Here is a 56,314-nt window from a genome sequence, read left to right on the forward strand (position 1 = left end):
GTTCGGTGCAGACATCAACGAATCCCTGATCGTTGAGTTGTACTCGCGTTAAACCATAGCCTTAAGTTAGCCGAAATCGTCCCTGAACCGCGAGGCATCGCGGTTTAGGCGCTTCACCAGCCTTACCGGTGTAACGAGCTGGGGGTATTGAGAGGAAGTCTGCATGCAAACCAATTTGCTGAAACCCAAGGCAATCAATGTCGAGCAACTTGGCCCCAACCGTGCCAAGGTGGCGTTGGAGCCTTTTGAGCGCGGTTACGGGCACACGCTGGGCAATGCCATTCGCCGTGTACTGCTCTCTTCCATGGTGGGTTACGCAGCAACGGAGGTGACGATTGCCGGTGTCTTGCACGAATACTCGTCCATTGACGGCGTTCAGGAGGATGTGGTCAACATCCTGCTGAACCTCAAGGGGGTGGTGTTCAAGCTGCACAACCGTGACGAAGTCACGCTGAGCCTGCGCAAGGATGGCGAAGGCGTCGTCACGGCGCGCGACATCCAGACGCCGCACGACGTTGAAATCGTGAACCCCGAGCACGTCATTGCCACGCTGTCTGCGGGCGGCAAGCTGGACATGCAGATCAAGGTGGAGAAGGGCCGCGGCTACGTGCCCGGCAACCTGCGCCGCTACGCGGACGAGGCGACGAAGTCCATTGGCCGTATCGTGCTGGATGCTTCCTTCTCGCCGGTGAAACGCGTGAGCTATACCGTCGAGAGCGCGCGTGTGGAACAGCGCACGGACCTGGACAAGCTCGTCGTCGAGATCGAAACCAACGGCGCTATTACTGCCGAGGACGCGGTCCGCGCTTCCGCCAAGATTCTGGTGGAACAACTGGCAGTGTTCGCGCAGCTGGAAGGCGGTGAGTTGGCAGCTTTCGATGCGCCGGCAAGCTCTCGCGGCGCTGCGACCTTCGATCCGATCCTGCTGCGTCCTGTGGACGAACTGGAACTCACCGTCCGCTCCGCCAACTGCCTCAAGGCAGAGAACATCTATTACATCGGTGATCTGATTCAGCGAACCGAGAATGAACTGCTGAAGACGCCGAACCTGGGTCGCAAGTCGCTCAACGAGATCAAGGAAGTGCTCGCTTCGCGCGGCCTGACCCTCGGTATGAAGCTCGAGAACTGGCCTCCGGCAGGGCTCGACAAGCGTTAAGTTATAATTTTGGGCTCTTTGAAAAGAGCCAGTGCCTCGGGCAGTACCTGATACGGCTGCCCGATTTAATTACATCAAAGGAAAGCACCATGCGCCACGGACACGGCCTCCGTAAACTCAATCGCACCAGCTCGCACCGCCTCGCGATGCTGCAGAACATGATGAACTCGCTCATCGAGCACGAGGCCATCAAGACCACGTTGCCCAAGGCCAAGGAACTGCGCCGCGTGATCGAACCCATGATCACCCTGGCCAAGGAAGATTCCGTTGCGAATCGCCGCCTGGCTTTCAATCGCCTGCGTGATCGTGACAGCGTGACGAAGCTGTTCAACGACCTGGGTCCGCGTTTCAAGACGCGCCCCGGCGGCTACACCCGTATTTTGAAGATGGGTTTCCGGGTGGGCGACAACGCGCCTATGGCGTATGTCGAACTGGTGGATCGTGCTGAGATGCCTGAAGTTTCCTCCACGGAAGCTTAAATATAGGTTATAATTTCTGTCTACCGCGCGATGGAGCAGTCTGGTAGCTCGTTGGGCTCATAACCCAAAGGTCGGAGGTTCAAATCCTTCTCGCGCAACCAAATTCTGGCAGTCAAAAAAAAAGGCCCACTTCGGTGGGCCTTTTTGTTTTGGCGCTGTTCGCGTTACGTATTGATTTCGTCCATACTGTTGACCAGCAAGGGAGGCAGTGATGCGACTCGACCACTTCCAGCGCGTTCTAGGCAAGATAGGAAACATGACCCTTGACCAGCTCAAAGAGTTGGCTCAGGCCATTGAACAACGACAAGCGGCCCTGGAGTCCTTCCGTGCGCTGGACGAGGCTCGCGGCCTCGTATGCTGCCGCCACTGCGGCAGTCTCTCGGTCGTCAAAAACGGTCGAGCTCATGGGTTACAGCGGTATCTCTGCCGCGATTGCAACCGCACATCCGGCGTAACAACGAATACGCCCTTGGCTCGCCTGCGTCGCAAGGAACGGCTGGCCGCTAATGCCGCCTGCATGGCGTCTGGAATGACGGTTCGCGATACCGCTGCCGACACCGGTGTGGCGGTCTCCACCGCCTTCCGGTGGCGCCATCGCTTCCTTACTGCCGTCGTTCCGCAGCAGCCCAAGGCTCTGGAGGGCTTATTGGAGGTGGACGAGACCTACTTTTTGCACTCCCGCAAAGGCGAGCGGAATCTACCGCGCGAAGCCCGCAAGCGCGGGGGCAAAGCATCAAAGCGGGGACTCTCCAAGGAGCAGGTTCCCGTCCTCATAGCCCGGGCCCGTGGCCAGCAGCACACAGCTGACCGGGTTATGCCTGCCATGAACGGCAAAGAACTGGTGGCCACGCTCCGACCGCTGGTGCGTCCTGACACCGTAGTGTGTTCCGACGGTAACTCGGCCTATTACGCGCTGCCGCGCGAACTGGGCGTCACGCTGAAGATGTTCAGCGCGTCCAAGCATGGCTCACCACAGAACCCCTCATTCCACGTCCAGACTGTCAACGGCTATCACTCACGCCTCAAGGGCTGGCTGAATTGCGAGTTGCGTGGCGTCGCCACCAAGTACCTGCCCAACTATTTGGCCTGGCAGCGGCTCCTGACATGGTTCAAAGACGGGATTTTGCCTGCGCAGTTCATCGCATCGGCCCTTGGTCGACAGCTCATCAATACTTAACGCGAACAGCGCCTTTGTTTTTGTTCAGGCTGCTCCGCGTCTTGAATCTGCGGTGCGCGGGACCCGAGGGCGGACGGAAACGGCCCTCTGTTGTCTTAGGTCCCCAACGTGGTTGTGTTTCAGGACCTGCCGACGGCTGGCGCGCGTCCTATCGATACGTACCCGAGGCCGAAGCGCGTAATGGTCTCGGGGTCATAGAGGTTACGCCCGTCAAAGACCATACGGTCGTGGAGCGCATGGGCCATCTGCGCAAAGTCGGGCACGCGGAAGATTTTCCATTCCGTCACAATGGCCAACGCGTCCGCTCCTTCCAATGCCTCGGTGGGACTGCCGCACAGCACCAGGTCGTCACGCTCTCCAAAAATGCGCCGGGCCTCGTCCATGGCGGCAGGGTCGTGGGCGCGCACCTGGGCGCCTGCCGCCCAGAGGCTCTGCAGGAGGTAACGGCTGGGCGCTTCGCGCATGTCATCGGTTTCCGGCTTGAAGGCCAGCCCCCAGACCGCGATGGTCTTGCCGCGCAGGTTGCCGCCGTAGTGCGCAATGATGCGCCGCGCCAGCAACTGCCGCTGCGCGTCATTGCGGCTTTCGACCGCCAGCAGCAGATCGGGGGTGAAGCCAATGGACTGGGCCGTGTGGATGAGGGCCTTGACGTCCTTGGGAAAGCAGCTCCCGCCGTAACCCACGCCGGGATAGATGAAGTGGTAGCCAATGCGCGGGTCACTTCCGAGCCCGCGGCGCACGTCTTCGATGTCCGCACCCAGTTGCTCGGCCAGGTTGGCCATTTCATTGATGAAGCTGATCTTGGTGGCCAGCATGGCGTTGGCGGCGTACTTCGTCAGTTCGGCGCTGCGCACATCCATCATCACGATGCGGTCGTGGTTGCGATTGAAAGGCGCATACAGCTCGCGCAACTGGCGCTCGGCCTGGGGTGCGCGTGTACCGATGACGATGCGGTCGGGCCGCTTGCAATCGGCGACGGCAGCGCCTTCCTTGAGGAATTCGGGGTTGGACACCACCTCGAATGCCAAGGCCACGCCCCGCGTCTCCAGCACCTTGCGTACGGTATCGGCGACCTTGTCGGCCGTGCCTACGGGGACGGTGGATTTATTGACGATGGTCTTCGGCTCGGTCATGTGGGTCGCGATGGTGCGCGCGACGGCCAACACATGTTGCAGGTCGGCGCTGCCGTCCTCATCGGGCGGGGTGCCGACGGCGAGAAAGATCAGCTCCCCATGGGCCACGCCCTGAGCGGCGTCAGTAGTGAAGCGCAGGCGGCCTGCCGCCTGGTTGGCCTGCACCAGGGGCTCCAGCCCCGGCTCGTGGATGGGGATATGGCCTGCCTGCAGCGCGGCCACCTTGGCGGCATCGACGTCCACGCAGATCACATCGTGGCCGACGTCGGCCAGCACTGCACCCTGCACCAGGCCGACATAGCCGGTGCCAAAAACCGTAACTTTCATGATGGGTAGAAGTCCTTGTACCAGTGGACGAAGCGCGCCACGCCGTCCCGCACGGGCGTATGGGGGGCAAAGCCGACCCAGGAAGCCAGCGCCGACATGTCGGCCGCCGTGCTGTGCATGTCGCCGGGCTGTAGTGGAAGCATGCGCTTGAGGGCGACCATCCCCAGCGCCTCCTCCAGTGCATGGATGTAGTCCATGAGCAGCGTAGGAGCGCTGTTGCCGATATTGAAGATACGGTAGGGCGCGAGGCCCGTGCCGGGCGACGGCGACAGTGGATCGAATGCGGCGTCGGGTGTGGCGGGCTTGTCGAGTACGCGTAATACGCCCTCGACGATGTCGTCGATGTAGGTGAAGTCACGCACCAACTGACCTTCGCCGTAGACGTCGATCGTCTCGCCCGCAAGCATGGCACGGGTGAACTTGAAGAGCGCCATGTCGGGCCGCCCCCATGGCCCATACACCGTGAAAAACCGCAGGCCCGTGGTCGGAATGCCGTACAGGTGCGCGTAGGCATGCGCCATGACCTCATTGGCCTTCTTGGTCGCCGCGTAGTAGCTGACGGGATGGTCCACCGCGTCGCGCTCGGAGAACGGCAACTTCGCGTTGCCTCCGTACACGCTGGAGCTGCTGGCAAACACCAGGTGCTCCACCTGCTGTGCGCGGCAGCCCTGCAGGATGTTGCCGAAGCCCAGGAGATTGGAGTCGGTGTAATCGTCGGGTTGGTCGATGGAGTAGCGCACGCCGGCCTGTGCCGCCAGATGCAACACCCGATGGGGACGGACCCGCGCAAACAGCGCATGCATGGCGTCGCGGTCGGCGACATCGATCTGCTCGAAAGTGAAGTCGCTCTGACAGCGCAAGCGGTCCAGGCGCGCGTGCTTCAGGCCGACGTCATAGTAGGCATTGAGGTTATCGATGCCCACCACCCGTTCGCCGCGCTCCAGCAGCCGCTGCACGCAATGCATGCCGATGAAGCCGGCGCAGCCGGTGACCAGGGTGACGCTCATGGTTGTGTGCCGCGTGGGCTCCAGATGTATTCGTAATGGGCCAGGGGTGTGCCCGCGCGCACCATGTGGAAGGGCAGGTGGATGGACTGCAGCGCACGCGGTGCGATGCGGGCCTGGGCCTGATCCCACCAGCTCGACGGAACGTAGTCGGTGCGTGAAATCAAGAGCAGGCCTTGCCCCCGCTGCACGCTGCGGCGCAAATGGTCCGCGACGCAGGTCGGGATCTCGTCTTCGCCCGGCGCACAGGCGTCCACCAGTGCGTCGGGAAAGCGCACCCGCAGCATGCCGGCCAGCATATGGTCGGATGCGACGATGGGGCTGGTGCCGTCATAGCCCGCGGCGCGCAGGGCGTCCGCCAGTTCGATGGACGGGTGGTTCAGCTCATCCACCTCGCCGCGCAGCCCGCTGAACCAGGGGCGTATGCCGGCAGCGACCAGCAGGATGACGGCCATCGTGGCCACGGCGATCGTGTAGCGCCGTGCACGGGGATGGTGTTGCAATTCGGGCCGCGCAGAGAAGGCGGCCAGGGGTGCCATACACAGCAGTGGAAGTATCCAGCGGCCCTTGAAGTTGCTCACGCCTGCAAACACCACCATGCCGGCCAGCGCCAGCAACACCAGGCCCAGGTAGCGCACGAACACGCGGTGCATCGGCGGCGACACCGGCGCCAGCGGCCGCTGCCACCAGGCCGAACGGAAAGCCCACAACGCGAACAGCGCCCACAGCAGCAGCGTGCTGGGGACCACGCCCTCCAGCAGCCTCAGCAGGCCCTTGACCAGCCCGTTTTCAGGCTGGATGTTCATCTTGCTGATGGTGCCGGACGTCGCCTCGGTGAGGTGCGACAGCAGCCATGCCACATGCGGCAGCACGACCAGCAGGCCCACCAGGGGCGCCCACCACCAGCCGCGCGACAGCAGCGCGCGGCGCGCCTCGGGTACCGACAGTGCCGCCAGCAGCATGGCGCCCGCCACCAGCGCGAAGCTGTACTTGGCCAGCATGCCGAAGCCGCACACCAGCCCCAGCAAGGCAAAGTCCAGCGGCCGGGGGCGCCGCACGATGCGCAGCAGCAGCCACCACGCGCCACAGGCCATCGCCGTGACGAGGATGGTATGGGTCTGGTCGCGGACCGAATACCAGCCCAGCGCGGGCATCAGCACCATGCTCGCCGACGCCCAGAAGGCCCCCCGCTCGTCCAGCAGTTCCCGCCCGGCCAGGTACATGAGCGAATACGTCAGTGCCAGCAGCCCATGCTTGAGCAGCGACAGTGCCAGCACGCTCGGGCCGAACACCTGGTTCATCGCCCATTGCAGCCAGGTGTACAGCGGCGGCTGCGGGCCGTAGCCCAGTGCCAGCTCCTGGGTCCACAGAATCTGCTCGGCCTCATCCCACTTCAGCGCGGGCGAAGCGAGCAGGCGCATGGCCACGTGCGCCAGCGAGATGGCCGCGAACCAGAACAGCGGGTGGGTCCAGGGAAGGCGGGACGAAAGCGCGCGGGGCGCGGTGGAGGCGGTCATGGGGCAAGGGGAAAGTAGCGCACTGTGTGCGTCCGGCGGGCGCGAAGGCGCGGGGCGCGCGAGGCACAATCGCAGCCATTATCCCGCTACAACTGTTTCCTTGATGAACACCGCCCCTACTCCAGCGCCCGACGTCTCCATCGTGGTGCCGATCTACAACGAGGTCGAGAACCTGCCCGACCTCGTGGAGCGCATCGCGCAGGCGATGTCCGCGCAGCCGCTCAGCTTCGAACTGCTGGCGGTGGACGACGGCTCGCGCGACGGCAGCGCCGACACGCTGCGTGAACTGGCGGCCACGCGCCCCTGGTTGCGCCCGGTGTTCCTGGCACGCAACTACGGCCAGTCGAGCGCCCTGCAGGCGGGTTTCGATCGCGTGCGCGGCCGCTATGTGGTGACGCTGGATGCCGACCTGCAGAACGAACCCGGCGACATTCCGCTGCTGCTGGAGCGCCTGGAGACAGACTCCAGCGTGGACATGGTCAGCGGCTGGCGCAAGGACCGGCAGGATGCCGAGCTGTCGCGCAAGCTGCCCTCGCGCATCGCCAACCGGCTGATCTCCAGCGCCACGGGCGTGCACCTGCACGACTACGGCTGCGCGCTCAAGGCCTACCGCCGGCCCATCATCGACCGTATCCGCCTCTACGGCGAGCTGCACCGCTTCATCCCGTCGCTGGCCAAGGAGGCGGGCGCGCGCATCACGGAAGTGCCGGTGCGCCACCATGCGCGCACGCGCGGCGTGTCCAAGTACGGCATCGACCGCACCTTCCGCGTCATCCTGGACCTGATCCTCATCGTCTTCTTCATGCGCTACCGCCAGCGCCCGCTGCATGCCTTTGGCGGGCTGGGGCTGTGGCTGGCTGCGCCGGGCGTGCTGATCCTGGCCTGGCTGCTGCTGCAGAAAGTGCTGGGCGAGGACATCGGCGGCCGGCCGCTGCTGCTTGCCGGCGTCATGCTGGTGCTGATGGGCGTGCAGATGGTGGTGGCGGGCCTGATCGGCGAGCTGCTGATGCGCATCTACCACGAGGCCGGCGGGGCACCGCAGTTCCATGCGCAGGAATATGTGCCGGATTCAAGAGTAAATATGCCTGCGGCGCGCGACCAGCAAGCGCAAGCAGCTACTAATAAGATAGCGTGAAACGTCCGTTCAAGGCCCTGCTGCGCGGCCTGGTGGGCCTGGCCCTGCTGGGCGCGGTGGTGGCGCTGGCCGATCCGTCCCGCGTGTGGGGCCAACTGCGCCAGGCCCAGCCAGTGTGGCTGCTGGCGGGGCTGCTGGCGGGCATCGCTTCCAACCTCGTCTCGGCGCTGCGCTGGCGGGCATTGGCGCGGTGGCTGGGCGCCGACGCGAGCGCGCGCGATGCCTGCCGCTGGTACTTCCAGGCCATCGGCCTGAATGCGTTGCTGCCGGGGGCCGTGGTGGGGGGCGACGTGTACCGCGCCGTGGTACTGCGTGGTACCGGTCAGGACACGGCGGCCTCCAGTTGGTCGGTGGTGCTGGACCGGCTGAGTGGCCTGTGGATGCTGTGCGCCATCGGCGGCCTGGGCGCTGCCGCCTGTGCCGACGTGCTGGCGCCCTGGCTGCGGTTGCCAAGGGGACTTTTCATCGCGCTGATGCTTGTGGGCACGCTGCTGTGGCTGGCGCTGCCGTGGTGCCTGCCTGCGCTGCTGCGCAGCCGCCGGATTGCGGGCGGCTGGCTCGCGCCGCTGCGTGAAGCCGCAACGCGCCCCGACTTCCCGCGTCAACTGGTCTGGCAGGCCGGGGCATCGGCGGCGGTGCAGCTGCTGTCGGCCGCGGCGCTGGCGGGGGGCGGGCTGGCACTGGGCGTGGCGCTGCCGGCCAGCGTGTGGGCCTGGGCGATCGCGCCTGTGTTCCTGATGGCGGCGCTGCCGGTGAGCGTGGGCGGCTGGGGCACGCGCGAGGCGGCCGCCGTGGCCGCGCTGGCCCCCTTCGGCGTGGCCGCGTCCGCCGCCGTGGGCGTGGGCGTGGTCTATGGCGTCTACGGCCTGGCGCAGGGCGCGCTGGGGGCGCTGGCGTTCGGCCTGCCGCGCAGCGCGGGGCGGTAGGCCCGGGCGCTGGCCCGCGATGGCCTGGCCATCATTGGCGTACTTTTATCAAATTGATAGCACCTTGCGCTGGATGGATAAGCGCTGGAGGTCAATTGGGCTTGAAATGAAGGGCGTGCCCGCGCCGACCATGCAGCGGCGCCGTGCCCGTGCATGCCGGTCGGAAGGGGCACTGGCGCTGCCGGCGCCGGGGCGCCGGCGCGATTCAGCCGTGTTCGCCCGCGGCCTCTGCGTCCCGCTTGATCTGCAGCGCGCGCTCGTACAGCGTGTTGCGCGAGGCGTGCGCGATGTCGGCCGCCAGTTTCACCGCGGTCTTGGTCGGCAGCTCGTCCAGCAGCAGGCGCAGCACGCGCTCGGCCTCCGCGCCGTCGCCCTGCGTGGCCGCCAACGGGTGCAGTAGCACCACGAACTCGCCCTTGACCCGCTGGGGAGCACCCGCCAGCCAGGCGGCCAGCTCCCGCGCGGGATGCGTGGAGACTTCCTCGAACTGCTTGGTGAGTTCGCGTGCGAGCGTCACCGGCCGCTCGCCCAGGTCCGCCAGTGTGTCGGCCAGCGCAGCGATGCGGTGCGGCGCCTCCAGCAGTACCACGCAGCGCGGCTCGGCCGCCAGGCGCTGCACCGCGGCCGCGCGTTCGGCGCCCTTGGGCGGCAGAAAGCCCGCGAACAGGAAGCCGCCGCTGTCGGCGGTGGGGGCCACCGCGCCCGCGACGCTCAGCGCGCTCGTCACGCTGCTGGCCCCCGGCAAGGGAATGCAGCGCAGCCCCGCGGCCTGCACGGCCGCCACCAGGCGCGCGCCGGGATCGCTTACCCCGGGCGTGCCGGCGTCGCTCACGTATGCCACGCGCTGGCCGGCCTGCAGTTGCTGCACCACCATCTGCGCGGCCTGCGCCTCGTTGTGCTGGTGCAGCGCGAGCAGGCGGTCGGAGGGCTTGTCGATGCCGTAGGCGCGCAGCAGCGACTGGGTGTGGCGCGTGTCCTCGCACGCCAGCGTGTCGGCCAGTTGCAGCACGTGCAGCGCACGCAGTGTGATGTCGGCCAGGTTGCCGATGGGCGTGGCGACCACGTACAGGGCGCCCTGCGGATAATGCTGCGCGGCCGCCGCATCGCGCGCGGCGCTCAAGGCAGAGGCAAAAGAGGCGCTCAATGGGATTCCTCGGCAAGAAGGTGAATGGCAGTGCGCCCGCGCGCACCACGCGCGCCGCGGGACAGGCGGCGGAAGACCGCGCACTGGCCCATCTCACGGCGGCGGGCCTGGCGCTGGTGGAGCGCAATTATCGGACGCCGGGGCGCGGCGGCGGAGAGATCGACCTGATCCTGCGCGAGCGCGACGGCACGCTGGTGTTCGTGGAGGTGCGCAGCCGCGGCGCCAGCGCCTACGGCGGCGCGGGCGGCAGCATCGGCGTGGCCAAGCAGCGGCGCATCGTCTTTGCCGCGCAGCACTACCTGCTGCGCTGGCCCGCACCGCCGCCATGCCGCTTCGATGCGGTGCTCATCGAGGGCGACCGGCTGCAGTGGCTGCGCGGCGCATTCGACGCCGCGTAGCGCGCGGCCTACCGTTTGCTACAGGCGCCGCGATACCCGCAGGTATCATTCACGGCCCATGCTTGAGCAACGCATCCAACAGCATTTCATCGACAGCGCCGACCTGAAATACCAGTCGGCCCAGGCGCTCAGCCATCCCATCAGCGCAGCCGTGCAGGCCATCTGGGCTTGTGTGACCAACGGCGCCAAGGTGTTGGCCTGCGGTAGCGGCCCTTCGTCCGCGCAGGCCCTGCAGTTCGCGGCCTTTTGCGTGGCCGGTTTCGAGCGCGACCGGCCCGAACTGGCGGCGCTGGCCCTGCTGCCCGATGCCCTGGCCACCGGCACCAGCGCCGTAGCGGACAGCGCCGTGCTGGCGCGCCAGGTGCGTGCCCTGGGGCAGGCAGGAGATCTGCTGCTGGTCATCACCATCGGCGGCAACGAGCCAGCCCTGCTGCAGGCCGTGCAGGCCGCCCATGAGCGGGACATGACCGTGGTCGCCCTGTGTGGCCGCGACGGCGGGGCGTTGGGCGCGCTGCTGCACGAGACCGATGTCCAGATCTGCGTGCCGCACGACCGAGCCGCCCGTGTGCGCGAGGTGCATGCGCTGGTGCTGCACTGCCTGTGCGACGGCGTGGACGCCCAGTTACTTGGAGAACAGGAGATTCCTCTATGACATTTCCCCTGCTGCGAATTCCTAGCGCCGCGCTCGCGGCCGCGGCCCTGGCCGGCAGCCTCGCCGGCTGCGCGCCGCTGGTCATCGGCGGCGGTGCCGTGGTCGGCACCCTGATGGCGACCGACCGGCGCACCACCGGGACCCAGGTGGAGGACGAAGGCATCGAGATGCGCACCGCCAGCCGCATCCGTGAGACCCTGGGCGACCGCGTGCACGTGAACGTGACCAGCTACAACCGCCAGGTGCTGCTGACGGGCGAAGTGCCCACGGCCGCCGACGGCCAGAAGGTGGAGCAGATCGCGCAAGGCGTGGACAACGTGCGCTCGGTGGTCAACGACCTGGGCGTGATGCCCGCGTCCTCGCTGACGCAGCGCTCGCGCGACGCCTTCATCTCGACCAAGGTGCGCGCGAGCCTCGTGGACGCCAAGGACCTGTCTGCCAATGCGTTCAAGGTCGTCACCGAGCGCGACGTGGTGTACCTGATGGGCCGTGTCACGCAGCGCGAAGCCAAGCGCTCCGCGGAGATCGCGCGCGGCGTGGATGGCGTACGCAAGGTCGTGCGCGTGTTCGAGGTGATCTCCGAAGAGGAGCTGATCCGCGGTGGCGCGGCCCAGCAGCCCGCGCCCGTCTCGCAGGACCCCGCCGCGGCGGCGCAGCCAGTCAAGCCCTGAGCACGGGCTGTTCGCGCCGAACAAGTCGGCACCATCCGCGCCTTGTGACAGGCGATTGAACCACTGCCCGCCCTGCGCGGGCAGTGCGCCTGGGGCCTCAGTCTTTTTTGGGCGCCAGGCGGGTGATCAGGCTGGACGTGTCCCAGCGGTTGCCGCCGGCAAGCTGCACGTCGGCATAGAACTGGTCCACCAGCGCCGTGACCGGCAGGCGCGCACCGTTGCGCTTGGCTTCGTCGAGCACCAGCCCCAGGTCCTTGCGCATCCAGTCCACGGCAAAGCCGAAGTCAAAACGGCCCTCCACCATGGTCTTGCCGCGGTTGTCCATCTGCCAGCTCTGGGCAGCGCCCTTGCCGATCACGTCGAGCACCAGCGGCATGTCCAGGCCCGCGTGCTGGCCGAAGGCGATCGCCTCGGACAGACCCTGCACCAGGCCGGCAATGCAGATCTGGTTGACCATCTTGGCCAGTTGGCCGGCGCCGCTGTCGCCAATACGGGTGAACGCGCGCGAGAAGGCCATCGCCGTGGGGCGTACGGCATCGAAGGCTGCAGCGTCGCCGCCGCACATTACGGTCAGTTGCCCGTTTTGCGCGCCGGCCTGCCCGCCGGAGACCGGCGCGTCGATGAACTGCAGGCCCAGCGTGCGGGCGGCGCCATAGAGTTCGCGCGCCACCGCCGCGGATGCCGTGGTGTGGTCCACGAAGACCGCACCCTGCTGCATGCCGGCGAACGCGCCGTCGGCCCCGAGCACCACGGAGCGCAGGTCGTCGTCATTGCCCACGCAGCAAAACACGATGTCCGCGCCTTGTGCGGCCTCGCGCGGCGTCTTGGCATGTTTTACGGTTGCAACGCCCTTGAATTCAGCGCACCATGCTTCTGATTTCGTAGCGGTACGGTTGTACACCGTCACGGTATGGCCCGCCGATGCCAAGTGCCCCGCCATCGGGTAGCCCATGACGCCCAAGCCCAGGAAGGCCACGCGGCGTGCGGGGACCGGATCGTAGGTGCGGGGATTGATGCTGCTGCTCATGGGTTGGGCTCCGTCAAAAAGAGAGGCCCGCAGGGGCGGGCCGGGTGGGGCGAGTGTGTGGGTATCAGACGATGGCGAAATGCTCGGTGCCCGAGGCCAGGTCCGTCGTCTTGGCACGCTGGCTGCTGAGCTTGATCTGCAGGCGCAGGTCGTTCACCGAGTCGGCGTTGCGCAGGGCATCCTCATAGCTGATCACGTTGGCCTCGAACAGGTCGAACAGTGCCTGGTCGAAGGTCTGCATGCCCAGGTTGCGGCTCTTCTTCATGATTTCCTTGATCTCGGCCACCTCGCCCTTGAAGATGAGGTCGGCGATCAGCGGCGTGTTCAGCATCACCTCGACGGCAGCCGCGCGCCCCTTGCCGTCCTGCTTGGGAATCAGGCGCTGCGAGATCAGTGCCTTGAGGTTCAGCGACAGGTCCATCAGCAACTGGGCGCGCCGCTCCTCGGGGAAGAAGTTGATGATCCGGTCCAGTGCCTGGTTGGCGCTGTTGGCGTGCAGCGTGGCCAGGCACAGGTGGCCGGTTTCGGCAAACGCCACGGCGTGCTCCATGGTCTCGCGGTCGCGGATTTCGCCCATCAGGATCACGTCCGGCGCCTGACGCAGCGTGTTCTTGAGGGCCGCCTCCCAGCTGTCGGTGTCCAGGCCCACCTCGCGCTGCGTGATCACGCAGTTCTTGTGCGGATGCACGAATTCCACCGGGTCTTCCACCGTGATGATGTGGCCGAAGGAGTTCTCGTTGCGCCAGTCCAGCATGGCGGCCAGCGTGGTGGACTTGCCCGAGCCCGTCGCGCCGACCAAAATGCACAGTCCGCGCTTGGTCATGGTGACTTCCTTGAGCACCTGCGGAACGCCCAGGCCGTCGATGGTGGGCAGCGTGAGCGGAATCGTCCGCAGCACCATGCCCACGCGGCCTTGCTGCACGAAGGCGTTCACGCGGAACCGGCCCACGCCCGCGGGCGAGATGGCAAAGTTGCACTCCTTGGTGCGCTCGAAGTCGGCCACCTGCTTGTCGCTCATGATGGCGCGCGCCAGCGTGAGCGTGTGGTTGGGCGTCAGAGGCTGGGGAGAGACCTTGGTGACCTTGCCGTCGACCTTGATCGCCGGCGGAAACTCCGCCGTGATGAAAAGGTCGCTCCCCCCGCGGCTGACCATCAGCTTGAGCAGATCGTTGATGAATTTACTCGCCTGATCCCGTTCCATCCCATACCCCCTTGGTCGTCAGCCTTGTGTTGTTGTGCCGGGCTGTTCAGCGTTGATTTTCACTCAGACGCGCGCTCACCACGCGCAGGCGCTGCGACAGCTTGCGCGCCAGCAGGGCCACCAGGCTGGCGGCCAGTTGCGGGTCGTGGGCCATCATCTCATCCAGCGCCTCGGCGCTGAGCACCGCGATCTCGCATTCCGTGAGCGTGGTGCACGCCGAAAAACGGATGCCGCTGTCCAGCAGCGACATCTCGCCCAGGATATCGCCGGGCCGCGTCTCGGCCAGGCGCAGTTGCTCTCCCCAGGGCTGGACACGGTCCACGGCGATGGTGCCCGTGAGCAGCACGACCATGAAGTTGCCGTATTCGTCCTGGCGGATCAGGTCGCGGTTGGGCGCAACGGAGGCGAACTCGAAGAAGCGCTCCATGCGTTCCACGGCGTCGTGGTCCAGGTGCGCCATGTACTTGTCCTTGCTCCACAGCGATTGCAGCAGCCTGCCGCCACGGCTTTGGGGCAGGCGCTTGGCATCGACTTCGACGGCGCGCGCCTCCCAGGGGACCAGTTGTGATTGCTCCACGCCCTGGCCGGCAAATGCGGTGGTGAAGAACACCGAGTCGGTGCTCTCCTCGCCGGACTTGCGGTTTTTGGACTTGAGCAGGCCGAGAATGCCTTTCATGATGGGGCTCCGATGCGGGCTCTTGTACCAACGAGCCTGGTAGTGAAAAGTGTGCGGGCCCGCCTTGGAGGGGGGTCAGCCGGGGAAGTTCTCGGGAATCTTGGCCTTGCTGCGCGCCTCGGCCGGGCTGATGATGTTGCGGCGCACCAGGTCGGAGAGGTTCTGGTCCAGCGTCTGCATGCCCACGCTGTTGCTGGTCTGGATGGTGGAGTACATCTGCGCCACCTTGGCCTCGCGGATCAGATTGCGGATGGCGCTCGTGCCCAGCATGATCTCGTGCGCCGCCACGCGGCCAGAACCGTCCTTGGTCTTGCACAGCGTCTGCGAGATCACCGCCTGCAGCGACTCCGACAACATCGCGCGCACCATTTCCTTTTCCTCGGCGGGGAAGACGTCGATGATCCGGTCGATGGTCTTGGCGGCACTGGACGTGTGCAGCGTGCCGAACACCAAGTGGCCCGTTTCTGCGGCGGTCATGGCCAGGCGGATGGTTTCCAGGTCGCGCATTTCGCCCACCAGGATGGCGTCCGGGTCTTCGCGCAGGGCGGACTTCAGCGCGGCCGCGAACGACAGCGTCATCGGGCCGACTTCACGCTGGTTGATCAGGCACTTCTTGGACTCGTGCACGAACTCGATCGGGTCTTCCACCGTGAGGATGTGGCCGTACTCGCTTTCGTTGAGGTAGTTGACCATGGCCGCCAGGGTGGTGGACTTGCCCGAACCTGTGGGGCCCGTCACCAGCACCAGGCCGCGCGGCTTGAGCGCCAGGTCGGCAAAAATCTTGGGCGCGTTGAGCTGCTCCAGCGTCAGGATCTTGCTCGGAATGGTACGGAACACCGCGGCCGCGCCGCGGTTCTGGTTGAACGCGTTGACGCGAAAGCGCGCCAGGCCGTCGATCTCGAAGGAAAAGTCCACTTCCAGGAACTCTTCGTAGGTCTTGCGCTGGGCGTCGCTCATGATGTCGTACACCATGGCGTGGACGGTCTTGTGGTCCAGTGCATCGACGTTGATGCGGCGTACGTCCCCGTGGACCCGGATCATGGGCGGCAGGCCGGCGGAAAGGTGCAGGTCGGACGCCTTGTTCTTCACGCTGAAGGCGAGCAATTGGGTGATGTCCACGGATTCCCTCTTATCGTTTGATACGCTTGGGCGAACATTATGACGACGATTGCCAGCAACCTCCAGAATGTGCGGGAGCGCATCGCGCGCGCCTGCGCGGCGGCCGGCAGGCCACCCGATGCCGTGGCGCTGCTGGCGGTTTCCAAGACCTTCGGCCCCGAGGCCGTGCGTGACGCGGCGTTGGCGGGCCAGCGGCGGTTTGGCGAAAACTACATTCAGGAAGCCGTGGAAAAGATGGCTCTGGTGGCGGCGCTCGGGCTGCCGCAGCCGCTGGAGTGGCACTGCATCGGCCCGGTGCAGAGCAACAAGACCCGCCTGGTGGCCCAGCACTTCGACTGGGTGCACACGGTGGACCGCCCCAAGACGGCGCAGCGTCTGTCCGACCAACGTCCCGACAACCTGCCCGCGCTGCAGGTCTGTATCCAGGTGAACGTGGATGGTGGCGCCACCAAGGCCGGTGTGCCGGCCGAGGAGGCATTGGCGCTGGCCCAGGCGGTGGCAGCGCTGCCGCGGCTCACGCTGCGCGGCGTCATGAGCATCCCCGACCCGGCGCCCGACGAGGCTGCGCAACTGGCCGTGCTGCTGCGCGTGCGCCAGGTGTTCGACACCCTGCGCGCGCAGGGCGGCCCGGGGTTCGAGGCGGTCGATACCCTGTCGCTGGGCATGACCGGCGACCTGGAGGCCGCGGTGCGCGCCGGCAGCACCATGGTGCGCGTGGGCAGCGGCATCTTCGGTGCGCGCCACTACCCGGCCTGATAAGCTGGCCGTCATCTAGTTTTGACGGAGATTCCCTCATGCCCGGTTTGCTGCCCGATGTCGATCCCGATGGCCTGCTCGAATTCTCGGTGGTCTATACCGACCGTGCGCTCAACCACATGTCGCGCCGCTTCGTGGGCGTGATGCAGGACATCCTGTCGACGCTCAAGGAGGTCTACCGCGCGCACACGGCGGTGCTCGTGCCCGGCAGCGGCACCTTCGGCATGGAGGCCGTGGTACGCCAGTTCGCCAACCGTGAGAAGGTGCTCATCGTGCGCAACGGCTGGTTCAGCTACCGCTGGAGCCAGATCTTCGACGCCGGTGGGCTGGGCGATGGTGCCGTGGTCTGCCAGGCGCGCCGCCAGGGCGACGGTCCACAGGCGCCCTGGGTGCCCTGCCCGGCGAGTGAGGTGGCCGCCGCCATCCGCGCCGAGCGGCCGAAGGTGGTGTTCGCCCCGCATGTGGAGACGGCCAGTGGCATCCTGCTGCCCGACGATTACCTGCGCACCGTGAGCGACGCCGCGCACGAGGTGGGCGCGCTGTTCGTGCTGGACTGTGTGGCCTCCGGTGCCATGTGGGTGGACATGGAAAAGACCGGTGTGGACGTGCTGATCTCCGCGCCGCAAAAGGGCTGGAGCGGCTCGCCCTGCTGCGCCATGGTGATGCTGTCGGCCCGCGCGCGCGAGGCGATCGAGCAGACGCAGAGCTCCAGCTTCTCGTGCGACCTCAAGAAGTGGATGCAGATCGCCGAGGGCTACGAAAAGGGCCAGCACGCCTACCACACCACCATGCCCACCGATGCGCTGGTGCGCCTGCGCGACGTGATGCTGGAAACGCGCGACTACGGCTTTGCCAAGGTGCGCGACGAGCAGATCGCACTCGGCGCCAAGGTGCGCGCGCTGCTGCAGGCGCGGGGCTTTCCCAGCGTGGCGGCTGCGGGCTACGAGGCACCGGGCGTGGTGGTGAGCTACACCACCGACCCCGGCATCCAGAGCGGCAAGAAGTTCGCCGAGGCGGGGCTGCAGACCGCCTCGGGCGTGCCGCTGCAATGCGGCGAGGGTGCGGACTTCCAGACCTTCCGCCTGGGCCTGTTCGGCCTGGAGAAGTGGCACAACGTGGACCGCACGGTGGGCCACCTGGCCGCGGCGCTGGACCAGGTCGCGCCGGCGCGCTGACTGGCCGGCGGCGCAAAAGCGTCCATCTCCTACAACCGCGGGGTGGCGTGGGCCGCGGTGCGCGGCTATGCTTTCCCGCATGCATGCGTCCCCCCTGGAGCCTGGTGCGCAGGCCGCGGCTTCGGCCGAGCCGGCCGCGCTTGCGGGCCGCGCCTCCCAGCTGTCCCGGGCCAAGCGCCAGGCCACCGGCCTGCTGCTGGCAGTGGTCGTCGTCTTTGCGCTGACCTATTTCTTTCCACCCAGTCTGGGCGTGGCCTGCGTGCGCGCCGTGGCGGAGGCCGCCATGGTGGGCGCCCTGGCCGACTGGTTTGCGGTGTCGGCGCTGTTTCGGCGCATCCCGCTGCCGCTGGTGCAGCGCCACACCGACATCATTGCGCGCAACAAGGACCGCATCGGCGGCAACCTGGCGGTGTTCGTGCGCGACAAATTCCTGGACGCGCCTTCGCTCGTGACCATGATCCGCCGCCACGATCCGGCCAACATGCTGGCGCAGTGGCTCACGGCACCGGCCAACGCGCGCCTGCTGGGCAGGCAGGTGGCCAGGCTGGCGCTGACCGCGCTGGACACGGTGGAGGACGCGAAGATCCAGGCCTTCCTGAGCCAGGCCGCGCGCACGCTGGTGGGCAAGATCGACCTGTCGCGCTCCATGGCGTCGGCGCTGGGCGCGCTCACCTACCAGGGCCGGCACCAGGCGCTGCTGGACGACCTGCTGGAGCGCCTGGGCGGCATGGTGCGATCCGAGGACACGCGCGCCTTCGTGGCCGACACGCTGCTGCAGTGGATCAAGCGTGAGCATCCGCTCAAGCAGAAGGTGCTGCCCACCGACTGGCTCTCGGGCAAGGGCGCCTCGGCCATCACGCACGCCGTGGACACCCTGCTCAAGGCGGTGGCCGAGGACCCGCAGCACGAGCTGCGCGAGGCGTTGGACGGCGCCGTGCAGCGCCTCATCGCCCGCCTGCAGACCGACCCCGATTGGGCGCGCCGCGGCGACGAGGTGCGCGGCTACCTGCAGAACGACGAGGTGCTGGGCCGCTATGTGCGCGATCTGTGGAGCGACCTGCGCCAGAAGCTGCGCGACGATCTGATGAACGAAGACTCGGCATTGTCCGCGCGCGTGGCCGACATGGGGCAGTGGCTGGGGCTGTCGCTCGCGGGTGATGCGGCGCTGCGGGTGCGCCTGAACGTGCGCCTGGAACTGTGGGCCGCCACCTTTGCGCCCGATGTGGCGCAGTCGGTGGCCGAACACATCCGCGCCACGGTGCAGCGCTGGGACGCGCAGGAGATGGCGCGGCTGGTGGAACTGCACATCGGCAGCGACCTGCAGTACATCCGCATCAACGGCACCGTGGTGGGCGGCTGCATCGGGCTGCTGCTGTTCGCCGTCTCGCACGCGGGCGCTTTGTGGGCGGCGGTGGTCGGGTCCTGAGTGCTATCTAATTAGTAGCTGCTAGCGCTTACTGGATAAGCGCTAAGACCCGATTTTGCTTAGAACCGAAAATCCAGCGTTTGCGGCGCCCGGCCCACTTGCACGGTGCGGCTGTGGTTCTGGCCGGCGCCCTGTACCTCCACACGGTAGCTGCCCGCAGGCAGTTGCAGCAGGCACACGGGGCCGCCGGCGCGCAGTTGCATCGCGTCGCCCCCGCCTTGCGGGGTGATGCGCACGTCGACGTTGGCCTCGTAGGCGCCATCGGCACGCGCGAACAGCAGCGACAGGGGGTAGTCCTTCATGGCTGCGCGCATGGCGGTGGATTCGTCCGTGCCGATGCCGCCGCACTGGTAGTGCAGCGCGCCGGCCGTCTGCACGGGCGGCAGCACGGCCGGGCGGGGCGCGCTGTCGGCCTGCGCCTGCACGGCGCTGGCGCCGCTGGCCAGCAGGGCGCACAGACCCAGTGGCGCGAGACGGCGCGGAAGTCGAAACGGGAACGGGGACAACACGGGCATGGCGCACCTCCTTGTCAGGGGTAAAAGCGCCATGCTGGCACCTGGTTGCGCGCCGCGCTGTCAGCCCAGGGCGCGAGCGCGCGTGGTGGCCGTCAGAAGCGCGGCAGGTTGGCGTGGCTCATCTTGCCGTTGCGCACCAGCATCTTGCCGTACTCGGCGCAGCGGTTCAGCGTCGGGATCACCTTGCCGGGGTTGAGCAGGCCCTGCGGGTCGAACGCCTCCTTGAGCGCGAACATCTGCGCGTTCTCCTCCACGGTGAACTGCGCGCACATGGAGTTGAGCTTTTCCACCCCCACGCCGTGCTCACCCGTCACGGTGCCGCCCATGGCCACGCTGGTTTCCAGAATGTCGGCGCCGAACAGCTCGCAGCGGTGCAGCTGGTCGGGGTCGTTGGCATCGAACAGGATCAGCGGGTGCAGGTTGCCGTCGCCCGCGTGGAACACGTTGCAGCAGCGCAGCTGGTACTTCTTTTCCATCTCCTGGATGGCGAGCAGGATGTCCGCCAGGCGCTTCCTCGGGATGGTGGAGTCCATGCACATGTAGTCGGGACTGATGCGGCCGCTGGCGGGGAAGGCGTTCTTGCGCCCGCTCCAAAAGCGCATGCGCTCTTCCTCGCTGGTGCTGACCGAGATGGCCGTGGCGCCCGAGCCGCGCAGCACCTCGCTCATGCGCGCGATCTCTTCCTCCACCTCCTCGGGCGTGCCGTCGGACTCGCACAGCAGGATGGCCTCGGCCGTCAGGTCGTAGCCGGCCTTGACGAAGTCCTCCACGGCGGCGGTCATGGGCTTGTCCATCATCTCCAGCCCGGCGGGGATGATGCCGGCGGCGATCACCGCGGCCACGGCGTCGCCGGCTTTGCGCACGTCGTCAAAGCTGGCCATGATGCAGCGCGCCAACAGCGGCTTGGGCACCAGCTTGACGGTGATCTCCAGCGCCACGGCCAGCATGCCCTCGCTGCCGATCACGGCGGCCAGCAGGTCGTAGCCGGGCGCGTCCAGCGCCTCGGCTCCGAAGGTGATGGGCTCGCCCTCCATGGTGTAGCCGCGCACGCGCAGCACGTTGTGCACCGTCAGGCCGTACTTCAGGCAGTGCACGCCGCCGGAGTTCTCGGCCACGTTGCCGCCGATGGTGCAGGCGATCTGGCTGCTGGGGTCAGGGGCGTAATACAGGTTGTAGGGCGCGGCGGCCTCGCTGATGGCCAGGTTGCGCACGCCGCACTGCACGCGCGCCGTGCGGGCGACCGGGTCCAGGTCCAGGATGCGGTTGAACTTGGCCAGCGACAGCGTCACGCCCATGGCATGCGGCATGGCGCCGCCCGACAGGCCCGTGCCCGCGCCGCGCGCCACCACGGGCACGCCCAGGCGGTGGCAGGTCTTCAGCACGGCCTGCACTTCGCCTTCCGTCTCGGGCAGGCACACGACCAGCGGGCGCTGGCGGTAGGCCGTGAGGCCGTCGCATTCGTAAGGCGTGGTGTCCTCGGGCTGCCAGAGCAGCGCATGCTGTGGCACGCAGGCCGACAGGGCCTGCACGACCTCGGCCTGGCGCTGGGCGCGTTCGGTGGATGTGGGGCTGGGCATGGCGTGACTGTAGGCCATGGCGTGCGCGCGCGGCGTGAGTTTTCTTGCAGGCGGGCGTGAGCCGTGTTGCGCCAGTTGCTGCGTTATTAATAGCTACTGGCGCTTGATGGATAAGCGCTAGAGCCTGATTTGGCTTGTGGAAATTAGCTTGCGCACGGCCGCGCCGCTTGCGGGGTTACCTCAGCGTGCGGCGCAGCCAGTCCGCGAAGGCCGCGCATTCCCAGCGGTCCATGGTGCCGGTGCGCCAGCACAGGTAGTGCGCGTAGGGGCTGGGGGCGTCGGTGTCGAACAGGCGTACCAGTGTGCCCTGGTCCAGCCAGGGCGCGGCGAGCTTGAGCCGTACCGGGGCCACGCCCATGCCCGCCGCGGCGGCGTCGCACATCAGGCCCACGTCGTTGAATTGCGAGCCTTCGTTGGGTTCGGCCCAGGCCAGGCCCACGGCTGCGAACCAGCTGCGCCAGGGCTCCAGCGGGCTGCGCAGCAGGGGCAGGCCTTCCAGGTCCTCGGGGCGCTCGAAGGGGCCGTGCTCGCGCACGAAGCCGGGCGAGGCCAGGGGCGTGAGCACGTCGCGTGCGATCTCCACATGCTCCATGTCGGCGTAGTGGCCGGGGCCGTAGCGCACGACGAGGTCCGCGTCCTCCGCCACCACGTCCAGCAGCGGGATGGAGACCTGCAGGGCCAGGTCGATCTCGGGGTAGGTCTCGGTGAACTGGCGCAGCCGCGGGATGAGCAAGGCGCGCGCGAAGGTGGGGGTGACCGCGATCTTCAGCCGGCGCTTGCCCGGGGCCACTGCCGTGCCTGGGAAGCGCTGCAGCGCGGTGAGCCCCTCGCGCACATGGGCCAGATAGGCGCTGCCATCGGTGGTCAGGGAAAAGTCGGCCCGCCCGAACAGCCGCGTGCCCAGGATCTGCTCCAGCTGCTTGACGCGGTGGCTTACGGCGCTGGGGGTGACGCACAGCTCATCGGCCGTCTGCGTCACGCTGCGCAGGCGCGCCAGCGCCTCGAAGGTCAGCAGGCACTGGATGGGCGGGATGCGCCGCAGGCTGGCGGCGTCCAGGGCCGCCTTGGCCGCGATGGAAGGGGATTGCGTGGCCATGGCGGCGTGTGGGGCAAGGCGGGTTCAGCGGAAGACGACGGTCTTGTGGCCGTTGAGCAGCACGCGGTGCTCGCTGTGCCACTTCACGGCGCGCGCCAACACCTGGCTTTCGGTGTCCCGCCCGCGGGCGGTGAGATCTTCCACGGTATCCGTGTGATCCGCTCTTGTAACATCTTGTTCGATAATCGGCCCCTCGTCGAGGTCGGCCGTCACGTAGTGGGCGGTGGCGCCAATCAGCTTCACGCCGCGGTCATGCGCCTGGTAATAGGGTTTGGCGCCCTTGAAGCTGGGCAGGAAGCTGTGGTGGATGTTGATCGCGCGGCCCGACAGCTTGGTGCACAGGTCGTTGGACAGCACTTGCATGTAGCGCGCCAGCACCACCAGTTCGGCCCCCTCGGCCTGGATGATCTCGTACTGCTTGGCCTCGGCCTGCGCCTTGGTGGCGGCGGTGACGGGGATGTGGTGGAAAGGGATGTTGTAGCTGGCCGCGAGTTGGTAGAAGTCGCGGTGGTTGCTGATGATGGCGCGGATGTCGATGGGCAGCAGACCGCTCTTGTAGCGAAACAGCAGGTCGTTGAGGCAGTGGCCTTCCTTGCTGACCATCAGCACGGTCTTCATGGCCGCGCTGGTGGCATGCAGGCTCCAGCGCATGCTGTGCTCTTCGGCAAAGGTGGCCAGTTCGGCCTTGAGCGTGGCTTCGTCGGTGGACTCGCATGCGAATTGCACGCGCATGAAGAAAAGGCCGGTGCCCTGGTCGTTGTACTGAGCGGCTTCCTCGATGTTGCCGCCGTGGTCCAGCAGGAAGCCGGAGACGGCGTGCACCAGCCCGAGCCGGTCGGGGCAGGACAGTGTCAGGATGTAGGAATGGGTCATATGCTGCGATTGTCGCAGCACGCGAGGCCCCTTCAGGAGTGTGGATTGCTGAGTAAAGGCGCGGGCCGCAGGCCCTCGTGGAGGCCCCTGCAGGGCCGCTGGATGTTGGCGCTGGCCGTTGTTGCCATGGGTGCGGCCTGGGCCTGGGCGGGTGCGGCCGCCTTGCAGTACCTGCCCCTGGAGCCGCAGGCGCTGCAGTCCCTGCTGCAGTACAAGAGCGTGCTGGACGCCGTGCTGGCGGGTACTCTGCTGGGCTGGCTCCTGCTGCGCTGGCGCCGGGGCGGGAGCCGGCGCACCCTGGCGCGCCGGGTGGAGCAGGTGCTGCGCCACGCGCCCGCCGGCATGGCGCGGCTGAGCATGGACGGCCGCCTGGTGTGGGCCAATGAACGCCTGCGTGAATGGCTGGGCGTGGCGCCGCACGAGCCGCTGCCGCAGGTCGACTTCCGAACGCTGGTGCGCCCGCACGACAGCGATTGGGCGCAGCGGCAACTGCAGCGGCTGCGCGCCGGCGAGATCGACCATTACCAGGGCGAGCGCTGGTGCCGCAACCAGCGCGATGGATCGCAGCTGCCCGTGCTGTGCACCGTGAGCCATGTGCTGGCCCTGGAGAGCGAGCCCGACCACCTGGTGTGCGTACTGCAGTCCCTGCGCGAAGTGCATGCCGCGCGCGACGCGCAGGCGCTCAGCGAACAGCGCTGGCGCTTGGCGGCCACGGTGGTGGACAACACCATCGAAGGCGTGGTGGTCACCGATGCCGACGGCCGCATCCTCTCGGTCAACCCGGCCGTCACGCGGCTCATGGGCTATACCGAGGAAGAGTTGCTGGGCCAGAACCCGCGCGTGTTCAAGTCGGGGCGGCATGGACCGGCGTTCTACGAGGCCATGTGGGACACCATGCGCCAGACGGGCCACTGGCAGGGGGAGATATGGAACCGGCGCAAGAACGGCGAGGTGTTCCCGGAGCGCATGTCGCTCTCGGCCGTGCGCGGCGCGGACGGCGCGGTGACGCACTACGTGTGCATGTTCACCGACATCTCCGAGGAAAAGGCCCAGCACCAGCGCCTGGAGTTCCTGGCGCACTGCGACCCGCTGACCGGCCTGCCCAACCGCGCCTGGTTTGGCGAGCAGCTCGACAGCGCCGTGCGCCAGGCACAGGACAGCGGCGAGCAGATGGCCCTGCTGCTCCTGAACCTGGACCGCTTCAAGGACGTGAACGACAGCTACGGCCACGCCGTGGGCGACGAGGTGCTCAGGCACACACCCGCCAGGTGGAGCAGAGCCTGCGCCCGGGCGATCTGCTGGGGCGGCTGGCCGGCGACGAGATCGCCGTGCTGGCCCGCCACCTGCGCCATGCGGACGGCGCGGCAGCCGTGGCGCGGCACCTGATCGCCGCGGCCAGCACGCCCTGGTGCACGCCCGATGGCATCGAGGTGGTGGTGGGCGTGAGCGTGGGCATCTGCATGTTCCCCGGGCATGCGCGGACCACCGAGGCGCTGCTGCAGGGCGCGCATTCCTCGGTGTACGGCGCCAAGGCCCGCGGGCGCGGCGCGTATTGCTTCTTTGACGAATCGCTCATTCAGGCCGCGCGCGAGCGCCTGGAGATCGAGGCGCGGCTGCGCGTGGCCCTGGCGCAGGGGCACCTGCGGCTGTACTACCAGCCGCAGGTATGCATCGCCACCGGCCGGATCATGGGGGCCGAGGCGCTGGTGCGCTGGCTGGACCCGCAGGAGGGCATGATCTCGCCCGCGCGCTTCATCCCCGTGGCCGAGACCTCGGGCGTGATCGGCCCGCTGGGCCAGTGGGTGATGCGCGCCGCCTGCGAGCAGGGCCAACGCTGGCGCGCCGACGGCCTGCCGGAGATCCGCCTGGCCATCAACCTCTCGCCGCGCCAGTTCCAGTTGACCGACGTGGCCGCCTGCGCCGGCGAGGCGCTCAAGGCCAGCGGCTTCCCGGCCCGCTGCCTGGAGCTGGAACTGACCGAGTCGGTGCTGGCCGAGCGGCCCGACGAGATCCGCGCCGTGCTGCAGCGGCTGCAGCAGCTGGGCGTGCGCATGGCGGTGGACGACTTCGGCACCGGCTATTCGTCCCTGGCGCACCTCAAGCGCTTTCCCATCGACGTGCTCAAGATTGATCAGGGCTTCATCCGCGACATTCCCCGCAGCGCCGACGACATGGCCATCAGCGCCGCCATCGTTGCCATGGGGCACAGCCTGGGGCTGTCGGTGCTGGCCGAGGGGGTGGAGACGCCGCAGCAGCTGGCGTTCCTGCGCGAGCGCGGCTGCGACGCCTACCAGGGCTACCTGTGCAGCCGCCCCTTGCCGGTGGAGGAGTTCGCCCGGCTGCTGCAGGCGCACAACGGCATGGCGGGCTGAGCGAGCGCGGGCTGGGGCCAGCGTCCGCTACGGCGCGGGCGGCGGGCCGGGCCAGCGCTCGCGCAGCTCCGCGCACGGGTCGTGGGGCGTCAGCGCCGGTGTGCGGTGGACGTAATCCGCTTCGCTTTCAATAGCTGCTCGCGCTTGTCCCGCTTGGGCTATTGCCACTTTTGACGTGAAATCACTCGGCAGCCACGTGGGCACGCCCAGGCTGCGCTGCACATGGCCGAAGCCCGCCACCAGCAATACCGTGCGGCCGGGGCGGTGGGCGGCCTGCACGGCGCGCGCCATGCGGGCGTCCCGCGCCAACTGGATGCGCACCATGGGCATCAGCCGCTGCGCCGGCACCAGGCCGCAGTGGCCCTCCTCGATCGCGGTGCGCTGGCGCGCCAGCGCGGCGGGAGGCAGGTGCGTGTCCAGCGCGGTGTCGCGCATGGCTTGCGGCATCTGGCTGCGCGGCAGGTTACCGCCGCGCACCGGCACGCCCGCGGCCACGGCAGCCATCACCACCGGCGCATAGCGGTCCCAGGGCCAGGCCTGTTCATCCCATTGCAGCGCGGCGCGCACCTGGGCAGCGTCCGCGTCCGGCGGTAGGCCATCGGTGCCCGCGCCTTCGGGCGCCATCTCCAACACCAGGGCCGCAAGGCGCTGGCGCGCGGCGAGCCACTGGACCGTGTGCCGCTGCCACTGCTGGTGGGCGGCGGCGTCATGCTGCTCGCCCAGCAGCAGGGCGTCCACGGGCGGCCAGCGCTCCAGTTGGGCGTCCCAGGCGGCGTTGCCCGCGGTGGTTGGTGCCGACTGCTCCAGAAGTGTGGTACAGCCGGCGGCGAATGCCAGAGCCAGCGTGGCGAGCAGAAAGCGGTACAGCGGTAGGGTTGGCATGCCCAATGGTAGGACGTGGCGACATTGCAACCGGGCGTAAATGTGACTTGCATGAGGAGCGCTTTGGGCCGTAATTTGCGGCGGGCCGCGCCACGGGCGGCTGGCGTGCTACAGGAAACGGAGAGCGCAACTAGGCTGCACGGCCGCGTGACCGCCGAGGCGACAACGACTTCGCAGGGTCTTCATGTAAGGTTCGCGGCGAAGCGTCCCGCGCGGTGTGAAAATCGAGAATTGCCGCCGCGCTTGGGTCGCGGCGTGCACGTCAGTTAGATCCTTTCGGAGCCCCTTCCATGCAGCGTGAAATCACCGACCTTGCCCCCGCCCTGTCTACACAACCCATCAGCATGGATGTGCTGAAGGAGAAATACTTCAAAGACGGCGAGAGCGATGTCGAGGATCTATTCCGCCGCGTGGCGCGGGCGTTGGCCTCGGTCGAGCGCGAGGACATGCGCCAGGCCCTGGAGGCGCGCTTCCTGGACAACCTGCGTGCCGGCGCCATCGGGGCGGGGCGCATCATGAGCGCTGCCGGCACCGACATCCAGGCCACCCTCATCAACTGCTTCGTGCAGCCCGTGGGCGACTGCATCCAGGGCGTGGACGATGCGGGCTACCCCGGCATCTACGAGGCCCTGCGCGAGGCCGCCGAGACCATGCGCCGCGGCGGCGGCGTGGGCTACGACTTCTCGCGCATCCGCCCGCGCGGCGCGCTGGTGAAGGGCACGGCCTCCATGGCCTCGGGCCCCTGCAGTTACATCAACGTCTTCGACCAGTCCTGCTCCACGGTGGAGAGTGCGGGCGCGCGCCGCGGCGCGCAGATGGGCGTGCTGCGCATCGACCACCCGGACGTGCTGGACTTCATCACCGCCAAGCGTACGCCGGGCCGCTGGAACAATTTCAATGTGTCCGTGGGCGTGCCCGACGCCTTCATGGAAGCGGTGGAGCAGGACCGTGATTGGGAGCTGGTGCATGGCGCCGCGCCCGGTGCGGAGCTGCAGGCCCAGGGCGCACACCAGCGTGCCGACGGCCAGTGGGTGTACCGCACGGTGCGCGCGCGCGAATTGTGGGACACGATCATGAAGTCGGCTTACGACTTCGCTGAGCCCGGCATCCTGTTCCTGGACCAGATCAACACCGACAACAACCTGCACTACACGGAGACCATCCAGGCGACCAACCCGTGTGGCGAGCAGCCGCTGCCGCCCTACGGCTGCTGCGACCTGGGCCCGATCATCCTCACACGCTTCGTGCGCAACCCGTTCGGGCTGCATGGCGAGGCGTCGTTCGACTTCGATGCCTTCGAGCAGGCCGTGGCCACCCAGGTGCGCGCGCTGGACAATGTGCTGGACGTGACCTTCTGGCCCCTGCCGCAGCAACAGGCCGAGTCGGCGGCCAAGCGCCGCATCGGCGTGGGCTTCACGGGCATGGGCAACACTCTCGCCATGCTGTGCAAGCGCTACGACCGCCAGGAAGGGCGCGACATGGCGGTACAGATCGCCGAGCGCATGCGCAACGCGGCCTACCGCGCGTCGGTGGAACTGGCCAAGGAAAAGGGCGCATTCCCCAAGTTCGACGCCGATGGCTACCTGGCCAAGGGCACCTTCGCCAGCCGCCTGCCCGCGGACATCCAGAAGGCCATCCGCAAGCACGGCATCCGCAACAGCCACTTGCTGTCTATCGCGCCCACGGGCACGGTGAGCCTGGCCTTTGCCGACAATGCCTCCAACGGCATCGAGCCGCCGTTCTCCTGGACCTACACGCGCAGGAAGCGCGAGGCCGACGGCAGCAAGAGCGAGTATGTGGTGGAGGACTACGCCTGGCGTCTATACAAGACCCTGGGCGGCGACGTGAACCATCTGCCTGCGTACTTCGTGAGCGCCATGGACATGGCGGCCGCCGACCACGTGGCCATGATGGAGGCCGTGCAGCCCTTCGTGGACACGGCGATCTCCAAGACCGTGAACGTGCCCGAGGACTACCCCTACGCCGATTTCAAGGGCCTGTACATGCAGGCCTGGCACTCGGGCCTGAAGGGCCTGGCCACCTACCGGCCCAACAGCATCCTGGGCGCCGTGCTGGAAGTCACGCCCGCCGCAGCGCCGGCCCCCGCCGCCGCACCCGAGGCCGCGCCCGCCCCGGTGGTGGTGGACCCCATGCGCACCATGATCGAGAGCCGTCCCACGGGCGGCCTGTCGGCCGTGGCGGAGAAGCTGGAGTACTGGACGCAGGAAGGCCACAAGACGCTGTACCTGATCGTCTCCTTCCTGCCCGTGCCTGACGGGCGCGGCGGCACGGTGGACCGCGCCATCGAGTTCTTCATGCCCGTGGGGCAGAGCGGCGAATCGCAGCAGTGGATCACGTCCAGCATGCGCCTGCTGTCGCTGGCCGCGCGCGGCGGCTTCCTGGAGCGCGCGCTGTCCGACATGCGCAAGGTGGCCTGGGACCGCGGCCCCGTGCGCCTGGGCACGCACCAGAAGGCCGACGGCACCCACGTGCCGCTGTGGCACGACTCCGAGGTGGCCGCCATCGCGTATGCCGTGCAGAACATCCTGGCCCAGCGTGCCATGCCGCAGCAGCAGGTGCTGCCGCTGGACGAGCCCGCCGCAGCGCCCGCGACCGGCATGCCTCCGGCCATGGCCGGCAAGAAGTGCAATGAGTGCGGTGCCCACGCCGTGATCCGCAAGGATGGCTGCGACTACTGCACCCAGTGCGGCGCCCTGGGCAGCTGCGGCTGAGTACACCGGAATGCCCTGGCAATGCCAGGGCATTTGCTACCAATATGATAGCTGTTTGCGCTTGATGGGAGCGCGCAAAGGCATGTTTTGGCTTGTATGCCGCGGCCGTCTGCTTGAGCGAACTTGACTTCCATCAAGACATTTCGAAAGCGCGTGCCTACACTGCCGCCATGCGCAACAAGTCCACGCTGTCCACCAAGCTGCTGGCCATGGGCACGGTGTTCCTGCTGGTGGCGCTGGCATCCATCGGCTTCACGCTGTGGGTGACCTGGAAGTTGGAGGGGGGCGCCGCTGCGGTGAACGAGGCGGGCCGCCTGCGCATGAACATGCTGCGCATGGTGCTGGCCCAGCAGAACGAGTCGCCCCAGGAATTCGCGCGGCTGGAAACGCGCTTCAACGAAGGGCTGGAGTTGCTGCGCACGGGTGACCCCGCCCGGCCGCTGTTCGTGCCCTGGAGCGATGACACGCGCGAGCGCTACGAACACATCCGGCGGCAGTGGCTGCTCATCGAAAACGACTGGAAAGCCGCCGCGCACTATGAAAGCAGCGCCGAGGCCGTGGCGCGTGCCGATGCCTTCGTGCTGGACCTGGACAGCTTCGTCGAGGCCATCGAGATCCAGATCGTGCGCCTCACGGCGGTGCTGCATCTGTTCCACCTGTTCATGGTGGCGTTGGCCATCGGCTCGGCTGTGGCCTTCATGGCGCTGAGCTACCTGCTCGTACTCAACCCCGTCACGCGGCTGCAACAGGCCCTGGCGCGGCTGCGCAAGGGCGACCTGGGCACGCGCCTGGAGGTGGAAGCCGACGACGAGTTCGGCCAGCTGACGGCGGGTTTCAACCTCATGGCCCATGCGCTGCAGACCTCGCACGAGGACCTGGAGCGCAAGGTGCGCGAAAAGACCGCCACCATCGAAGTGCGCAACCAGCGCCTGGCGGCGTTGTATGCGGTGAGCGCCCTTGCGGCGGAGGCGGGGAGCCTGGAAGAGTTGACCCAGGGTTTCGTGCAGCAGATCCGCCGCGTGGCGGGGTGCGACGCGGCGGCCGTGCGCTGGTCGGACGAAGCCAACGAGCGCTACGTGCTGCTGGCCTCCGACGGGCTGCCCCAGTCGCTGGTGGAACATGAGCACTGCGTGGTCACCGGCGCCTGCGAATGCGGACAGGCGCAGGGCCAGGCGCGCATGCGTGTGATTCCGATCATGCCTGTCGGGGGCCTGCAGTTGCCGCATTGCCGCGAGGCCGGCTTCGAGACGGTGGTGAGTATCCCGGTGCAGATGCACCAGCGCCTGTTGGGCGAGGTCACGCTGCTGTATCGCAGTCCGCTGGAGCTGTCGGCGGAGATGCGCGAGCTGCTGTCCACCATGGCGCATCACTTGGCCACTTCCATGGAAAGCCTGCGCGCCTCGGCGCTGGAGCGCGAGGCAGCGGTGGCGCAGGAGCGCAGCCTCATTGCGCGCGAATTGCACGACTCCATCGCGCAGTCGCTGGCCTTTCTCAAGATCCAAACCCAGCTGCTGCGCGACGCGGTGGCGAAGGACAACACCGAGGCGCGTGACCGCAGCATGGCGGAGCTGGATACCGGTGTGCGCGAATGCTATGCCGACGTGCGTGAGCTGCTGGTGCACTTTCGCACGCGCACGCAGGACGAGGACATCGAAGCGGCGCTGCGCGCCACGCTCTCGAAGTTCGAACACCAGACCGGCGCGGCCACGGCGCTGAGCATGGCGGGGCACGGCCTGCCGCTGGCGCAGGACGTGCAGATCCAGGTGCTGCACATCCTGCAGGAGGCCTTGTCCAACGTGCGCAAGCACGCCGATGCACGCCGCGTGGAGCTGCGGGTGCAGCGCCACCCCCGCTGGCGCTTCGAGGTGCAGGACGATGGCCGCGGGTTCGACCCGGACAGCGTGCCACCCGATTCGCTGCATGTGGGCCTGGGCATCATGCGTGAACGCGCGCAGCGCATCGGTGCGCATCTGGAGCTGGTTTCGCGCCCCGGCGGCGGTGGCACCTGCGTTGTCCTGGAGCTGCCACCAACTACCCGCGAGGAGCCTGCGTTGCCCTTCTCCCTTGTTTCTTCCGCCGCCGCATGAATGCTCCCACCACGCTTTTCCTGATCGATGACCACACCTTGCTGCGCCGCGGACTGGTGGCGCTGCTGTCCCAGCAGCCGGACCTGCGCGTGGTGGGCGAGGCCGGGGACGCCGCGGAGGCCCTGCGTCTGCTGCCTGCGCTGCGCCCCGACGTGATCCTGCTGGACAACCACCTGCCCGGTGTGCGCGGCGTGGACGCCATCGCCGGCCTGCGCGAGGCGTCGCAGGGCAGCCGCGTGTTGATGCTCACGGTGAGCGAGGATGGGCAGGATCTGGCGGCCGCCTTGCGTAACGGCGCGCAGGGGTATCTGCTCAAGACCATTGACGGTGACCTGCTTGCGCAGGCGATACGGCGGGCTGCACGCGGCGAGCCGGTGGTCAGCCCCGAAATGATGGGCAAGCTGGTGGCGGCGTTCCAGTCCCAAGGGGCGCCCACGCCCGAGCCCCTGCCCGAAGAGGAAGAGCCCGCGTCGGTGCTGTCGCCGCGCGAAGAAGACGTGTTGCGCGAGATTGCGCGCGGTCTCAGCAACAAGGAAATCGCACGTGCGCTCGACATTGCCGAGACCACCGTGAAGATCCATGTGCAGCACATTCTGCGCAAGCTGGGACTGTCCTCGCGCGTACAGGCGGCGGTCTACGCCTCGGACCGCCACCGCCTCACGGAATAACCCCGGAGCTTGGCATAGTTCTTTGTGAGTAGGGCGGCCTATGCCGCCCTCGTCCTTTTGCACCGCCCGCGGTGTCCCAGCGAAGGATGTGCAGGCACGGCCAGTTGCGGGACCATTGCACCGTACCCAAGAGAGGACATCTGCAATGGCTCAACTGCCCCAGCGCGCCGCGCCGAGCGCCTCAACCGTCGGCGAAGACCCACGCCATACCCGCAAAGCCTGGTCAGTTCTCATCGTCAGCACGCTCGCCTTCACCGTCTGTTTCATGGTCTGGATGATGTTCGGCGTCATCGGGATCCCGATCAAGAAGATGCTGAACCTGAGCTCCACCCAGTTCGGCCTGCTCACGGCCATGCCCGTGCTCACGGGCTCGCTGGTGCGCGTGCCGTTGGGTATCTGGACCGACCGCTACGGCGGCCGCATCGTGATGGCGTTGCTCATGGCCGCCACCGTTCCCGCCATCTGGATGATGGGTTACGCCACCGAATACTGGCATTTCCTCGTGATCGGCCTGTTCGTCGGTTTGGCTGGCGGTTCGTTCTCGGTTGGCACGCCCTATGTGGCCCGGTGGTTCCCCAAGCATCGCCAGGGCACGGCCATGGGCGTGTATGGCGCGGGCAACTCGGGCGCGGCCGTGAACAAGTTCGTGGCGCCCGTGATCCTGGTGGCCTTCGGGTGGGCCGCCGTGCCGCATGTGTATGCCGCCATCATGCTCGGTACGCTGGTGCTGTTCTGGCTGTTCAGCCACAGCGACCCGGCACACCTGGTACCCAGCAACGTGTCCTTTGGCGAACAGCTCAAGGCACTGAAGGACCCCAAGGTGCTCAAGTACTGCCAGTACTACAGCATCGTGTTCGGTGGCTATGTGGCGCTTTCCCTGTGGATGGTGCAGTACTACGTCGGTGAGTACGGCCTTGACATCCGTGTGGCGGCGCTGTTGGCAGCCTGCTTCTCGCTGCCGGGTGGCGTGCTGCGCGCCATCGGCGGCGTGCTGTCCGACAAGTTCGGGGCGCACTCCGTGACCTGGTGGGTGATGTGGGTGAGCTGGATCTGCCTGTTCCTGCTGTCCTACCCGCAGACCGACTTCACCATCCAGACCGTCAACGGACCCATCACCCTGCACGTCGGCTTGAACGTATACATGTTCACCGCGCTGATGTTCATCCTGGGCATCGCCTGGGCCTTCGGCAAGGCCAGCGTCTTCAAGTACATCAGCGACGACTACCCCAAGAACATCGGCGCCATCTCTGGCATCGTGGGGCTGGCCGGCGGCCTGGGCGGCTTCATCCTGCCCATCATGTTCGGCGCCCTGCTCGACTTCACCGGCATCCGTTCCAGTGCCTTCATGCTGCTCTATGGCGTGGTCTGGGTGTCCCTCATCTGGATGTATTTCACCGAGGTGCGCCGCACCGAGCTCATGGGCCCGCACGGGGCCTAGGGCACCACCCCTGCGAGGGCCTGAGCGGCCCGACTTGGAGAATCGCATGAACACCACTTCCGGCAACGCGCCGCGGGCCTCGCGTCCGGGCCGGGTGCTGACCGTCTGGACCCCGGAGGACAAGGCCTTCTGGGAACGCGAAGGCGAGGCCATCGCCAAGCTCAACCTGTGGATCTCGGTGCCGGCGCTGTTCCTGGCCTTTGCGATCTGGCAACTGTGGAGCGTCGTGGCGGTGAACCTACCGGCCCTGGGCTTCAAGTACTCGACCAACCAGCTCTTCTGGCTCGCCGCCGCACCGGCCCTGTCGGGGGCGACGCTGCGCATCTTCTACTCGTTCATGGTGCCCCTCGTGGGAGGGCGGCGCTGGACGGCGCTGTCCACCGCGTCGCTGCTGATCCCCGCCATCGGCATCGGCTATGCGGTGCAGGATCCCACCACCAGCTATCCGACGATGCTGACCCTGGCGCTGCTGTGTGGCCTGGGGGGCGGCAACTTCAGCTCCAGCATGGCCAACATCAGCTTCTTCTTTCCGAAGGAGCGCAAAGGCTCGGCGCTGGGCGTGAACGCCGGCCTGGGCAACCTGGGGGTGTCGGTGGTGCAGTTCCTCACGCCCCTGGTCATCACCGTGGGCGTGTTCGGCGCGTTCGCCGGCGATCCCCAGACCATCGTCACCAAGGCGGGCGATACGGTGCAGGTGTGGATGCAGAACGCCGCCTTCGTCTGGGTGCCCTGGATCGCCATTGCCGCCGTGCTCGCGTGGTTCTTCATGAACGACATCGCCGACGCCAAGGCCTCCTTCGCCGCCCAGGCCGCCATCTTCACACGCAAGCACAACTGGCTGATGTGCGTGCTCTACCTGGGCACCTTCGGTTCCTTCATCGGCTTTGCTGCAGGGTTCCCGCTGCTCATCAAGAGCCAGTTCCCCGACGTGAATCCGCTGGCTTATGCCTGGCTGGGGCCTCTGGTGGGGGCGCTGATCCGGCCGGTGGGCGGCTGGCTGTCGGACAAGCTCGGCGGGGCCACCGTCACGCTGTGGAACTTCCTGGTGATGGCGCTGGCCGTGCTGGGCGTGCTGTACTTCCTGCCCAAGGGCAGCGGCGGCTTGGCCCTGCCGTTCGGCCCCGCCGAGGGCAGCTTCACAGGCTTCTTCCTGATGTTCCTCGTGCTCTTCCTGACCACCGGCATCGGCAACGGATCGACCTTCCGCATGATCCCGGTGATCTTCCTGAACCAGAAGCTGCGGGAACTGAAGAGCGACGATGAAGCCGCGCGTGCGCAGGCCCTGAAGGAAGGCAACACCGAAGGCGCGGCCGCCCTGGGCTTTGCCGGAGCACTGGGCGCCTACGGGGGCTTTTTCATTCCCAAGAGCTATGGCAGCTCCATCGCCGCGACGGGCGGTCCCGAGTTCGCGCTGTGGATGTTTGCCGTTTTCTATGTTCTCTGCATCATCATCACTTGGTGGTACTACTCTCGCAAGCATGCAGAGATGCCCTGCTGAGCCACGCCACTACAACGATTTCCAAGGAGTCCCACGATGAGCCATTTCCTAGACCGTCTCTCGTACTTTGCGCAGCCGCGCGAAACCTTCTCGCAGGGCCACGGCCAGACCAACGGCGAAGACCGTACATGGGAAGACGCCTATCGCGACCGCTGGGCGCACGACAAGATCGTGCGCTCCACCCACGGTGTGAACTGCACGGGCAGTTGCTCGTGGAAGATCTACGTCAAGGGCGGCATCGTCACGTGGGAAACACAGCAGACCGACTACCCGCGCACGCGTCCCGATCTGCCCAACCATGAGCCGCGCGGCTGCGCACGCGGCGCCAGCTACAGCTGGTACCTGTACAGCGCCAATCGCGTGAAATACCCCATGGTGCGTGGCCGCCTGCTCAAGCACTGGCGCGCCGCACTGGCCATCGCCAAGAGCCCTGTGGACGCTTGGGCCGCCATCGTCGAGAACGACAGCGCGCGCCGCGAATGGCAGAAGCAGCGCGGCCTGGGCGGCTTCGTGCGCAGCACCTGGGACGAGGTCAACCAGATGATCGCTGCGGCGAACGTCTACACCATCAAGAAGCACGGGCCGGACCGCATCATCGGCTTCTCGCCGATCCCGGCCATGTCGATGATCTCGTACGCTGCTGGCAGCCGCTACCTGAACCTGATCGGCGGCGTGCCGATGAGCTTTTACGACTGGTACTGTGACCTGCCGCCGTCCAGCCCGCAGGTGTGGGGCGAGCAGACCGACGTGCCCGAGTCGGCCGATTGGTACAACTCCAACTTCATCATCGCCTGGGGCTCCAACGTGCCCCAGACGCGCACACCCGATGCGCACTTCTTCACCGAAGTGCGTTACAAGGGCGCCAAGGTCGTGGCCGTGACGCCCGACTATTCCGAGGTGGCCAAGCTGGCCGACCTGTGGCTGCACCCCAAGCAGGGCACCGATGCCGCCGTGGCCATGGCCATGGGCCACGTGATCCTCAAGGAGTTCTACTTCGACAAGCGCTCGGCGTATTTCGACGACTACGCGCGCCGCTACACCGACCTGCCGCTGCTGGTGGTGCTCAAGGAGAAGACGCTGCCGGATGGCCGCACGGTGATGGTCCCCGACCGCTATGTGCGCGCCAGCGACTTCGGCGACAAGCTGGGCCAGACCAACCACCCCGACTGGAAGACCGTGGCCTACGGTACCGACGGCAAGGTGGCGCTGCCCAATGGCTCCATCGGCTTCCGCTGGGGCAAGGACGGCCGTGACGACCAGGGCCTGTGGAACCTGGAGTCCAAGGAGGCGCGCACGGGCAACGACGTGCAGCTCAAGCTGTCGGTGCTGGAAGACGGGGCGCAAGAGCACCAGGTGACCGATGTCGCCTTCCCGTACTTCGGCGGCATCGAGACCCCCAACTTCGAGGCCAACGACCAGGGCGGCGACGTGATCGTGCGCCGCGTGCCCATCACCCACCTCGACCTGCAGGGCGAGGGCGTGCAGGGCCGCGTGGCCGTGGCCACGGTGTTCGACCTGCAGGTGGCCAACTACGGCATCCTGCGCGGCCTGCAGGGCGAGGAGAAGGACGGAGGCTACGACGCCAACGCCCCCTATACCCCGGCGTGGCAGGAGAGCATTACCGGCGTGCCGCGCGACCAGGTGATCGCCATCGCGCGCCAGTTTGCCGACAACGCCGACAAGACCCACGGCAAGTCCATGGTGATCATCGGCGCGGCTATGAACCACTGGTACCACTGCGACATGAACTACCGCGGCATCATCAACATGCTGATGATGTGCGGCTGTATCGGCCAGAGCGGCGGCGGATGGTCGCACTACGTGGGCCAGGAAAAGCTGCGCCCGCAGACGGGCTGGACCGCGCTGGCCTTCGCGCTGGACTGGATCCGCCCGCCGCGCCAGCAGAACTCCACCAGCTTCTTCTATGCCCACACCGACCAGTGGCGCTACGAGAAACTGGGCGTCGAGGAAGTGCTATCGCCCCTGGCGGATGCCAAGGCCTACCAGGGATCGATGATCGATTTCAACGTGCGCTCCGAGCGCATGGGCTGGTTGCCCAGCGCGCCGCAGCTGCAGACCAACCCGCTGCAAGTGGTGCGGGATGCCGCCGCCAAGGGGATGGACGCCAAGGACTACGTGGTGCAGTCGCTCAAGAACGGCTCGCTCACGCTGAGCTGCGAGGATCCCGACAACCCGATGAACTGGCCGCGCAACATGTTCGTGTGGCGTTCCAACATCCTGGGCTCGTCGGGCAAGGGGCATGAGTACTTCCTCAAGCACCTGCTGGGCACCACCAACGGCGTGCAGGGCAAGGACCTGGGCAAGGACGAGGCCAAGCCCACCGAGGTGAAGTGGCATGCCCAGGCGCCCGAAGGCAAGCTGGACCTGCTGGTGACATTGGACTTCCGCATGAGCACGACTTGCCTGTATTCGGACATCGTGCTGCCCACGGCGACGTGGTACGAGAAGAACGATCTCAACACCAGCGACATGCACCCCTTCATCCACCCGCTGTCGGCAGCCGTCGACCCGGCGTGGCAGTCGCGCAGCGACTGGGAGATCTACAAGGGCTTCGCCAAGGCCTTCAGCGAAGTCTGCGTGGGCCACCTGGGCGTGGAAAAGGAAGTCGTACTCACGCCGATCATGCACGACACCCCGGCCGAGCTGGCACAGCCCTACGGCGTGAAGGACTGGAAGCGCGGCGAGTGCGACCTGATCCCCGGCGTGACCGCTCCGCAGGTGACGGTGGTCGAGCGCGACTACCCCAACACCTACAAGCGCTTCACGGCCCTGGGCCCGCTGATGGACAAGGTCGGCAACGGCGGCAAGGGCATTGCCTGGAACACCGAGACCGAAGTGGCGCAGTTGGGCGACCTCAACGGCCGCGTGCGCGAGGAAGGCGTCACGCAGGGCCGTCCGCGCATCGTGAGCGATATTGACGCCACCGAAGTGGTGATGATGCTCGCCCCCGAGACCAACGGCCACGTGGCCTGCAAGGCCTGGGAGGCCCTGGGCAAGCAGACCGGACGCGAACACGTGCACCTGGCGCTGCACCGCGAGGACGAGAAGATCCGTTTCCGCGACATCCAGGCGCAGCCGCGCAAGATCATCAGCTCGCCCACATGGAGCGGGCTGGAGAGCGAGAAGGTCAGCTACAACGCCGGCTACACCAACGTGCATGAGCTGATCCCATGGCGCACCCTCACCGGTCGCCAGCAGTTCTACCAGGACCACCCCTGGATGCGCGACTTCGGCGAGGGCTTCGTGAGCTACCGTCCGCCGGTGCACCTGAAGGCACTGCACGAGGTCGAGGGCAAGATGCCCAACGGCAATCCCGAGATCGCGCTGAACTTCATCACGCCGCACCAGAAGTGGGGCATCCACAGCACGTACAGCGACAACCTGCACATGCTCACGCTCAACCGCGGCGGCCCGGTGATCTGGCTCAGCGAGGACGACGCCAAGCGCGGCGGCATCGTGGACAACGACTGGGTGGAGCTGTTCAACGCCAACGGCGCCATTGCGGCACGTGCGGTGGTCAGCCAGCGCGTGAACCCGGGCATGGTGCTCATGTACCACGCGCAGGAAAAGATCATCAACACCCCGGGCTCGGAGATCACGGGCACGCGCGGCGGCATCCACAACTCCGTCACGCGCGTGGTGCTGAAGCCCACGCACATGATCGGCGGGTACGCGCAGTACAGCTACGGCTTCAACTATTACGGGACCATCGGCACCAACCGCGACGAGTTCGTGCTGGTGCGCAAGATGCGCCGCGTCGACTGGATGGACGACGAGGCATCCACCAGCGCCGCCCACGCCTGAGCGATAAGGAGAGACACGATGAAAATTCGCGCACAAATCGGCATGGTGCTGAACCTGGACAAGTGCATCGGTTGCCACACCTGTTCCGTCACCTGCAAGAACGTCTGGACCAGCCGTCCCGGCGTGGAATACGCCTGGTTCAACAACGTCGAGACCAAACCCGGCATCGGCTACCCCAAGGAATGGGAAAACCAGGACAAGTGGAACGGCGGCTGGGTGCGCAACCCGGACGGCTCCATCGCCCCCCGCCAGGGCGGCAAGTGGAAGCTGCTGATGCGCATCTTCGCCAATCCCAACCTGCCGCAGATCGACGACTACTACGAGCCCTTCACCTTCGACTACGACCACCTGCAGTCGGCCCCCGAGATGAAGGCCGCGCCCACGGCGCGCCCGCGCAGCCTGATCACGGGCCAGCGCATGGAAAAGATCGAATGGGGTCCGAACTGGGAGGAAATCCTGGGCGGCGAGTTCTCCAAGCGCAGCGCCGATGTGAACTTCGAGCAGGTCCAGAAGGACATGTACGGCCAGTTCGAGAACACCTTCATGATGTACCTGCCGCGCCTGTGCGAGCACTGCCTGAACCCGGCGTGCGTGGCATCGTGCCCCTCGGGCTCGATCTACAAGCGCGAGGAAGACGGCATCGTGCTGATCGACCAGGACAAGTGCCGCGGCTGGCGCATGTGCGTATCGGGCTGCCCCTACAAGAAGATCTACTACAACTGGCAGACCGGCAAGGCCGAGAAGTGCATCTTCTGCTACCCGCGCATCGAGGCGGGCCAGCCCACGGTGTGCTCCGAGACCTGCGTGGGCCGCATCCGCTACCTGGGCGTGCTGCTGTATGACGCCGACCGCATCCAGGAAGCCGCCAGCGTGGAGCGCGACCGCGACCTGTACGAGGCGCAGCTGGACATCTTCCTGGACCCCAACGACCCGGACGTGATCCGCCAGGCCAAAGCCGACGGCATCTCCGACGCCTGGCTGGAAGCCGCCAAGAACAGCCCCGTCTACAAGATGGCTGTGGACTGGAAGATCGCACTGCCGCTGCACCCCGAGTACCGCACGCTGCCCATGGTGTGGTACGTGCCGCCGCTGTCGCCCATCACCTCGGCGGCCAACGCCGGCCACCTGGGCGTGAATGGCGAGATTCCCGACGTATCGCAGCTGCGCATCCCCGTGCAGTACCTGGCCAACCTGCTCACCGCCGGCGACACCGGCCCTGTGGTGCTGGCGCTGGAGCGCATGCTGGCCATGCGCGCCTACCAGCGCGGCATGCATGTGGACCGTCAGCAGAACCTGGCCGTGCTGCAACAGGTGGGGCTCACGGTGCATGAAGTGGAAGACATGTACCAGGTCATGGCGATCGCCAACTACGAAGACCGCTTCGTCATCCCCTCGGCGCACCGCGAGTACGCCGAGAACGCATTCGACCTGCGCGGCGGCTGCGGCTTCTCGTTCGGCAACGGCTGCTCCGACGGCTCCACGGACGTGAGCATGTTCGGTGGCAAGAAGCGACGCACCATCCCCATCAAGGCCACGGTCTGAGGCGAAAGGAAGAATTGCCATGTTCCAGAAAACGCCTGAATCCCTGCGCCTGACGCTGCGTGCGCTGGCGCACCTGCTGGGCTATCCCGATGCCGCGCTGCGTGCGAATGCGCCGGCGCTGCTGGACGCGTTGCGGCTGGAGCGCGCCCTGCCCGAGGCGCGCATGCAGGAGATCGAAGCCCTGTGCCGCCAGCTGTGTGCCATGGAGCCCTACGAGGCCGAGGCGCGCTACGTCGACACCTTCGACCGCGGCCGCCAGACCTCGCTGCACCTGTTCGAGCACGTGCACGGCGACTCGCGCGAGCGCGGCCCCGCGCTCATCGACCTGATGCAGACCTACGAGAAGGCGGGCCTGCAGTTCGATGCGCAGGAACTGCCCGACCATCTGGCGGTGGTGCTGGAGTTCGCCTCCACCCAGCCGCCGGCCGTGGCGCGCGAATTCCTCGGCGAGATGGCGCACATCCTCAATGCGCTGTTCACCGCGCTGACCAGCAAGGGCAACCCCTACGCCTGCGTGATCGCGGCGGTGCTCGAAGTCGCCGGCCAGCGCGTGCAGGCCGTCGCCATCGCGCCCGAGCCGGGCCTGGACGACGCCTGGGCCGAGCCCGAGGCATTCGACGGCTGCGCCACCCGCGGCCAGAACCGCCCGGACCAGCCCCAACCCCTGCATTTTGTGCGCAACGCACGCACCACCTCGTCCCAAGGAGCCTCGGTATGACCGCCTGGATCGACAACCTCTTGTTCGGCCTGTACCCCTACATCTGTCTGGCCGTTTTCTTCATCGGCAGCTGGGCGCGCTTCGACCGCGACCAGTACACATGGAAGAGCGACTCCTCGCAGCTGCTGCGCCGCGGCAGCCTGCGCTGGGGCAGCAACCTGTTCCACGTGGGCGTGCTGGTCCTGTTCTTCGGCCACTTCGTGGGCATGCTCACGCCGCACGCGCTGTACGAGCCCTTCATGAGCGCAGGCGCCAAGCAGATCATGGCCATGGTTGTGGGCGGCGTCGCCGGCACCCTGGGCTTCATCGGCGTGACGCTGCTGCTGCACCGCCGCCTGACGGATGCGCGTATCCGCGCCACCTCCAAGACTAGCGATATCCTGCTGCTGTGGGTGCTGTGGGTGCAGTTGGCCCTGGGCCTGGCGACCATTCCGCTGTCGGCGCAGCACCTGGACGGCTCGATGATGATGCTGCTGGCCGAATGGGCGCAACGCATCGTCACCTTCCGCGGCGGCGCCGTGGAACTGTTGGCCAATGCCGGCTGGGTGTTCAAGGCGCACATGTTCCTGGGCATGACCGTGTTCCTGATCTTCCCGTTCACCCGCCTGGTGCACGTGTGGAGCGGGTTTGGCACACTGGCCTACATCACGCGCCCGTACCAACTGGTGCGCGCCCGCCGCATGAACCTGCCCGCAGGCCACAACCAGCCGGGCAATCGCAACGCGCTATGAAGTAAATAGCTGCCAGCGCTTGCTGGTAGCGGGCTGGAGGCCAATTTCGCTTGAAATCGGCTTTCGGCCTCCCAGCCTCCAGGAGAACCCCATGAGCAACACCACCTGCGGATCGGGCGGCTGCGGCTGCGCCGGCAGCACCGACAACCTCCCACAGGAAGACGCCGCCCCGGTGGCCCGCATCAATGGCGTGCCTTTGCACGCCGACGGCGAGATCCTGCCGCCCGATGCACTGCGCCAGCGCGCCTGCACCGAGCTGCTGCGCCAGCAGGCGCAGCGCGAGGGGCTGTTGTCGCAAGACGACGCGCCGGGCCTGGACGGCGCCACCAGCGCCGAGGCATCGCAGGCCATCGAGCGCCTGCTCGACCAGGCCCTGCAAGTGCCCGAGCCCTCCGAGGAGGCCTGCCGCCGCTACCACGCCGCCCACCCGACGCTGGGCGGGCAGGGCGAGCGCGTGCGGATGCGCCACGTGCTGTTCGCGGTCACCCCGGGGGTGGATGTGAAGCTGCTGCGCCAGCGCGCCGAAGGCGTGTTGCTGGATCTGCGTTGCGCTGACGATGACGGCGCGCGCTTTGCCGCCGCGGCGGGACAGTGGTCCAACTGCCCCAGCGGGCAGGAGGGCGGCGATCTGGGCTGGCTGTCGGCCGAGGACTGCGCGCCCGAGTTCGCGCGCGAGGTGTTCGGCACGCAGGAAGTGGGTGTGCTCTCGCGCCTGGTGCACAGCCGTTTCGGCCTGCACGTGGTCGAGGTCTGCGAGCGCCAGCCGGGCCAGGAGCTGCCCTTCGAGCAGGTGCGCGCCAGCGTGGCGCTCATGCTGCGCCAGCAGGCCTGGGTCAACGCATTGCGCCAGTACCTGCAGTTGCTGGCGGGCGAGGCCGAGGTCGAGGGCGTGCACCTCGATGCGGCCGATACGCCGCTGGTGCAGTAGCGCCAGGCAGGGGAGACACCCATGCCTGACGACGAGCTGCTGCAACGGCTGCGCCGCTTCCATCTGGATGCCTTCCCCCAATACCGCGAGCAATTCCAGACGCTCGTGGACGAGGGGCAACACCCGACGACCCTGTTCATCGGGTGCTCGGATTCCCGTTTGCTGCCCTACCTGCTGACGGGGGCAGGACCGGGCGAGCTGTTCCTGGTGCGCAACGTGGGGGCCTTCGTGCCGCCCTACGACGGCTCCTACGGCCACCACGGCACGGCCGCCGCCATCGAGTTCGCGGTGCTCGAACTGCATGTGAGCCGCATCGTCGTGTGCGGCCACAGCCACTGCGGCGCCATCAAGGCGCTGTATGGCGAGGTCTCGCCCGAGGCGCGCAACCTGCAGCGCTGGCTGGACCTGGGCCGCGAGGCCGCGCTGCCCGTGCAGCCCGGCCCCGAGGCCCTGCGCCGCACCGAACAGCGCGCCGTGGTGCTGCAACTGGAACGCCTCATGGAGTACCCCATGGTGCGCCGCCGCGTCGAGGACGGCAGCATTGCGCTGCATGGCTGGCACTACGTGATCGAGGAGGGCGAGGTCCACGTGTTCGACGTGGCCACCGGCGGCTTCGTGGCGGCGTCCAAGGCCAAGAGCAGCGGCACGGGCCCGTATGCGCCGTATGTGGAACATGATGGGCAAGTGCTGGTGGACTGAGGAGGTGCACGCTGGCCACACTGGGCGAGGCCCACGCCCATGACTGAAGTGCGGCGCCGCACCGTGCCCCTGCGCAGCGAGCCCGCCGCGCCGGGCCGGCCCTCGGCCGAGGCGCTGGCGCGGCTGGACCGGCGCTGGCGGCCGCGCTACCTCATGCTGGCGCCGCACCGGCTGGGGTTCTTCCTGGCGATGCTGCTGCTCATGGCCTCGGGCCTGTGGTGGGCTCTGGTGCAGATCGACCGCGTGAGCGGGGCGCTGGCATTGCCATACGGCGTGGCGCCGTCGCTGGTGCACGCGGCGGTGATGACGTTTGGCTTCATGCCGCTGTTTTTCGCCGGCTTTCTTTTCACCGCGGGACCGAAGTGGCTGCATGTCGAGCCCTGGCCGGTCTCCCGCGTCATGCCGCCCCTGCTGCTGCAGGCCGGCGGCTGGCTGGTGTGGCTCGCCGGCGGTTCCTGGGGGCTGGTGGTTGCGCTCGCCGGCTGCGCTGCCGCGTTCCTGGGATTGGCATGGATGACGGTGCTTTTCATCCGCCTGGTCCAGCGCAGCACGCTGCAGGACCGTTTGCATGCGCGCGCCATTGCCGCGGCCTGCCTGGTGGGCTGCGTGTGCGTGGCGGCGCTGGGGCTGAGCCTGGCGGGCGGCCGTGGCGACCTGGCGCGTGCCTGGGTGCTGACCGGGCTGTGGGGGTTCGTGGCCGCGGTCTTCGTGGTGGTGGCCCACCGCATGATTCCTTTCTTCACCTCGGCCGTGCTGCCCATGGTGCAGGCATGGCGCCCTTTCTGGGTCCTGTGGCTGATGCTTGCCGCGGTGGTGGCCGAGGCGCTCGCCGTCTGGCTGCCGTGGCTTGGCTGGGCGCCCGCGCTCGACACGGGCGGGCTGCTGGTGCGTGGCGCGCTGGAGTTGTCGGTGGGGGCCTTGCTGCTGTGGCTGGCCTACCGCTGGGGCCTGCTGCAGAGCTTGGCGCAGCGCCTGCTGGCCATGCTGCACATCGGCTTCATCTGGCTGGGGCTGGCCTTCGTGGGCCATGGCCTGGCGCACGGGGTGCAGGGTCTCTACGGCAGCGCTGCCGGGGAACTGGGCGCGCTGCATGCGCTCACCATGGGGTGCCTGGGCTCGCTCATGCTCGCCATGGTCACGCGCGTGTCCTGCGGCCATGGCGGCCGCGCGCTGGTGGCGGACCGCCTGGTCTGGACGCTGTTCTGGGTGCTGCAACTGGCGACCGTGGTGCGGCTGGCGGCGAGCGCGCCATTGCCCTGGTCGCCCGTGCTGTTGGCCGTCGCGGCCCTGCTGTGGGCTGGCATCATGGCGGTGTGGGGCCTGCGCCTCATCGGCTGGTATGGCCGGCTGCGCGCCGATGGCCGGCCGGGGTGAATGCCATGGAACAGGAGAGACCGGTGCCTCCACAGGCCTTGAACAATGCAGCCGCCACGGCGGAACTGGCCGCCGCGCTGCTGCAGGCGCGCCAGACCATCCTGCCCAAGCGGCTGGGCGCGCCGGGGCCGGACGCCGCGCAACTGCAGGCCATATTGGCCGCGGCCGCGCATGCGCCGGACCATGGCTGTCTGCTGCCCTGGCGGTTTGTCTTGGTGCCCGACGCGGCCCGCGCGGCGCTGGGCCAGGCGTTTGCCGATGCGCTGCGCGAGCGCGACGCGCAGGCCACGCCCGAGCAGCAGGAGCAGGCGCGCGAGAAGGCCCTGCGCGCGCCCGTGTTGCTGCTGGTGGTGGTGGACGAATGCGGGGGCGATCCCGAGATCGCACCCAGTGAGCGGCTGGTGTCCGCGGGTTGCGCGGTGCAGAACCTGCTGCTCATGGCGACCGCGCTGGGTTTTGGCTCCGCGCTCACAAGCGGCAAGGCGCTGCAGTCGCAGGCGCTGCGCGGGCTGTTCGCGCTGGGCGAAGGCGAGCGCGCGCTGTGTTTCGTGAGCGTGGGAACGGTCGTGTCGCGCAAGCCCGTGCGCGCGCGGCCCGTGCCGGCGCAGTATGTGGGCACGCTGGTGCCCGGCCGGGGCGTGCAGCCTTGGCCGCAACAAGGGGAATGAATGCAAGTGAAAACCGAGATCAACAGTTTTGACGACCTGCTGCGCGCCGCGCGCAGCCACCGCGAGCGCCAGCGCCTGCTGTTCGTGTTTGCTGGCACAGAGCTGCCCGACGAGGCCACGCCGGAGCAGCGCGAGCGCTTCGCGCAGGGCGAGGGCGGGGTGCTGGTGCCGCTGATGTGCGTGGACAAGCTGCCCGAGGAGTTGGAGTCGTTCGACGCGCTGGTGCGCGAGTCGCAGCAGTTCGAGCAGCCTGGCCAGCCCTGGCGCCTGGTGTTCACCGCGGCGCTGTCGGGCACGGCGGCGCAGGCGCCGTCCGACGACGACGCCGACAAGGTGCTGCGCCGCATGGTGGAGGCCGTGAAAACGGGCGCTTTCAGCGCCTATCTGCCCTTCAACCGCGACGGCCAGCCCGTGCGGCTGGGCTGACGCCATGGCCAGCCGTGTGTCCCTGCCCGGTCTGCACACGCCAGGCGCGGGCTTTGACGAGCCGTTCGAGATGCTGGGCGCCTGCCATGACCGCGTTCGCCGCTCGCTGGACCTGCTGCAGCGCCTGCGCGACTACCTCAAGACGCACGCCTGCGATGACTCCGCCCGCCAGGCGGCGCGCGACGTGCTGCGCTATTTCGACATCGCCGCCCCGCTGCACCACGAGGACGAGGAACTCCACGTCTTCCCGCCCCTGCTGGCCGGTGGCGACGCCGCGCTGACGGACCTGGTGCGCCAGCTGCAGCGGGACCATGTGCTGATGGCCGAACGCTGGGCTGCCGCGCGCGTGGGGTTGCAGGCGCTGGCCGACGGGGCCGTGCAGGCGTTCACGCCGGCGCACGAGACGGACTTGGACCGGTTTGCGCAGTGCTACGACGATCACCTGCGCCATGAAGACGACCGCATCTATCCCGCCGCGCGCCCGCTGCTGGACGACCCCGCACAGCAGTCCATGGGGCAGGAGATGGCGCGTCGCCGCGGCGTGCGTTGATTGCTATTGAAATATGAGCTGCTAACGCTTGATGGATAAGCGCTAGAGCCATTTTTCATCTGAATCTGACGGGCGGCTGCGCGCCGCTGTTCGTCAGCGGGCGGCCCCCAAAAAGAAGGCGCCGTGGCCAAGGCCACGGCGCGCTGTGCCCCTCACGGGGCGGCGACCCGCCGGGGGCGACCCGCCGGGGGCGGACCGCAACGGGGGCCTGGCCCCCGAAACTCTGGTGCCGCGTCAGTGCACGATCACCGGGTTCTGCGCGAGCCCGACATAGCCATCCAGCGTGTCCTCCACCTCTTCCTGGGTGGGCGTGTTGCGCTGCCAGGCCAGGATCTGCTGCTGGAACATCTCGGCCCAGGAGCCATCCAGGTACACCTCCTTGCCGGAGCGCTTGTCCACGATCTCGAAGCCGTGGCGCACCAGTTGTGGAACGGCGGGCGTGGCGGCTTCGCTGGCGCTGTCGGGGGTTGCGTCTGCCAGCATGTGGACCACCACAAAGGAGTCGGAGTCGTAGAGCATATTCATGGCGTGTCCCCCTATCGGTATGCCTGTCAGATTGCAGCGGATCGGCAGAGTTCAAGTCCCCGCGCCCCGCCGCTGGGACCAGTATTCCACGGAAAAGTGGCCGTGCCGGCCTTCGTGCGCGGTCGCGGCCTTGTCCCACGCCGGAACGCGCCCGCCGCCCGCGGCAAATGCCGGCATCAGGGCGTGTCGTGATGGCTCAGGGACAGGTCGGCGAAGTCACCGTTGGCCTGCGTGAGGCGGATGCGCACCGGCAGATAGCCCATGTCCGTGCCCAGCCAGAGTTCGGCCTTCTGGTCGTAGCGCTGGTCGGGGCGGGGCAGGCGCTGCAGCTTGAGCGCGGGCGTGCGGCCGGCGGGCAGCTCCAGCGTTTGCGGCCCTTCCACGGTGAAGGTCCAGCGCTCGGCGCTGCGCGCACCCACGGTGGTCAGCGTGATCCGGGTGCCAGGGGGGTAGCGTTCGGGAGCGGCGGCCAGCAGGGCGCCCAGCTGGATGAACACGCTCAGCCGGTCCTGGGCGCCGCTGCCGATGGCCGCGCGCGGGGCGTTGGCGCTGAAGATCACCTCGCCGCGCTCGAAGTCGAAATGCGCTGCGCGCTCGCTGCGCGACTTGTCGCCGAAGCGCGTGGGGCGCAGCCCTTGCGGCGTGATTTGGCCCACGCTGCTTTGCGAGCGCGCTCCCAGCAAGAAGGCCTTGATCTGCTGGCGCGCCTCGTACTGCGTGCCGTCCTGGCGCCACAACAGTTCGGCGCTGGCGTTGTAGTGGAACTTCTTCACCTCGCCCGTCACGTCGAACGCCAGCCGCGCCGAGGGCGGCAGGCGTACCGGGGGCGGTTCGGTGCCGGCCACGGCACCCGCGGCGCCGGGGGGCAGAATTTCCACGCCCGCGGTCAACGCGGGCGCCTCCTGCGCCGGCTGGGATGCGGCGGCGGCTGGCGCGGACGCGCTGGAGGCTTCGGCCATTGCGGGCATGGCCGGATCGCTGGCCGGGGAGAGGGGGGCGGAGGGTGCCTGGGGCGCCGCGGCGTCCGCCGGCACTTCGGGGGTGGGGGCGGAGGAATCGGCCGGCACCTCGGCAGGGGGCTCCGCGGGCGAGGGTGCGGCTTGCGCGGGCGCTTCCATGACAGGTGCGGGCTCGGCGTGCCGCGTGGGGAGCGGTGCCTCCACGGGCGGCGGCGGTGGCTTGCGCACGGGACGGGGGCGCGGCTTGGGGGCCGGCGGCGGCACTGGCGCGGCCTGGGGTTCCGGGGGAGGCGGGGGCGGGGGCGGGGGCGGGGGCTCCACCATCCGCGTATGGAAGGCCAGCCGCTGCGGCGCGCCCTGGTCCGTGCCGCCCCGCGGCAACCCGACCAGCACCAGCCAGTGCAGGGCCAGTACCACGGCGGTCAGCAGCAGCAGGGAGCGGCGCGGCATGCGTTCAGCCGGGTGTGGCGGCGTGACCCAGGTCGCGCGAGAGCTGCTCCGCCGCGGCGCGCAGCGGGGCCTCTATCGCGCCGCCCCAGGCCGCATCGAACGTGGCGGCGGGGCCCAGGGTGGTGATGGCCAGGGCCAGGTGGCCGCCGGCGTCGAACACGGGCGCGCAGAAAGCGTGGATGCCCGGCAGCAGCGTGTCCAGCACCCGCGCGCAGCGGCGCTCGCGCACCTCGTGCAGCAGTGCCTGCACGCCGGCCTCGTCGTGCGGCAGGTCGGCGCGGCCCTGGCGGGTGGCGAGCGCGAGTTCCTCGGCCAGCAGCGCGGCCGTTTTCTCGCGTGGCAGGTAGGCCGCAAAGCAGCGGCCCGTGGCGGAGCTGAGCAGCGGCATCACGTCGCCCAGGCGCAGGTTGGCCGTGAGCGCGCGTGGTGCCTCCTCCCAGTGCACGATGGTCGGTCCATGGTTGCCCCAGACGGCCAGCGCCAGCGTATGGCCCAGCGCATCCATGAGTGGCGCCATGCGCTCGCGCGCCAGCCGCATGGCATCGAGGCGTACCAGCGAAGCAAGTCCTAACTTGAGTGCCGCAGGACCCAGGTCGTAACGGGCGTTGCGGGCGTCCTGCACCACCAGGCCCAGGCGCTGAAAGCTCACCAGGTAGCGGTGGGCCTTGGCGGCGCTCATGCCGGCCTCCTGCGCCAGGTCCTTGAGCATCAGCGGCCCGCGGGCGCGCGACAGCGCGTCCAGCAGCGCGAACCCGACCTCCACCGACTGAATGCCGACGCGTTCCTTGTCCATCTGCACTAGAATTTTGGAGTTTTGTTTAGTTAAATCAATTCACTGGATCGTAATTTGTGCCAGGCGAGAGGGCTCGCGCGGCGCAGGCGATGCATTCACCCGGAGACCCAGGCCCATGAAACTTGCTACCTACAAAGACGGATCGCGCGACGGCCAGCTTGTCGTGGTGTCGCGCGATCTGGGCACGGCCCATTATGCGACCGGCATTGCCAGCCGCCTGCAGCAGGTGCTGGACGACTGGAACTTCATGGCGCCCCAGTTGCAGGACCTGTACGACCAGCTCAATGCCGGCCGCGCGCGCCATCCGTTCCCCTTCGATCCGCAGCAGTGCATGGCGCCGCTGCCGCGCGCCTACCAGTGGGCGGACGGCTCGGCCTACATCAACCACGTGGAGCTGGTGCGCAAGGCGCGCAATGCCGAGGTGCCCGCCAGCTTCTACACCGATCCGCTCATGTACCAGGGCGGCAGCGACGACTTCATCGGCCCCTGCGACGACGTGGTGGTGCCCAGCGAGGCCATGGGCATCGACTTCGAGGCGGAGATCGCCGTCGTCACCGGCGACGTGAAGATGGGCGCCAGCCCGGAGCAGGCCCTGGACGGCATCCGCCTGGTGATGCTGGCCAACGACGTCAGCCTGCGCAACCTGATCCCGGCGGAGCTGGCCAAGGGCTTCGGTTTCTTCCAGTCCAAGCCGGCGACCGCCTTCAGCCCCGTGGCGGTGACGCTGGACGAGCTGGGCGACGCCTGGCAGGGCGGGCGCGTGCACCTCACGCTGCAGTCCACCTGGAACGGCCGCAAGGTGGGCATGTGCGACGCGGGGCCGGAGATGACCTTCCACTTCGGCCAGCTCATCGCGCACATCGCCAAGACACGCAACGTGCGCGCCGGCTCCATCGTGGGCAGCGGCACGGTGAGCAACAAGGACTGGGCCAAGGGCTACAGCTGCATTGCCGAAAAGCGCTGCATCGAGACCATCCAGGACGGCCAGCCCAGCACCGAGTTCATGCGCTATGGCGACACCATCCGCATCGAGATGAAGAACAAGGCCGGCCAGAGCCTGTTCGGCGCCATTGACCAGACCATTGCCGCGCCGCAGTAGTTTGAGGTCATTTTGGGCCGTAGCGCCCGTCCATCAAGAGCGAGCAGCTATTAATAAAAGAGCAAAGAGACAACCGATGGAACGCAGAACCTTCCTGGCGGCCTGTGCCGCCACGGCGGCGGCGCCGTGGACACGCGCCGACACGGGCTATCCCAGCCAACCCATCCGCTGGGTGGTGCCCTACCCGGCGGGCGGCGGCACCGACGTGCTGGCGCGCACCGTGGCCGAGGCCATGCGCGGCGGGCTGGGCCAGCAGATCGTGGTGGACAACCGGCCTGGCGCGTCCACCAACATCGGCAGCCAGATCGTCGCCACCGCCAAGCCGGACGGCTACACCGTCATGTCGGCGGACAACGCGCTGCTGGCCTACAACGAGCACCTGTACCGCCGGCTGCCCTTCCACCCGGACAAGGACTTCACGTACATCGGCGGGCTGTCGCGCTTTCCTCTGGTGCTGGTGGTGAATCCGGCGTTCGCGGCGCAGACCTTCCAGGACTTCCTGGCCTATGTGAAGGCCCACCCCGGCCAGGTGAACTACGCCTCGCCCGGCAACGGCTCGCCGCACCACCTGGCGATGGAGTTGTTCAAGCACCGCACGCAGACGTTCCTTACGCACATTCCCTACCGCGGCGCGGCCCCGGCGGTGCAGGACGTGATGGGTGGCCAGGTGCCCTGCATGTTCCTGGACCTTGCGGCCGGCCTGCCGGTGATCCAGTCGGGCAAGGTGCGGGCGCTGGCCATCGGCGCCGCACGGCGTGCGGCCGCGCTGCCGCACGTGCCCACGCTGGCAGAGGTGGGCGTGGCCGATGCCGAGGTCTATGCGTTTCAGGGCCTGCTGGGCCCGGCCGGGCTGCCGCCGGCCATCACCGCGCGGCTGAATGCCGCGCTGAACCAGGCGTTGGCCGCGTCCGAGGTGGTGGAGCGCATGCGGGCCTTTGGCATGGAACCGCTGGCCGGCACGCCCGAGCAGTTCCACGCGCTGGCCCGCGCCGAGGCGCGGCGCTGGGGGCCGGTCATTGCCGCCACGGGCGTGAAGCTGGATTGAGGTTTGGTGCCAAAAGTGGCTGTAGCGCTTGACAGTCAAGCGCTATCAGCTCACTTTTTGATAGTTAAGAGGCCAGCGGCTCCACCTGCACCCGGCAGTCGTAGAACGTGGGCCCCGCGCCCAGGTCGGTCAGGGCCTGGCTGGTCAGTTCGTTCACGTTGGTGCCGTTGTGGCCCAGCTTGCGCCACCACACGCCCAGGCCGTTCACCACACCGGGACGGGCGCGCCCGTTGAGCGCGGCGTGGCAGGCGTAGCTGCCGCGGTCGTTGAACACGCGCACCAGGGCGCCGTCGGCAATGCCGCGCGCCGCGGCATCTTCGGGGTGGATCTCCAGCAGCGGGCGGCCTTCGATGTCGCGCAGGCTCTGCAGGTTCACGAAGGTGGAGTTGAGGAAGTTGCGCGCCGGCGGCGAGATCATGGCCAGCGGGTAGTCGGCCGAGGTGCCCGCGCCCTCGTGGTTGGGCACGTAGCCCGGCAGCGGATCCAGCCCCTGGTCGGCCAGCCGCTGGCTGTAGAACTCGCATTGGCCCGAGGGCGTGGGAAAGCCGCCGTCGGCGAATGGCGCATCGGGCACGGACAGGGGCGCGAAGCCCTGTTCCAGCAGCAGATCGAAGTCCACCTTGTCGCCATAGGCCTGGCGGCACAGTGCCTCGTCGCTGTCGGCAAAGCAGGGTTCGGTGAAGCCCATGCGCGCGGCCAGGTCGCGGAAGATCTGCGCATTGCTGCGCGCCTGGCCTTGGGGCGCAATCGCGGGCCGGTTGAGCAGCACGTCGGTGTGGCCGTAGGCCAGGTGCACGTCCCAGTGCTCCAGCTGCGTGGTCGCGGGCAGGATGTAGTCGGCGTAGTCGGCCGTGTCGGTCTGGAAGTGCTCCAGCACCACGGTGAACAGGTCCTCGCGCGCAAAGCCGCGCACCACTTGGCGGGAGTCCGGCGCCACGGCCACGGGGTTGCTGTTGTAGACCACCAGCGCCTCGATCTTCGGCCCGAAGCTGGGCGATGCGTCGCGCAGCAGGTCGTCGCCGATGGTCACCATGTTGATGGTGCGCGGGCTGCGGCCCGCCAGCAGGTCGGGGCGCTGCAGCGCGGCCCGGTCCACGGGGAAGCTGCCGGAGCTGGACAGCAGCACGCCGCCCGCGCGGTGGCGCCAGGCGCCCGTGAGTGCCGGCAGGCTGGCGATGGCGCGCACCGCGTTGGCGCCGCCGTGCGCGCGCTGCACGCCGTAGTTCAGGCGGATGGCGGCGGGCCGCGTGGTGCCGTAGTCGTGCGCCAGCCGGCGGATCTGCTCCACGGGCAGGCCGCAGACCTCGGCCGCGCGCTCGGGCGGCCACTGCAGGGCGCGCTCGCGCAGTTGCTCCCAGCCCAGCGTGTGCCGGGCGAGGTAGTCGTGGTCCAGCCAGTCGTGCACGATCAGTTCGTGCATCAGCGCCAGGGCCAGCGCGGCGTCGGTCCCCGGGCGCAGTTGCAGGTGCTCATGGCATTTCTCGGCCGTCTCGCTCTTGCGCGGGTCGATGCAGACCAGGCGGGCGCCGTCGCGTTTGGCCTGCTGCGCGATGCGCCAGAAATGCAGGTTGCTGCCGATGGAGTTGCTGCCCCAGATCAGGATGAGCTGGGCCTCGGCGAAGAACTCCACCTTCATTCCCACCTTGGCACCCAGCGTGTGCACTAGGCCTTCGCCGCCGGCCGTGGCGCAGATGGTGCGCGCCAGCAGCGACGCGCCCAGGCGGTGGAAGAAGCGCCGGTCCATGCTCTCGCCCTGCACCAGCCCCATGGTGCCCGCGTAGCTGTAAGGCTGGATGGCCTGGGGGTCGCGCGCGGCGATGTGCGCCAGGCGCGCCGCGATGTCCCCCAGCGCTTCGTCCCAGCTCACCGGTGTGAACTGCCCACTGCCCTTGGGGCCCGTACGTTTGAGTGGCGTGAGGATGCGCTCGGCATGGTGGGTGCGCTCGGCGTACTTCGACACCTTGGCGCACAGCACGCCGCCGGTCTGCGCATGCGCCGGGTTGCCCTGTACGCGCACGGCGCGGCCGTTCTCCACGGTGGTGAGCAGGGCGCAGGTATCGGGGCAGTCGTGGGGGCAGGCGCCGCGCACCTGGTGGGTGGCCGAAGCGTCGGGGACGGGAGTCGGGAGCATGTGTGGGGACTTTGGTGAGGGATGAACCGGGGGAAACGGGCTTCGGTAAACTTCGCGCCGGGCACTCCGTTTAACGCAGTGCCTTATTTATTTCAATAATGGTTTACTCTGAGGGTTTTCTATGCATTCAACGCGGTTGAGCCGCCGGCAATTCTCGGCAGGGATGGGCGCGGCCCTGCTGACCGGCGCATCCCTGACGCGCGCGCAGAGCGACACGCGCATTGTGCTGGGCCAATCCGCGGCCCTGACCGGGCCTGCCAGCCAATTGGGCCTGCAGTTCCAGGCGGGTGCCAAGCTGGCGTTCGACCAGGTCAACGCCCAGGGCGGCATCGGGCGGCGCACCATCGAGCTGCGCTCGCTGGACGACGGCTACGAGCCCGACCGCTGCGCCGAGAACACGCGCCGCCTGATCAATGAGGACGTGCTGGCCCTCTTTGGCTACGTGGGCACGCCCACCAGCCTGGCCGCGCAACCACTGTTCACGCAGGCCAAGGTGCCGTTCTTCGCGCCCGTCACGGGCGCGGAATCCCTGCGCCAGCCATTCAACCGCCTGGCCTTCCACGTGCGCGCCTCCTACGCCGATGAGGCCGAGCTCATCGTGCGCCAGCTCACCAACCTGGGGCTGGACCGCATCGGCGTCTTCTACCAGGACGACGCCTACGGCAAGGCTGGCCTGGACGCCGTGACCCGTGCACTGGCCACGCGCAAGCTGGCGCCCGTGGCGACCGGCACGGTGGCGCGCAACTCCGCCAACGTGACGGCTGCCGTGGCGCCGCTGGTGGCGGCGCAGCCCGTGGCCATCGTGCAGATCGGTGCCTATGCCGCCAGTGCGGCGTTCGTGCTGGCCGCGCGCAAGGCGGGGTACGGCGGCAAGTTCTACAACGTGTCCTTCGTGGGCACGCAGGCCCTGGCGGATGCGCTGGGCGCCAACGGCGCGGGCGTGGTGGTGTCGCAGGTGGTGCCTTCGCCCTACCAACAGTCGCGCCAGATCACGCGTGAATTCCAAGAGGCCATCAAGAAGGGCGGCAACGTGCAGGCCAACTACTCCAGCATGGAGGGCTACCTGGCCGCGCGCGTCTTCATCGAGGGGCTGCGCAACGCGCAGGCGCACGCCAGCGGCAAGCTCACGCGCGAGAGCCTGGTGGCGGGGCTGGAATCCCTGCGCGGTTCGGTGGGCGGTTTTACGGTCAACTTCAGCCCGTCCGACCATGAGGGCTCGCGCTTCGTGGAGATGTCCATGCTCACCGGCGACGGCCGCGTGCGCACCTGAGCGCTCCTCGCCCGCCGGCGCCATCGGCGGGTCGCAGGGGCTTCGGGCCCGCTTCGGCGCGGATCGGGGAGCACGGCTAGACTGTGGCATTCTCAGGACGACAGGCCCGATCCCCATGAACATCATCGACTCCATCGCCCGCGAAGCGGCCGCCATCGCCGAGGTGCGGCGCGACATCCATGCCCATCCCGAACTGTGCTTTCAGGAGGTGCGCACGGCCGACGTGATCGCGGCCAAGCTCACCGAATGGGGCATCCCCATCCACCGCGGCCTGGGCACCACCGGTGTGGTGGGCATCGTGCACGGCCGTGACGGCGGTGCCTGCGGCCGCGCCGTGGGCCTGCGCGCAGACATCGACGCCCTGCCCATGCAGGAGTTCAACACCTTCGCGCATGCGAGCAAGCACCAGGGCCGGATGCACGCCTGCGGCCACGACGGCCACACGGCCATGCTGTTGGCGGCGGCGCAGTATTTCTCCAAGCACCGCGACTTCGACGGCACCGTGTATTTGATCTTCCAGCCCGCGGAAGAGGGCGGCGGCGGCGCGCGCGAGATGATCAAGGACGGCCTGTTTGAGCGGTTCCCCATGCAGGCGGTGTTCGGCATGCACAACTGGCCGGGCATGCCGGCCGGCAGCTTTGCCGTGAGCCCCGGCCCGGTGATGGCGTCAAGCAATGAGTTCAAGATCACCATCCGCGGCAAGGGCAGCCACGGCGCCATGCCGCACATGGGCATCGACCCCGTGCCCGTGGCCTGCCAGATGGTGCAGGCGTTCCAGAACATCATCAGCCGCAACAAGAAGCCCATCGAGGCGGGCGTGATCTCGGTGACGATGATCCACGCCGGCGAGGCCACCAACGTAGTGCCCGACAGCTGCGAGCTGCAGGGCACGGTGCGCACCTTCTCCACCGAGCTGCTGGACATGATCGAGCGCCGCATGCGGCAGGTGGCCGAGCACACCTGCGCCGCGTTCGAGGCGCGCTGCGAATTCGAGTTCGTGCGCAATTACCCCCCCACCATCAACTCGCCGGCCGAGGCCGAGTTCGCGCGCCAGGTGATGGTGGGCATCGTGGGTGAAGACAAGGTGCTGGCGCAGGAGCCCACCGGCGGAGCGGAGGATTTTTCCTTCATGCTGCAGGCCAAGCCGGGCGCCTATGTGTTCATCGCCAACGGCGACGGCGACCACCGCGCCATGGGCCACGGCGGCGGTCCCTGCACGCTGCACAACCCCAGCTACGACTTCAACGATGCGCTGATTCCGCTGGGCGGCACCTATTGGGTGGAACTGGCGCGCCAATGGCTGGCACAGCCCACGGCCTGAGAGGTTCCGGGTCCCCGTGAGGCGGCCTTCACACGGCTGACATGCCCAGGCTCCACCGTTGCGCGGTGGGGCCTTTTTTACATGTCCAAAGGGGGTTTCGATGATCGGTATCCCGCAGGCGTTCGCCGCAAGTTACGCACAGGCGCGGGCCCAATTTGTTGGCGCCGCGGCGGTGGCCGGTCTGGCGCTGCAGCCGCAGGTGCATCCGCTGTGCGGCCCCAATGGCGAAACGCTGGCGCTGGACGTGGTGCGGGATGGGCCGCTTGACGCGCACCGCCTGCTCATCGTGAGCAGCGGCTGCCACGGCGTGGAGGGCCTGTGCGGCAGCGGCGTGCAGGTGTTCGCACTGCAGGATGACGAGTGGCGCGCCAAGGCACGGGCGCAGCGTGTGGCCGTGCTCTACCTGCATGCGCTCAACCCGTA

At 67.9% G+C, this 56,314-nt stretch carries 49 protein-coding genes, 1 tRNA gene and 1 pseudogene (2 of these 51 only partly in view); 34 read left to right on the forward strand and 17 right to left on the reverse strand.

What is annotated here, in order from left to right:
- The 5 genes from rpsD to PCQ86_RS03045 form a co-directional block, all read left to right on the forward strand.
- Positions 1 to 52, forward strand: the end of a protein-coding gene (gene rpsD / locus PCQ86_RS03025; protein ID WP_012655444.1) for a 30S ribosomal protein S4. 572 nt of this gene lie to the left of the window's left edge; only the last 52 of its 624 coding nucleotides appear in the window; its start codon lies off the left edge, out of view; it ends in the stop codon at positions 50 to 52.
- 111 nt (positions 53 to 163) lie between these two features.
- The gene (locus PCQ86_RS03030; RefSeq protein WP_011803867.1) at positions 164 to 1,156 is read left to right on the forward strand and encodes a DNA-directed RNA polymerase subunit alpha; all 993 of its coding nucleotides are present in this window, start codon (positions 164 to 166) and stop codon (positions 1,154 to 1,156) included.
- A gap of 89 nt (positions 1,157 to 1,245) precedes the next feature.
- Positions 1,246 to 1,635: a 50S ribosomal protein L17 gene (gene rplQ / locus PCQ86_RS03035; RefSeq protein ID WP_270174835.1), complete on the forward strand. Its 390-nt coding sequence runs from the start codon at positions 1,246 to 1,248 to the stop codon at positions 1,633 to 1,635.
- Positions 1,636 to 1,659: 24 nt separating this feature from the next.
- A tRNA-Met gene (locus tag PCQ86_RS03040) sits at positions 1,660 to 1,736 on the forward strand.
- A gap of 110 nt (positions 1,737 to 1,846) precedes the next feature.
- Positions 1,847 to 2,812: an IS1595 family transposase gene (locus PCQ86_RS03045; RefSeq protein WP_235575184.1), complete on the forward strand. Its 966-nt coding sequence runs from the start codon at positions 1,847 to 1,849 to the stop codon at positions 2,810 to 2,812.
- A gap of 119 nt (positions 2,813 to 2,931) precedes the next feature.
- On the opposite strand, the gene PCQ86_RS03050 is transcribed toward PCQ86_RS03045, so the two are convergent.
- Genes PCQ86_RS03050 through PCQ86_RS03060 form a run of 3 tightly spaced genes read right to left on the reverse strand, consistent with a single transcriptional unit; the run spans position 2,932 to position 6,793 of the window.
- Positions 2,932 to 4,272 (reverse strand): UDP-glucose dehydrogenase family protein, encoded by a 1,341-nt coding sequence (locus PCQ86_RS03050; protein ID WP_123674862.1) that lies wholly within the window; start codon positions 4,270 to 4,272, stop codon positions 2,932 to 2,934.
- Complete coding sequence (locus PCQ86_RS03055) at positions 4,269 to 5,279, reverse strand: NAD-dependent epimerase (RefSeq protein WP_270174836.1); 1,011 nt, start codon at positions 5,277 to 5,279, stop codon at positions 4,269 to 4,271. Before PCQ86_RS03055 ends, PCQ86_RS03050 begins: the two co-directional genes overlap by 4 nt.
- Positions 5,276 to 6,793 carry an ArnT family glycosyltransferase gene (locus PCQ86_RS03060; protein ID WP_011803871.1) on the reverse strand — a complete coding sequence of 506 codons (1,518 nt, stop codon included), beginning with the start codon at positions 6,791 to 6,793 and terminating at the stop codon, positions 5,276 to 5,278. Before PCQ86_RS03060 ends, PCQ86_RS03055 begins: the two co-directional genes overlap by 4 nt.
- A 103-nt stretch (positions 6,794 to 6,896) precedes the next feature.
- Here PCQ86_RS03060 and PCQ86_RS03065 point away from each other — a divergent pair, with 103 nt between their 5' ends.
- Both PCQ86_RS03065 and PCQ86_RS03070 read left to right on the forward strand, forming a co-directional pair.
- Positions 6,897 to 7,928 carry a glycosyltransferase family 2 protein gene (locus tag PCQ86_RS03065; RefSeq protein WP_270174837.1) on the forward strand — a complete coding sequence of 344 codons (1,032 nt, stop codon included), beginning with the start codon at positions 6,897 to 6,899 and terminating at the stop codon, positions 7,926 to 7,928.
- Positions 7,925 to 8,854, forward strand: a complete 930-nt coding sequence (locus PCQ86_RS03070) for a lysylphosphatidylglycerol synthase transmembrane domain-containing protein (RefSeq protein WP_270174838.1) — start codon at positions 7,925 to 7,927, stop codon at positions 8,852 to 8,854. Before PCQ86_RS03065 ends, PCQ86_RS03070 begins: the two co-directional genes overlap by 4 nt.
- A 205-nt stretch (positions 8,855 to 9,059) precedes the next feature.
- Here PCQ86_RS03070 and rsmI read toward each other — a convergent pair whose 3' ends face one another.
- Complete coding sequence (gene rsmI / locus PCQ86_RS03075) at positions 9,060 to 9,998, reverse strand: 16S rRNA (cytidine(1402)-2'-O)-methyltransferase (RefSeq protein ID WP_041838778.1); 939 nt, start codon at positions 9,996 to 9,998, stop codon at positions 9,060 to 9,062.
- On the opposite strand from rsmI, the gene PCQ86_RS03080 reads away from it, so the two are divergent.
- The 3 genes from PCQ86_RS03080 to PCQ86_RS03090 are packed head-to-tail and all read left to right on the forward strand — an operon-like array spanning position 9,998 to position 11,719.
- Complete coding sequence (locus tag PCQ86_RS03080; protein WP_012655451.1) at positions 9,998 to 10,396, forward strand: YraN family protein; 399 nt, start codon at positions 9,998 to 10,000, stop codon at positions 10,394 to 10,396. The two genes, rsmI and PCQ86_RS03080, sit on opposite strands and share 1 nt — an antisense overlap.
- A 58-nt stretch (positions 10,397 to 10,454) precedes the next feature.
- Positions 10,455 to 11,048: an SIS domain-containing protein gene (locus PCQ86_RS03085; RefSeq protein WP_011803876.1), complete on the forward strand. Its 594-nt coding sequence runs from the start codon at positions 10,455 to 10,457 to the stop codon at positions 11,046 to 11,048.
- Positions 11,045 to 11,719, forward strand: a complete 675-nt coding sequence (locus PCQ86_RS03090; protein WP_270174839.1) for a BON domain-containing protein — start codon at positions 11,045 to 11,047, stop codon at positions 11,717 to 11,719. Before PCQ86_RS03085 ends, PCQ86_RS03090 begins: the two co-directional genes overlap by 4 nt.
- 97 nt (positions 11,720 to 11,816) lie before the next feature.
- On the opposite strand, the gene PCQ86_RS03095 is transcribed toward PCQ86_RS03090, so the two are convergent.
- The 4 genes from PCQ86_RS03095 to PCQ86_RS03110 form a co-directional block, all read right to left on the reverse strand.
- Entirely contained in the window at positions 11,817 to 12,746 is a 930-nt protein-coding gene (locus PCQ86_RS03095) for an NAD(P)-dependent oxidoreductase (RefSeq protein WP_011803878.1), read from the reverse strand.
- Positions 12,747 to 12,810: 64 nt separating this feature from the next.
- Positions 12,811 to 13,947, reverse strand: coding sequence for a PilT/PilU family type 4a pilus ATPase (locus PCQ86_RS03100; protein WP_012655455.1), 1,137 nt, complete (start codon positions 13,945 to 13,947; stop codon positions 12,811 to 12,813).
- Positions 13,948 to 13,993: 46 nt separating this feature from the next.
- Positions 13,994 to 14,623: a Crp/Fnr family transcriptional regulator gene (locus tag PCQ86_RS03105; RefSeq protein ID WP_047350275.1), complete on the reverse strand. Its 630-nt coding sequence runs from the start codon at positions 14,621 to 14,623 to the stop codon at positions 13,994 to 13,996.
- Positions 14,624 to 14,698: 75 nt separating this feature from the next.
- Positions 14,699 to 15,742, reverse strand: a complete 1,044-nt coding sequence (locus PCQ86_RS03110; RefSeq protein ID WP_011803881.1) for a type IV pilus twitching motility protein PilT — start codon at positions 15,740 to 15,742, stop codon at positions 14,699 to 14,701.
- A 39-nt stretch (positions 15,743 to 15,781) separates the two neighbouring features.
- Here PCQ86_RS03110 and PCQ86_RS03115 point away from each other — a divergent pair, with 39 nt between their 5' ends.
- From PCQ86_RS03115 to PCQ86_RS03125, 3 genes are all read left to right on the forward strand, one after another.
- A complete protein-coding gene (locus PCQ86_RS03115; protein ID WP_196994502.1) occupies positions 15,782 to 16,498 on the forward strand; it encodes a YggS family pyridoxal phosphate-dependent enzyme in 717 nt (238 codons plus the stop codon).
- 38 nt (positions 16,499 to 16,536) lie between these two features.
- A complete protein-coding gene (locus PCQ86_RS03120; RefSeq protein ID WP_270174840.1) occupies positions 16,537 to 17,673 on the forward strand; it encodes an aminotransferase class V-fold PLP-dependent enzyme in 1,137 nt (378 codons plus the stop codon).
- Positions 17,674 to 17,752: 79 nt separating this feature from the next.
- Entirely contained in the window at positions 17,753 to 19,099 is a 1,347-nt protein-coding gene (locus PCQ86_RS03125) for a DUF445 domain-containing protein (RefSeq protein ID WP_187148593.1), read from the forward strand.
- Between the two features lie 59 nt (positions 19,100 to 19,158).
- Here the strand turns inward: PCQ86_RS03125 and PCQ86_RS03130 are convergent, their stop codons facing one another.
- From PCQ86_RS03130 to purU, 4 genes are all read right to left on the reverse strand, one after another.
- Positions 19,159 to 19,614, reverse strand: coding sequence for a hypothetical protein (locus tag PCQ86_RS03130; RefSeq protein ID WP_012655460.1), 456 nt, complete (start codon positions 19,612 to 19,614; stop codon positions 19,159 to 19,161).
- 92 nt (positions 19,615 to 19,706) lie between these two features.
- Positions 19,707 to 21,191 carry an FAD-linked oxidase C-terminal domain-containing protein gene (locus tag PCQ86_RS03135; protein WP_270174841.1) on the reverse strand — a complete coding sequence of 495 codons (1,485 nt, stop codon included), beginning with the start codon at positions 21,189 to 21,191 and terminating at the stop codon, positions 19,707 to 19,709.
- A 175-nt stretch (positions 21,192 to 21,366) separates the two neighbouring features.
- Positions 21,367 to 22,287 (reverse strand): LysR substrate-binding domain-containing protein, encoded by a 921-nt coding sequence (locus PCQ86_RS03140; protein ID WP_270174842.1) that lies wholly within the window; start codon positions 22,285 to 22,287, stop codon positions 21,367 to 21,369.
- A 24-nt stretch (positions 22,288 to 22,311) separates the two neighbouring features.
- Positions 22,312 to 23,160, reverse strand: coding sequence for a formyltetrahydrofolate deformylase (purU, locus tag PCQ86_RS03145; RefSeq protein ID WP_011803889.1), 849 nt, complete (start codon positions 23,158 to 23,160; stop codon positions 22,312 to 22,314).
- Between purU and PCQ86_RS03150 the strand changes: the two are divergent.
- Positions 23,161 to 25,532, forward strand: a pseudogene (locus tag PCQ86_RS03150) (putative bifunctional diguanylate cyclase/phosphodiesterase).
- Positions 25,533 to 25,559: 27 nt separating this feature from the next.
- Here PCQ86_RS03150 and PCQ86_RS03155 read toward each other — a convergent pair.
- A complete protein-coding gene (locus tag PCQ86_RS03155) occupies positions 25,560 to 26,414 on the reverse strand; it encodes a ChaN family lipoprotein (RefSeq protein ID WP_270174843.1) in 855 nt (284 codons plus the stop codon).
- Between the two features lie 290 nt (positions 26,415 to 26,704).
- Between PCQ86_RS03155 and PCQ86_RS03160 the strand changes: the two genes are divergently transcribed.
- The 15 genes from PCQ86_RS03160 to PCQ86_RS03230 all read left to right on the forward strand — a co-directional run bounded on the left by PCQ86_RS03160 (position 26,705) and on the right by PCQ86_RS03230 (position 46,298).
- Positions 26,705 to 29,146, forward strand: coding sequence for an adenosylcobalamin-dependent ribonucleoside-diphosphate reductase (locus PCQ86_RS03160; RefSeq protein WP_270174844.1), 2,442 nt, complete (start codon positions 26,705 to 26,707; stop codon positions 29,144 to 29,146).
- A 170-nt stretch (positions 29,147 to 29,316) separates the two neighbouring features.
- The gene (locus PCQ86_RS03165) at positions 29,317 to 31,233 is read left to right on the forward strand and encodes a type IV pili methyl-accepting chemotaxis transducer N-terminal domain-containing protein (RefSeq protein WP_270174845.1); all 1,917 of its coding nucleotides are present in this window, start codon (positions 29,317 to 29,319) and stop codon (positions 31,231 to 31,233) included.
- Entirely contained in the window at positions 31,230 to 31,901 is a 672-nt protein-coding gene (locus PCQ86_RS03170) for a response regulator (protein WP_011803893.1), read from the forward strand. The genes PCQ86_RS03165 and PCQ86_RS03170 overlap by 4 nt, the downstream gene beginning before the upstream one ends.
- A 145-nt stretch (positions 31,902 to 32,046) precedes the next feature.
- The gene (locus tag PCQ86_RS03175; protein ID WP_270174846.1) at positions 32,047 to 33,339 is read left to right on the forward strand and encodes an MFS transporter; all 1,293 of its coding nucleotides are present in this window, start codon (positions 32,047 to 32,049) and stop codon (positions 33,337 to 33,339) included.
- A 46-nt stretch (positions 33,340 to 33,385) separates the two neighbouring features.
- Complete coding sequence (locus PCQ86_RS03180; RefSeq protein ID WP_270174847.1) at positions 33,386 to 34,837, forward strand: NarK family nitrate/nitrite MFS transporter; 1,452 nt, start codon at positions 33,386 to 33,388, stop codon at positions 34,835 to 34,837.
- Between the two features lie 36 nt (positions 34,838 to 34,873).
- A complete protein-coding gene (locus tag PCQ86_RS03185; protein WP_012655470.1) occupies positions 34,874 to 38,662 on the forward strand; it encodes a nitrate reductase subunit alpha in 3,789 nt (1,262 codons plus the stop codon).
- An 18-nt stretch (positions 38,663 to 38,680) separates the two neighbouring features.
- Positions 38,681 to 40,204: a nitrate reductase subunit beta gene (gene narH, locus PCQ86_RS03190; RefSeq protein WP_270174848.1), complete on the forward strand. Its 1,524-nt coding sequence runs from the start codon at positions 38,681 to 38,683 to the stop codon at positions 40,202 to 40,204.
- Positions 40,205 to 40,223: 19 nt separating this feature from the next.
- Complete coding sequence (gene narJ / locus PCQ86_RS03195; protein WP_270174849.1) at positions 40,224 to 40,922, forward strand: nitrate reductase molybdenum cofactor assembly chaperone; 699 nt, start codon at positions 40,224 to 40,226, stop codon at positions 40,920 to 40,922.
- Entirely contained in the window at positions 40,919 to 41,653 is a 735-nt protein-coding gene (narI, locus tag PCQ86_RS03200; RefSeq protein ID WP_012655473.1) for a respiratory nitrate reductase subunit gamma, read from the forward strand. The genes narJ and narI overlap by 4 nt, the downstream gene beginning before the upstream one ends.
- 91 nt (positions 41,654 to 41,744) lie before the next feature.
- Complete coding sequence (locus PCQ86_RS03205; protein ID WP_172205677.1) at positions 41,745 to 42,581, forward strand: peptidylprolyl isomerase; 837 nt, start codon at positions 41,745 to 41,747, stop codon at positions 42,579 to 42,581.
- Positions 42,582 to 42,602: 21 nt separating this feature from the next.
- Entirely contained in the window at positions 42,603 to 43,280 is a 678-nt protein-coding gene (locus tag PCQ86_RS03210; protein WP_011803901.1) for a carbonic anhydrase, read from the forward strand.
- Between the two features lie 39 nt (positions 43,281 to 43,319).
- A complete protein-coding gene (locus tag PCQ86_RS03215; protein WP_270174850.1) occupies positions 43,320 to 44,654 on the forward strand; it encodes an NnrS family protein in 1,335 nt (444 codons plus the stop codon).
- Between the two features lie 5 nt (positions 44,655 to 44,659).
- Positions 44,660 to 45,322: a nitroreductase family protein gene (locus PCQ86_RS03220; RefSeq protein ID WP_011803903.1), complete on the forward strand. Its 663-nt coding sequence runs from the start codon at positions 44,660 to 44,662 to the stop codon at positions 45,320 to 45,322.
- Positions 45,323 to 45,748: a hypothetical protein gene (locus PCQ86_RS03225; RefSeq protein WP_011803904.1), complete on the forward strand. Its 426-nt coding sequence runs from the start codon at positions 45,323 to 45,325 to the stop codon at positions 45,746 to 45,748. It begins immediately after the preceding gene.
- 4 nt (positions 45,749 to 45,752) lie between these two features.
- Complete coding sequence (locus tag PCQ86_RS03230) at positions 45,753 to 46,298, forward strand: hemerythrin domain-containing protein (RefSeq protein WP_270174851.1); 546 nt, start codon at positions 45,753 to 45,755, stop codon at positions 46,296 to 46,298.
- Positions 46,299 to 46,532: 234 nt separating this feature from the next.
- Here PCQ86_RS03230 and PCQ86_RS03235 read toward each other — a convergent pair whose 3' ends face one another.
- The 3 genes from PCQ86_RS03235 to PCQ86_RS03245 form a co-directional block, all read right to left on the reverse strand.
- Entirely contained in the window at positions 46,533 to 46,823 is a 291-nt protein-coding gene (locus PCQ86_RS03235) for a BTH_I0359 family protein (RefSeq protein ID WP_012655478.1), read from the reverse strand.
- 176 nt (positions 46,824 to 46,999) lie between these two features.
- Positions 47,000 to 48,232, reverse strand: a complete 1,233-nt coding sequence (locus PCQ86_RS03240; protein WP_270174852.1) for a DUF3108 domain-containing protein — start codon at positions 48,230 to 48,232, stop codon at positions 47,000 to 47,002.
- Between the two features lie 4 nt (positions 48,233 to 48,236).
- Entirely contained in the window at positions 48,237 to 49,025 is a 789-nt protein-coding gene (locus tag PCQ86_RS03245; RefSeq protein WP_270174853.1) for an IclR family transcriptional regulator, read from the reverse strand.
- Positions 49,026 to 49,140: 115 nt separating this feature from the next.
- On the opposite strand from PCQ86_RS03245, the gene PCQ86_RS03250 reads away from it, so the two are divergent.
- On the forward strand, positions 49,141 to 50,124 hold the full coding sequence (locus PCQ86_RS03250; protein ID WP_011803909.1) for a fumarylacetoacetate hydrolase family protein: 984 nt from the start codon (positions 49,141 to 49,143) through the stop codon (positions 50,122 to 50,124).
- Positions 50,125 to 50,200: 76 nt separating this feature from the next.
- Positions 50,201 to 51,169: a Bug family tripartite tricarboxylate transporter substrate binding protein gene (locus PCQ86_RS03255; protein WP_270174854.1), complete on the forward strand. Its 969-nt coding sequence runs from the start codon at positions 50,201 to 50,203 to the stop codon at positions 51,167 to 51,169.
- Positions 51,170 to 51,233: 64 nt separating this feature from the next.
- Here PCQ86_RS03255 and PCQ86_RS03260 read toward each other — a convergent pair whose 3' ends face one another.
- Positions 51,234 to 53,300, reverse strand: coding sequence for a molybdopterin-containing oxidoreductase family protein (locus PCQ86_RS03260; protein WP_270174855.1), 2,067 nt, complete (start codon positions 53,298 to 53,300; stop codon positions 51,234 to 51,236).
- Between the two features lie 121 nt (positions 53,301 to 53,421).
- On the opposite strand from PCQ86_RS03260, the gene PCQ86_RS03265 reads away from it, so the two are divergent.
- The 3 genes from PCQ86_RS03265 to PCQ86_RS03275 form a co-directional block, all read left to right on the forward strand.
- A complete protein-coding gene (locus tag PCQ86_RS03265; RefSeq protein ID WP_011803912.1) occupies positions 53,422 to 54,570 on the forward strand; it encodes an ABC transporter substrate-binding protein in 1,149 nt (382 codons plus the stop codon).
- Positions 54,571 to 54,685: 115 nt separating this feature from the next.
- Positions 54,686 to 55,891, forward strand: a complete 1,206-nt coding sequence (locus PCQ86_RS03270) for a M20 aminoacylase family protein (protein WP_012655485.1) — start codon at positions 54,686 to 54,688, stop codon at positions 55,889 to 55,891.
- Between the two features lie 100 nt (positions 55,892 to 55,991).
- Positions 55,992 to 56,314: the start of a M14 family metallopeptidase gene (locus PCQ86_RS03275; RefSeq protein ID WP_270174856.1), read on the forward strand. It continues 778 nt past the right edge of the window; only the first 323 of its 1,101 coding nucleotides appear in the window; it begins with the start codon at positions 55,992 to 55,994; its stop codon lies beyond the right edge, outside the window.

It is taken from the genome of Diaphorobacter sp. ED-3 (assembly GCF_027625375.1).
In the GTDB taxonomy this organism is placed as follows: Bacteria; Pseudomonadota; Gammaproteobacteria; order Burkholderiales; family Burkholderiaceae_C; genus Diaphorobacter; species Diaphorobacter nitroreducens.

Bases quoted from the DNA above. Each gene is read 5' to 3' on its own strand.
- PCQ86_RS03240 (WP_270174852.1), bottom strand. From the start codon at position 48,232: ATGCCGCGCCGCTCCCTGCTGCTGCTGACCGCCGTGGTACTGGCCCTG.
- PCQ86_RS03265 (WP_011803912.1), top strand. From the start codon at position 53,422: ATGCATTCAACGCGGTTGAGCCGCCGGCAATTCTCGGCAGGGATGGGC.
- PCQ86_RS03115 (WP_196994502.1), top strand. From the start codon at position 15,782: ATGACGACGATTGCCAGCAACCTCCAGAATGTGCGGGAGCGCATCGCG.
- narH (WP_270174848.1), top strand. From the start codon at position 38,681: ATGAAAATTCGCGCACAAATCGGCATGGTGCTGAACCTGGACAAGTGC.
- PCQ86_RS03185 (WP_012655470.1), top strand. From the start codon at position 34,874: ATGAGCCATTTCCTAGACCGTCTCTCGTACTTTGCGCAGCCGCGCGAA.
- PCQ86_RS03180 (WP_270174847.1), top strand. From the start codon at position 33,386: ATGAACACCACTTCCGGCAACGCGCCGCGGGCCTCGCGTCCGGGCCGG.
- narI (WP_012655473.1), top strand. From the start codon at position 40,919: ATGACCGCCTGGATCGACAACCTCTTGTTCGGCCTGTACCCCTACATC.
- PCQ86_RS03155 (WP_270174843.1), bottom strand. From the start codon at position 26,414: ATGCCAACCCTACCGCTGTACCGCTTTCTGCTCGCCACGCTGGCTCTG.
- PCQ86_RS03080 (WP_012655451.1), top strand. From the start codon at position 9,998: ATGGGATTCCTCGGCAAGAAGGTGAATGGCAGTGCGCCCGCGCGCACC.
- PCQ86_RS03220 (WP_011803903.1), top strand. From the start codon at position 44,660: ATGGAACAGGAGAGACCGGTGCCTCCACAGGCCTTGAACAATGCAGCC.
- PCQ86_RS03235 (WP_012655478.1), bottom strand. From the start codon at position 46,823: ATGAATATGCTCTACGACTCCGACTCCTTTGTGGTGGTCCACATGCTG.
- PCQ86_RS03100 (WP_012655455.1), bottom strand. From the start codon at position 13,947: ATGGAACGGGATCAGGCGAGTAAATTCATCAACGATCTGCTCAAGCTG.
- PCQ86_RS03030 (WP_011803867.1), top strand. From the start codon at position 164: ATGCAAACCAATTTGCTGAAACCCAAGGCAATCAATGTCGAGCAACTT.
- PCQ86_RS03060 (WP_011803871.1), bottom strand. From the start codon at position 6,793: ATGACCGCCTCCACCGCGCCCCGCGCGCTTTCGTCCCGCCTTCCCTGG.
- PCQ86_RS03230 (WP_270174851.1), top strand. From the start codon at position 45,753: ATGGCCAGCCGTGTGTCCCTGCCCGGTCTGCACACGCCAGGCGCGGGC.
- PCQ86_RS03055 (WP_270174836.1), bottom strand. From the start codon at position 5,279: ATGAGCGTCACCCTGGTCACCGGCTGCGCCGGCTTCATCGGCATGCAT.
- PCQ86_RS03105 (WP_047350275.1), bottom strand. From the start codon at position 14,623: ATGAAAGGCATTCTCGGCCTGCTCAAGTCCAAAAACCGCAAGTCCGGC.
- rplQ (WP_270174835.1), top strand. From the start codon at position 1,246: ATGCGCCACGGACACGGCCTCCGTAAACTCAATCGCACCAGCTCGCAC.
- purU (WP_011803889.1), bottom strand. From the start codon at position 23,160: ATGACCCATTCCTACATCCTGACACTGTCCTGCCCCGACCGGCTCGGG.
- PCQ86_RS03215 (WP_270174850.1), top strand. From the start codon at position 43,320: ATGACTGAAGTGCGGCGCCGCACCGTGCCCCTGCGCAGCGAGCCCGCC.
- PCQ86_RS03165 (WP_270174845.1), top strand. From the start codon at position 29,317: ATGCGCAACAAGTCCACGCTGTCCACCAAGCTGCTGGCCATGGGCACG.
- PCQ86_RS03225 (WP_011803904.1), top strand. From the start codon at position 45,323: ATGCAAGTGAAAACCGAGATCAACAGTTTTGACGACCTGCTGCGCGCC.
- PCQ86_RS03045 (WP_235575184.1), top strand. From the start codon at position 1,847: ATGCGACTCGACCACTTCCAGCGCGTTCTAGGCAAGATAGGAAACATG.
- PCQ86_RS03245 (WP_270174853.1), bottom strand. From the start codon at position 49,025: ATGGACAAGGAACGCGTCGGCATTCAGTCGGTGGAGGTCGGGTTCGCG.
- PCQ86_RS03120 (WP_270174840.1), top strand. From the start codon at position 16,537: ATGCCCGGTTTGCTGCCCGATGTCGATCCCGATGGCCTGCTCGAATTC.
- PCQ86_RS03170 (WP_011803893.1), top strand. From the start codon at position 31,230: ATGAATGCTCCCACCACGCTTTTCCTGATCGATGACCACACCTTGCTG.
- narJ (WP_270174849.1), top strand. From the start codon at position 40,224: ATGTTCCAGAAAACGCCTGAATCCCTGCGCCTGACGCTGCGTGCGCTG.
- PCQ86_RS03210 (WP_011803901.1), top strand. From the start codon at position 42,603: ATGCCTGACGACGAGCTGCTGCAACGGCTGCGCCGCTTCCATCTGGAT.
- PCQ86_RS03270 (WP_012655485.1), top strand. From the start codon at position 54,686: ATGAACATCATCGACTCCATCGCCCGCGAAGCGGCCGCCATCGCCGAG.
- PCQ86_RS03260 (WP_270174855.1), bottom strand. From the start codon at position 53,300: ATGCTCCCGACTCCCGTCCCCGACGCTTCGGCCACCCACCAGGTGCGC.
- PCQ86_RS03090 (WP_270174839.1), top strand. From the start codon at position 11,045: ATGACATTTCCCCTGCTGCGAATTCCTAGCGCCGCGCTCGCGGCCGCG.
- PCQ86_RS03160 (WP_270174844.1), top strand. From the start codon at position 26,705: ATGCAGCGTGAAATCACCGACCTTGCCCCCGCCCTGTCTACACAACCC.
- PCQ86_RS03205 (WP_172205677.1), top strand. From the start codon at position 41,745: ATGAGCAACACCACCTGCGGATCGGGCGGCTGCGGCTGCGCCGGCAGC.
- PCQ86_RS03130 (WP_012655460.1), bottom strand. From the start codon at position 19,614: ATGCCCGTGTTGTCCCCGTTCCCGTTTCGACTTCCGCGCCGTCTCGCG.
- PCQ86_RS03255 (WP_270174854.1), top strand. From the start codon at position 50,201: ATGGAACGCAGAACCTTCCTGGCGGCCTGTGCCGCCACGGCGGCGGCG.
- PCQ86_RS03065 (WP_270174837.1), top strand. From the start codon at position 6,897: ATGAACACCGCCCCTACTCCAGCGCCCGACGTCTCCATCGTGGTGCCG.
- PCQ86_RS03050 (WP_123674862.1), bottom strand. From the start codon at position 4,272: ATGAAAGTTACGGTTTTTGGCACCGGCTATGTCGGCCTGGTGCAGGGT.
- PCQ86_RS03095 (WP_011803878.1), bottom strand. From the start codon at position 12,746: ATGAGCAGCAGCATCAATCCCCGCACCTACGATCCGGTCCCCGCACGC.
- PCQ86_RS03175 (WP_270174846.1), top strand. From the start codon at position 32,047: ATGGCTCAACTGCCCCAGCGCGCCGCGCCGAGCGCCTCAACCGTCGGC.
- PCQ86_RS03140 (WP_270174842.1), bottom strand. From the start codon at position 22,287: ATGGCCACGCAATCCCCTTCCATCGCGGCCAAGGCGGCCCTGGACGCC.
- PCQ86_RS03125 (WP_187148593.1), top strand. From the start codon at position 17,753: ATGCATGCGTCCCCCCTGGAGCCTGGTGCGCAGGCCGCGGCTTCGGCC.
- PCQ86_RS03135 (WP_270174841.1), bottom strand. From the start codon at position 21,191: ATGCCCAGCCCCACATCCACCGAACGCGCCCAGCGCCAGGCCGAGGTC.
- PCQ86_RS03085 (WP_011803876.1), top strand. From the start codon at position 10,455: ATGCTTGAGCAACGCATCCAACAGCATTTCATCGACAGCGCCGACCTG.
- PCQ86_RS03250 (WP_011803909.1), top strand. From the start codon at position 49,141: ATGAAACTTGCTACCTACAAAGACGGATCGCGCGACGGCCAGCTTGTC.